The organism is Nocardia sp. IFM 10818 (assembly GCF_054655275.1).
On the sequence record NZ_BAAHJH010000001.1, the window covers coordinates 4,993,191 to 5,049,308 of the forward strand.

57 protein-coding genes and 1 pseudogene (2 of these 58 running past the window's edge) are annotated in these 56,118 nt (G+C 68.2%); 24 read left to right on the forward strand and 34 right to left on the reverse strand.

The window, feature by feature from the left end; translation table 11 throughout:
* A protein-coding gene (locus tag ACYQ5L_RS23100) for an MspA family porin (protein WP_459960092.1) crosses the window boundary here: on the forward strand, window positions 1-393 show its 3' portion. The gene continues 243 nt to the left of window position 1, outside the view; the window shows 393 of its 636 coding nt (coding positions 244-636); the start codon falls outside the window, past its left edge; it ends in the stop codon at window positions 391-393.
* A gap of 50 nt (window positions 394-443) precedes the next feature.
* Here ACYQ5L_RS23100 and ACYQ5L_RS23105 read toward each other — a convergent pair whose 3' ends face one another.
* The 4 genes from ACYQ5L_RS23105 to ACYQ5L_RS23120 form a co-directional block, all read right to left on the reverse strand.
* Window positions 444-1,280, reverse strand: a complete 837-nt coding sequence (locus ACYQ5L_RS23105) for a glycosyltransferase family 2 protein (protein WP_459960093.1) — start codon at window positions 1,278-1,280, stop codon at window positions 444-446.
* 15 nt (window positions 1,281-1,295) lie between these two features.
* The gene (locus tag ACYQ5L_RS23110) at window positions 1,296-2,624 is read right to left on the reverse strand and encodes a polysaccharide pyruvyl transferase family protein (protein WP_459960095.1); all 1,329 of its coding nucleotides are present in this window, start codon (window positions 2,622-2,624) and stop codon (window positions 1,296-1,298) included.
* 76 nt (window positions 2,625-2,700) lie between these two features.
* Window positions 2,701-3,825, reverse strand: a complete 1,125-nt coding sequence (locus ACYQ5L_RS23115; protein WP_459960096.1) for a serine hydrolase domain-containing protein — start codon at window positions 3,823-3,825, stop codon at window positions 2,701-2,703.
* A gap of 91 nt (window positions 3,826-3,916) precedes the next feature.
* Entirely contained in the window at window positions 3,917-5,425 is a 1,509-nt protein-coding gene (locus tag ACYQ5L_RS23120; protein ID WP_459960097.1) for a serine/threonine-protein kinase, read from the reverse strand.
* Window positions 5,426-5,533: 108 nt separating this feature from the next.
* Between ACYQ5L_RS23120 and ACYQ5L_RS23125 the strand changes: the two genes are divergently transcribed.
* The 13 genes from ACYQ5L_RS23125 (at window position 5,534) to ACYQ5L_RS23185 (ending at window position 22,109) form a co-directional block, all read left to right on the forward strand.
* Window positions 5,534-6,739, forward strand: a complete 1,206-nt coding sequence (locus ACYQ5L_RS23125) for a DUF7373 family lipoprotein (protein ID WP_459960099.1) — start codon at window positions 5,534-5,536, stop codon at window positions 6,737-6,739.
* Window positions 6,740-6,906: 167 nt separating this feature from the next.
* Window positions 6,907-7,950 carry a glycosyltransferase family 4 protein gene (locus tag ACYQ5L_RS23130; protein WP_459963511.1) on the forward strand — a complete coding sequence of 348 codons (1,044 nt, stop codon included), beginning with the start codon at window positions 6,907-6,909 and terminating at the stop codon, window positions 7,948-7,950.
* Complete coding sequence (locus tag ACYQ5L_RS23135) at window positions 7,947-9,107, forward strand: glycosyltransferase family 4 protein (RefSeq protein WP_459960100.1); 1,161 nt, start codon at window positions 7,947-7,949, stop codon at window positions 9,105-9,107. Before ACYQ5L_RS23130 ends, ACYQ5L_RS23135 begins: the two co-directional genes overlap by 4 nt.
* Window positions 9,108-9,894: 787 nt before the next feature.
* Window positions 9,895-11,169, forward strand: a complete 1,275-nt coding sequence (locus tag ACYQ5L_RS23140) for a lipopolysaccharide biosynthesis protein (RefSeq protein ID WP_459963512.1) — start codon at window positions 9,895-9,897, stop codon at window positions 11,167-11,169.
* The gene (locus ACYQ5L_RS23145; protein ID WP_459960101.1) at window positions 11,166-12,170 is read left to right on the forward strand and encodes a CgeB family protein; all 1,005 of its coding nucleotides are present in this window, start codon (window positions 11,166-11,168) and stop codon (window positions 12,168-12,170) included. Before ACYQ5L_RS23140 ends, ACYQ5L_RS23145 begins: the two co-directional genes overlap by 4 nt.
* Before the next feature lie 127 nt (window positions 12,171-12,297).
* The gene (locus ACYQ5L_RS23150) at window positions 12,298-13,701 is read left to right on the forward strand and encodes a hypothetical protein (RefSeq protein WP_459960103.1); all 1,404 of its coding nucleotides are present in this window, start codon (window positions 12,298-12,300) and stop codon (window positions 13,699-13,701) included.
* Window positions 13,692-14,990 (forward strand): Wzz/FepE/Etk N-terminal domain-containing protein, encoded by a 1,299-nt coding sequence (locus ACYQ5L_RS23155; protein WP_459960105.1) that lies wholly within the window; start codon window positions 13,692-13,694, stop codon window positions 14,988-14,990. The genes ACYQ5L_RS23150 and ACYQ5L_RS23155 overlap by 10 nt, the downstream gene beginning before the upstream one ends.
* On the forward strand, window positions 14,987-16,366 hold the full coding sequence (locus ACYQ5L_RS23160; protein WP_459960106.1) for a glycosyl hydrolase family 28-related protein: 1,380 nt from the start codon (window positions 14,987-14,989) through the stop codon (window positions 16,364-16,366). Before ACYQ5L_RS23155 ends, ACYQ5L_RS23160 begins: the two co-directional genes overlap by 4 nt.
* Window positions 16,363-17,646, forward strand: a complete 1,284-nt coding sequence (locus ACYQ5L_RS23165) for a GNAT family N-acetyltransferase (RefSeq protein WP_459960108.1) — start codon at window positions 16,363-16,365, stop codon at window positions 17,644-17,646. The genes ACYQ5L_RS23160 and ACYQ5L_RS23165 overlap by 4 nt, the downstream gene beginning before the upstream one ends.
* Window positions 17,636-18,970: a glutamate-1-semialdehyde 2,1-aminomutase gene (locus ACYQ5L_RS23170; protein WP_459960110.1), complete on the forward strand. Its 1,335-nt coding sequence runs from the start codon at window positions 17,636-17,638 to the stop codon at window positions 18,968-18,970. The genes ACYQ5L_RS23165 and ACYQ5L_RS23170 overlap by 11 nt, the downstream gene beginning before the upstream one ends.
* 13 nt (window positions 18,971-18,983) lie before the next feature.
* Complete coding sequence (locus ACYQ5L_RS23175) at window positions 18,984-20,390, forward strand: glycosyltransferase (RefSeq protein ID WP_459960112.1); 1,407 nt, start codon at window positions 18,984-18,986, stop codon at window positions 20,388-20,390.
* Between the two features lie 49 nt (window positions 20,391-20,439).
* Entirely contained in the window at window positions 20,440-21,225 is a 786-nt protein-coding gene (locus ACYQ5L_RS23180) for an SDR family NAD(P)-dependent oxidoreductase (RefSeq protein ID WP_459960114.1), read from the forward strand.
* Window positions 21,226-21,236: 11 nt separating this feature from the next.
* Window positions 21,237-22,109, forward strand: coding sequence for an amidohydrolase family protein (locus ACYQ5L_RS23185; protein ID WP_459960116.1), 873 nt, complete (start codon window positions 21,237-21,239; stop codon window positions 22,107-22,109).
* A gap of 2 nt (window positions 22,110-22,111) precedes the next feature.
* Here the strand turns inward: ACYQ5L_RS23185 and ACYQ5L_RS23190 are convergent, their stop codons facing one another.
* Window positions 22,112-22,528 (reverse strand): PIN domain-containing protein, encoded by a 417-nt coding sequence (locus ACYQ5L_RS23190; protein WP_459960118.1) that lies wholly within the window; start codon window positions 22,526-22,528, stop codon window positions 22,112-22,114.
* Window positions 22,528-23,049, reverse strand: coding sequence for a helix-turn-helix domain-containing protein (locus tag ACYQ5L_RS23195; RefSeq protein ID WP_459960119.1), 522 nt, complete (start codon window positions 23,047-23,049; stop codon window positions 22,528-22,530). The genes ACYQ5L_RS23190 and ACYQ5L_RS23195 overlap by 1 nt, the downstream gene beginning before the upstream one ends.
* Window positions 23,050-23,146: 97 nt before the next feature.
* On the opposite strand from ACYQ5L_RS23195, the gene ACYQ5L_RS23200 reads away from it, so the two are divergent.
* Window positions 23,147-23,488: a hypothetical protein gene (locus ACYQ5L_RS23200; protein WP_459960121.1), complete on the forward strand. Its 342-nt coding sequence runs from the start codon at window positions 23,147-23,149 to the stop codon at window positions 23,486-23,488.
* 59 nt (window positions 23,489-23,547) lie between these two features.
* On the opposite strand, the gene ACYQ5L_RS23205 is transcribed toward ACYQ5L_RS23200, so the two are convergent.
* Entirely contained in the window at window positions 23,548-24,552 is a 1,005-nt protein-coding gene (locus tag ACYQ5L_RS23205; RefSeq protein WP_459960123.1) for a PHP domain-containing protein, read from the reverse strand.
* A 27-nt stretch (window positions 24,553-24,579) separates the two neighbouring features.
* On the reverse strand, window positions 24,580-24,921 hold the full coding sequence (locus ACYQ5L_RS23210) for a putative quinol monooxygenase (RefSeq protein ID WP_459960125.1): 342 nt from the start codon (window positions 24,919-24,921) through the stop codon (window positions 24,580-24,582).
* A 63-nt stretch (window positions 24,922-24,984) separates the two neighbouring features.
* Between ACYQ5L_RS23210 and ACYQ5L_RS23215 the strand changes: the two genes are divergently transcribed.
* The gene (locus ACYQ5L_RS23215; protein ID WP_459960126.1) at window positions 24,985-25,323 is read left to right on the forward strand and encodes an ArsR/SmtB family transcription factor; all 339 of its coding nucleotides are present in this window, start codon (window positions 24,985-24,987) and stop codon (window positions 25,321-25,323) included.
* Between the two features lie 4 nt (window positions 25,324-25,327).
* Here ACYQ5L_RS23215 and ACYQ5L_RS23220 read toward each other — a convergent pair whose 3' ends face one another.
* Complete coding sequence (locus ACYQ5L_RS23220; RefSeq protein ID WP_459960128.1) at window positions 25,328-25,879, reverse strand: Uma2 family endonuclease; 552 nt, start codon at window positions 25,877-25,879, stop codon at window positions 25,328-25,330.
* 429 nt (window positions 25,880-26,308) lie between these two features.
* Between ACYQ5L_RS23220 and ACYQ5L_RS23225 the strand changes: the two genes are divergently transcribed.
* Window positions 26,309-28,363, forward strand: a complete 2,055-nt coding sequence (locus tag ACYQ5L_RS23225; protein WP_459960130.1) for an SDR family oxidoreductase — start codon at window positions 26,309-26,311, stop codon at window positions 28,361-28,363.
* A 148-nt stretch (window positions 28,364-28,511) separates the two neighbouring features.
* On the opposite strand, the gene ACYQ5L_RS23230 is transcribed toward ACYQ5L_RS23225, so the two are convergent.
* Window positions 28,512-29,087: a cutinase family protein gene (locus ACYQ5L_RS23230; protein WP_459960132.1), complete on the reverse strand. Its 576-nt coding sequence runs from the start codon at window positions 29,085-29,087 to the stop codon at window positions 28,512-28,514.
* A 414-nt stretch (window positions 29,088-29,501) separates the two neighbouring features.
* On the opposite strand from ACYQ5L_RS23230, the gene ACYQ5L_RS23235 reads away from it, so the two are divergent.
* A complete protein-coding gene (locus ACYQ5L_RS23235; RefSeq protein WP_459960133.1) occupies window positions 29,502-30,680 on the forward strand; it encodes an RNA-guided endonuclease InsQ/TnpB family protein in 1,179 nt (392 codons plus the stop codon).
* Window positions 30,681-30,699: 19 nt separating this feature from the next.
* Here the strand turns inward: ACYQ5L_RS23235 and ACYQ5L_RS23240 are convergent, their stop codons facing one another.
* Both ACYQ5L_RS23240 and ACYQ5L_RS23245 read right to left on the reverse strand, forming a co-directional pair.
* A complete protein-coding gene (locus ACYQ5L_RS23240; RefSeq protein WP_459960135.1) occupies window positions 30,700-31,656 on the reverse strand; it encodes an alpha/beta fold hydrolase in 957 nt (318 codons plus the stop codon).
* Between the two features lie 98 nt (window positions 31,657-31,754).
* Complete coding sequence (locus ACYQ5L_RS23245) at window positions 31,755-32,654, reverse strand: expansin EXLX1 family cellulose-binding protein (protein WP_459960137.1); 900 nt, start codon at window positions 32,652-32,654, stop codon at window positions 31,755-31,757.
* Window positions 32,655-32,856: 202 nt separating this feature from the next.
* Here ACYQ5L_RS23245 and ACYQ5L_RS23250 point away from each other — a divergent pair, with 202 nt between their 5' ends.
* Window positions 32,857-33,717, forward strand: coding sequence for a cyclopropane mycolic acid synthase family methyltransferase (locus ACYQ5L_RS23250; RefSeq protein WP_459960139.1), 861 nt, complete (start codon window positions 32,857-32,859; stop codon window positions 33,715-33,717).
* Here ACYQ5L_RS23250 and ACYQ5L_RS23255 read toward each other — a convergent pair.
* Window positions 33,710-34,687, reverse strand: a complete 978-nt coding sequence (locus ACYQ5L_RS23255) for an NAD(P)/FAD-dependent oxidoreductase (RefSeq protein ID WP_459960140.1) — start codon at window positions 34,685-34,687, stop codon at window positions 33,710-33,712. The two genes, ACYQ5L_RS23250 and ACYQ5L_RS23255, sit on opposite strands and share 8 nt — an antisense overlap.
* 83 nt (window positions 34,688-34,770) lie before the next feature.
* Between ACYQ5L_RS23255 and ACYQ5L_RS23260 the strand changes: the two genes are divergently transcribed.
* Complete coding sequence (locus ACYQ5L_RS23260; RefSeq protein ID WP_459960141.1) at window positions 34,771-35,355, forward strand: helix-turn-helix domain-containing protein; 585 nt, start codon at window positions 34,771-34,773, stop codon at window positions 35,353-35,355.
* Window positions 35,356-35,361: 6 nt separating this feature from the next.
* Here ACYQ5L_RS23260 and ACYQ5L_RS23265 read toward each other — a convergent pair whose 3' ends face one another.
* Window positions 35,362-36,363 carry a zinc-binding alcohol dehydrogenase family protein gene (locus ACYQ5L_RS23265; RefSeq protein WP_459963513.1) on the reverse strand — a complete coding sequence of 334 codons (1,002 nt, stop codon included), beginning with the start codon at window positions 36,361-36,363 and terminating at the stop codon, window positions 35,362-35,364.
* Window positions 36,364-36,440: 77 nt separating this feature from the next.
* Window positions 36,441-37,445, reverse strand: coding sequence for a saccharopine dehydrogenase family protein (locus ACYQ5L_RS23270; protein ID WP_459960142.1), 1,005 nt, complete (start codon window positions 37,443-37,445; stop codon window positions 36,441-36,443).
* Window positions 37,446-37,532: 87 nt separating this feature from the next.
* Between ACYQ5L_RS23270 and ACYQ5L_RS23275 the strand changes: the two genes are divergently transcribed.
* Window positions 37,533-38,138 carry a TetR/AcrR family transcriptional regulator gene (locus tag ACYQ5L_RS23275; RefSeq protein ID WP_459960144.1) on the forward strand — a complete coding sequence of 202 codons (606 nt, stop codon included), beginning with the start codon at window positions 37,533-37,535 and terminating at the stop codon, window positions 38,136-38,138.
* Complete coding sequence (locus tag ACYQ5L_RS23280) at window positions 38,135-38,914, forward strand: SDR family NAD(P)-dependent oxidoreductase (protein WP_459960146.1); 780 nt, start codon at window positions 38,135-38,137, stop codon at window positions 38,912-38,914. Before ACYQ5L_RS23275 ends, ACYQ5L_RS23280 begins: the two co-directional genes overlap by 4 nt.
* Before the next feature lie 456 nt (window positions 38,915-39,370).
* On the opposite strand, the pseudogene ACYQ5L_RS23285 reads toward ACYQ5L_RS23280, so the two are convergent.
* The 15 genes and pseudogenes from ACYQ5L_RS23285 to ACYQ5L_RS23355 all read right to left on the reverse strand — a co-directional run.
* Window positions 39,371-39,559: pseudogene (locus ACYQ5L_RS23285) on the reverse strand (TetR/AcrR family transcriptional regulator); the annotation flags it as partial.
* On the reverse strand, window positions 39,556-40,257 hold the full coding sequence (locus tag ACYQ5L_RS23290) for a TetR/AcrR family transcriptional regulator (RefSeq protein WP_459963514.1): 702 nt from the start codon (window positions 40,255-40,257) through the stop codon (window positions 39,556-39,558). The pseudogene ACYQ5L_RS23285 and the gene ACYQ5L_RS23290, both read right to left, overlap by 4 nt.
* Complete coding sequence (locus tag ACYQ5L_RS23295; protein WP_459960148.1) at window positions 40,197-40,880, reverse strand: hypothetical protein; 684 nt, start codon at window positions 40,878-40,880, stop codon at window positions 40,197-40,199. The genes ACYQ5L_RS23290 and ACYQ5L_RS23295 overlap by 61 nt, the downstream gene beginning before the upstream one ends.
* An 11-nt stretch (window positions 40,881-40,891) precedes the next feature.
* Complete coding sequence (locus ACYQ5L_RS23300) at window positions 40,892-41,842, reverse strand: MlaD family protein (protein ID WP_459960149.1); 951 nt, start codon at window positions 41,840-41,842, stop codon at window positions 40,892-40,894.
* On the reverse strand, window positions 41,839-42,846 hold the full coding sequence (locus tag ACYQ5L_RS23305; RefSeq protein ID WP_459960150.1) for an MlaD family protein: 1,008 nt from the start codon (window positions 42,844-42,846) through the stop codon (window positions 41,839-41,841). Before ACYQ5L_RS23305 ends, ACYQ5L_RS23300 begins: the two co-directional genes overlap by 4 nt.
* The gene (locus ACYQ5L_RS23310; RefSeq protein WP_459960152.1) at window positions 42,843-43,763 is read right to left on the reverse strand and encodes an MCE family protein; all 921 of its coding nucleotides are present in this window, start codon (window positions 43,761-43,763) and stop codon (window positions 42,843-42,845) included. The genes ACYQ5L_RS23305 and ACYQ5L_RS23310 overlap by 4 nt, the downstream gene beginning before the upstream one ends.
* Entirely contained in the window at window positions 43,764-44,777 is a 1,014-nt protein-coding gene (locus ACYQ5L_RS23315; RefSeq protein WP_459960154.1) for an MlaD family protein, read from the reverse strand.
* Entirely contained in the window at window positions 44,774-45,781 is a 1,008-nt protein-coding gene (locus ACYQ5L_RS23320; protein WP_459960156.1) for an MlaD family protein, read from the reverse strand. Before ACYQ5L_RS23320 ends, ACYQ5L_RS23315 begins: the two co-directional genes overlap by 4 nt.
* On the reverse strand, window positions 45,778-46,824 hold the full coding sequence (locus tag ACYQ5L_RS23325) for an MlaD family protein (protein ID WP_459960158.1): 1,047 nt from the start codon (window positions 46,822-46,824) through the stop codon (window positions 45,778-45,780). Before ACYQ5L_RS23325 ends, ACYQ5L_RS23320 begins: the two co-directional genes overlap by 4 nt.
* A gap of 3 nt (window positions 46,825-46,827) precedes the next feature.
* Entirely contained in the window at window positions 46,828-47,697 is an 870-nt protein-coding gene (locus ACYQ5L_RS23330; RefSeq protein ID WP_459960160.1) for an MlaE family ABC transporter permease, read from the reverse strand.
* Complete coding sequence (locus tag ACYQ5L_RS23335) at window positions 47,697-48,542, reverse strand: MlaE family ABC transporter permease (RefSeq protein ID WP_459960162.1); 846 nt, start codon at window positions 48,540-48,542, stop codon at window positions 47,697-47,699. The genes ACYQ5L_RS23330 and ACYQ5L_RS23335 overlap by 1 nt, the downstream gene beginning before the upstream one ends.
* 589 nt (window positions 48,543-49,131) lie before the next feature.
* Window positions 49,132-50,388 (reverse strand): NAD(P)/FAD-dependent oxidoreductase, encoded by a 1,257-nt coding sequence (locus tag ACYQ5L_RS23340; RefSeq protein ID WP_459960164.1) that lies wholly within the window; start codon window positions 50,386-50,388, stop codon window positions 49,132-49,134.
* On the reverse strand, window positions 50,385-50,570 hold the full coding sequence (locus ACYQ5L_RS23345) for a rubredoxin (RefSeq protein WP_459960166.1): 186 nt from the start codon (window positions 50,568-50,570) through the stop codon (window positions 50,385-50,387). The genes ACYQ5L_RS23340 and ACYQ5L_RS23345 overlap by 4 nt, the downstream gene beginning before the upstream one ends.
* Window positions 50,567-50,752, reverse strand: a complete 186-nt coding sequence (locus ACYQ5L_RS23350) for a rubredoxin (RefSeq protein WP_459960168.1) — start codon at window positions 50,750-50,752, stop codon at window positions 50,567-50,569. The genes ACYQ5L_RS23345 and ACYQ5L_RS23350 overlap by 4 nt, the downstream gene beginning before the upstream one ends.
* Window positions 50,752-51,975: an alkane 1-monooxygenase gene (locus ACYQ5L_RS23355; protein WP_459960170.1), complete on the reverse strand. Its 1,224-nt coding sequence runs from the start codon at window positions 51,973-51,975 to the stop codon at window positions 50,752-50,754. Before ACYQ5L_RS23355 ends, ACYQ5L_RS23350 begins: the two co-directional genes overlap by 1 nt.
* A gap of 106 nt (window positions 51,976-52,081) precedes the next feature.
* On the opposite strand from ACYQ5L_RS23355, the gene ACYQ5L_RS23360 reads away from it, so the two are divergent.
* Window positions 52,082-52,681 carry a TetR/AcrR family transcriptional regulator gene (locus ACYQ5L_RS23360; protein WP_459960172.1) on the forward strand — a complete coding sequence of 200 codons (600 nt, stop codon included), beginning with the start codon at window positions 52,082-52,084 and terminating at the stop codon, window positions 52,679-52,681.
* Window positions 52,682-52,701: 20 nt separating this feature from the next.
* On the opposite strand, the gene ACYQ5L_RS23365 is transcribed toward ACYQ5L_RS23360, so the two are convergent.
* From ACYQ5L_RS23365 to ACYQ5L_RS23380, 4 genes are all read right to left on the reverse strand, one after another.
* A complete protein-coding gene (locus ACYQ5L_RS23365; RefSeq protein ID WP_459960174.1) occupies window positions 52,702-53,337 on the reverse strand; it encodes a hypothetical protein in 636 nt (211 codons plus the stop codon).
* Window positions 53,270-53,710: a hypothetical protein gene (locus ACYQ5L_RS23370; RefSeq protein ID WP_459960176.1), complete on the reverse strand. Its 441-nt coding sequence runs from the start codon at window positions 53,708-53,710 to the stop codon at window positions 53,270-53,272. Before ACYQ5L_RS23370 ends, ACYQ5L_RS23365 begins: the two co-directional genes overlap by 68 nt.
* Window positions 53,711-53,791: 81 nt before the next feature.
* Entirely contained in the window at window positions 53,792-54,145 is a 354-nt protein-coding gene (locus tag ACYQ5L_RS23375) for a hypothetical protein (protein WP_459960178.1), read from the reverse strand.
* A gap of 18 nt (window positions 54,146-54,163) precedes the next feature.
* Entirely contained in the window at window positions 54,164-55,243 is a 1,080-nt protein-coding gene (locus ACYQ5L_RS23380; RefSeq protein ID WP_459960179.1) for a baeRF2 domain-containing protein, read from the reverse strand.
* Between the two features lie 222 nt (window positions 55,244-55,465).
* Between ACYQ5L_RS23380 and ACYQ5L_RS23385 the strand changes: the two genes are divergently transcribed.
* Window positions 55,466-56,118, forward strand: partial view of a lipase family protein gene (locus ACYQ5L_RS23385; RefSeq protein ID WP_459963515.1) — the beginning only. The gene runs 691 nt beyond the window's last position; 653 of the gene's 1,344 nt are visible here — the first part of the coding sequence; it begins with the start codon at window positions 55,466-55,468; its stop codon lies beyond the right edge, outside the window.

Genomic DNA, 56,118 nt, shown 5'->3' on the forward strand with positions numbered 1-56,118 from the left:
TCGTTCCGGGTGTCCGGCCCGGGCTGCGACAACTGGGAGGGCCGCATCACCCTGGGCTATCAGGTCGGCTATCCCGCCACCCTGGACGGCAAGATCCGCTTCCAGTGGTGGACCCCGAGTCTCGGGCTCGAGCTCGACGACTCCCCCGGCGTCAATCTGGGTCAGCTCATTCCGCAGGCCGGCATCGAGCTGTCGGTCGGCTTCGGTCCGGGCATCCAGACCATCGAGGCCGCCAGCGGTGAGATCTCCGGCAGCGACGGCTTCATCCAGATGTCCGGCTTCCACGGCACCGTGAGCGGGGTGCTCGGGCAGGTCACCATCCGCCCGTGGGTGTCCGTGGTGAGCAGCGCCGGCGATACCGTCGTCACCTACGGTCCCCTCTGGACTATCTAATAAGGGGGTTTGGGGGCTTGGCCCCCAAAGGCCGCACCACCGGACAGTGGTCAGTGCAGGAGTTCCGGGCGGCGGAGGACAGTGGCCGTCGCCCGGATACGAACCCGCTCCGCTGCCGCCCGCGCCAGCCGTAGATCACCGCCGAGCACCGTGCTGCGGCCCACGAACTCCGGATACTCGGTGCCCAGCCGGTGGTGGAAGCGCAGCATCTCGGTCAGCTTGCTGACCGTGGAGGTGTTGCTGCACAGGTTGAAACTCGAATTACGCCAGGCGGCAAGCACTTCGGGCATGCCGAAGAAGTGCCCGAAGGCGCACACCCGGGCGAACAGATCCACGTCCATCGGGAACACCAGATCGCCCCGGAAGCCGCCGACCCGATCGAAATCCGCCCGCCGGAACACCGCCGCGGCGGTCGGCCCGAAATCGGCGGGCCCGCGCCGGACGATGGTGCGCATGAGCGTGCGCACATCCTGCTGGCCCAGCAGATTCGGCAGGCCGAGCCCGGTCTCCTCCACCGCGCCGTCCTCGTCGATGACCTCGAATTTCGACGAGCAGATCGCTATTCCATTGTCCCCCATGACCTCGAGCTGCTTGTCCAGTGCGCCGGGCAGCAGGATGTCGTCGCTGCACACCACCTTCACCAGGCGGCCGGCGGACAGGAAGACCGCCTTGTTCCAGTTCTCCCCGATCGGCAGCGTCTCGTCATTGCGGTGCACCCGCACGCGCGGATCGTCGAAGGATTTGGCGATGGTGCCGGTCTCGTCGGTGCTGGCATTGTCGAGCACCAGCACCTCGCATTCGGTGTCCTGCGCCAGAATCGAGCGCAGCGTGGTCTCGAGCGTGCGCGCCGAATTGTAGGCCGGTACGCACACCGACAAGTTGGCCATGACTCCCCCTGCGGTTCAGTCGGCAGTGTCGGGCACGAGCCGGAACACCCGTTCCAGACCCGCGCGGCCGGCGTCGATCTGCTCGACTGCCTTCTGCTGCAGCGTATCCCGCAGTTCGGGCGCCGACTCCCACAATTCCCGAACCGCGCGTGTCAGTTCGGACTCCAGGTTGTCGACGTCGCAGTGCACGATCCGCAGCCCGGCGCCGAACATGTCGGCCAGCCCATAGAACTTGTCGTCGTAGTACTGCGAGGCTGTTACAGCGACCGCCGGAATACCTTGGGAGAGTGCGAATACCGCCAGGTGATAGGCACTGGTGACGAGTATCCGGCAGCGCGAGACCTGGCGGGCGACATCCGCCGCGCTGCCGCCCCGGCCGATGACCGGCCGCACCCGCGGCGCGCCCGCCAGCAGCGGCAGGGTGTAGGTGCGGTCCTCGGAGTCGTATTCGGAGATGATGAGCGGCGACAGCGCGACGTCGAACTCCTCGGCCCGCGCCCGCACCACCGCGCCGAGGGTGTCGCGGGCGGAATCGCTGACCTTCGAGTAGTCGGCGATGCGCAGGCAGACGCCCAGGTCGGCGCCGATCTCCGGACGCCGCATCCGATAGGAGAATTCGACGGCGTCGTCACCGGTGACCAGGACCGATTCGGCGGGCACGCCGAGTTCGGCCAGCAGCTTGGGCCCGCGCACGCCCTCGCGCAGCGCGATCAGATCGACGCCGGGCAGCACCTGCTCCGCGCGACGCACCAGTTCCGGATGCTGCATGGGCCCGAGCCCCTGCCCGAGCATGACATTCGGGATGCCCAGCCGCTGCGCCTGCTCGAGCAGATTGAGGGTGCGATGCGCCTGGTAGAGATCGACATCGGTCATGTAGCCGCCGCCCTGGGCGATGACCAGCGAGGCGGTCCGGATCGCCGCGGGCACCGGCGGCAGCTCCGGTATGCCCGAGGGCTCCGGTTCGCGTTCTCCGCGCAGCATGGCGCGCACCTGCTTGCGCGCCCCGCGCAGATGATGTTTGGGCACCTCGGTGGCGGCCCGCCACTGCAAAGCCGCGGGACCGACCAGTTTTGTACCCAGCAGCGCATCCACCTGCCCGGCCAATCCGCTTCTGCCCCAATGGCCGCCGGCGGCCGCGAACACCGGTTCCGCCTCGGGCAGCACCGCCCGCAGCACCCGCGGCTGGTCGGTGAGCATGCCGATCCGCGCGCCCGGCCAGCGTTCCCGCAGCCGTTGCACGGTCATCACCATCATGGCGATATCCCCGCGATTGCGTAACCAGTACTCGCCGTTGTCGACGAGTATCCGGTACCCGGCACCATCCCCCGCGCCAGATGTCCCCAACTCGAGATTCCTTCCGGAGCCCGGCAATGCCGGTAGTTCTATGCCGAGCACGAATCCGCAGCGAATCTATCGCAGATCATCGAGGTGCGCACAGCGCAGCATCGACCACCTCGTCGAGGTCGATGTTACGGGAGCGGGCGGCGAGGATATCCGGAATCTGGTTCATGGCCACGGTGACCGATCGCTCGGCGGTTGCCCCGCCGTAGACGAAGCTGCCGTGCATGGTGCCGCCGTGTCCCCAGGCGTCGCTTCCACAGGACGTGGTCCAGCGGAAAAGCCCCAGCCCGAAGTCCTCCGAGCGGCGCGCGTCACCGGTCGCCACGGTGCGCTGCATCTCCGCCAGCTGGGCCGGCGCGACCACCCGCCCCGACAGCAGGGCCATGAAGAATCGATTCAGGTCCGCGCCGCTGGACACCATCGCCCCGTCCGGAAGTCCCCAGCCGGGATCGATATCGGTGATGTCGATCCGGGCGCCGTCGAATTCGTGATAGGCCCGCGCATGCGGTCCGCGCAGGACCGATTCCGCCGGATACAGCGGCCAATACGTGTCGTGCAATTCCAGCGGTATGAGAATCCGCCTGGTCACCTCGATTCCCACCGGCATCCCGGTCACCCGCGCGATCAACTGCCCCGCGAGCAGGTAGTTGGTATTCGAATACTGCGCCTGCTCCCCCGGCGCGAACTCGGCCGTCTTCCCCATCCCGATCCCGATCAGCTCCTCCACCGGCCGCCCCGCCCGCAGCGCCGCCACCGACTCCAAGTCCAGCTCGTTGAGGTAATCCGGAATCCCGCTGGTGTGCTGCAACAGATTTCGCACGGTGATGAGATTCCCGTCCCCGCCCGGCGCATGTACCACCCCCGGCAGATACCGCTCCACCGGCGCATCCAGCTCGACCCGCCCCTCCCCCACCAGCTGCAACACCACCGCGGCCACAAAAGTCTTGGTATTGCTGGCAATCCGCATCTGCGCGTAATCCGGGAACCCCGCCCCCGTCCCGAGATCGCCCACCCCGCTGACGATATGCGTATCCACCCCGCCCTCGGTGAGCACCAGTTGCGCCCCCGGCACCGCCACCCCGGACACGATCGACTCCAGCCCGGTCCGCAGCGTCTCCGCCAGCGCGCTCGGCTGCGCCAGGGCACCCTGGCCACCCGTCAGGACCATGACCACCACGGCGACGATCCCCAGAGCAATCCGCATGCGTCCTCCTGCACCGGGACCGGCCTGCGCACCGGCTACCAACTCATACGGGCCACACCCCGAACAGGTTCGAACCCAGGGTAATTCGAAATCAGGCCGGGAACAGCGGACTGGTGAACCTGGAGCAGAGCCAGCGGCCGTCGACGTAGTCCATGGCCATGGTGATGTTCTCGGTTTCGGTGGTGTCGGGTTTGCCCTGGGTTTGGTTGAGGACCGTGACAGCGGCGGTGAGTTCGTAGTGGGTGCCGGAGCCGGAGGTGACGGTGCAGGTGGCGTCGGTGCCGCGGCTCTTCTCGGGATCGGCCTCTACCAGGAGGCGAACGGTGGGGAGGATGGTCTGGGCTTGGGATTTCCAGGAGCCGGTGGCGCCGGCGAGAACCTTTTCCTGCCAGGCGTCGCCGTTGGCGTAGTCGTAGGTGGACATGAGGAGGGCGTGGTCGCAGGCAGCCTGGATGGCGGCCGCGCGGGAGGGGTCGGTGGCGGAGATGGATGGGCCGCCGCCCATGTCGGCGGCGCCCCACTTGATATGCAGTGCGCCGGTGCCGAATCCGAGGCCGATGGCCAAGGCCAGGACGAATACCGCTGCGGCGGCGGCCAGCAGGCGCTTGCGGCCGCGGCGGGGCGGGGGCGCGGGACTCGGCTGCAGCGGGGGGCGAGTGCCCGGCTGGGTCGGCGGGCGGCCGGGCTGGGTGGTCGCGTAGCCGATCTGTGTCGGCGCGCCGGTGCGGTCGGCCGGTGCGCCGGGTGGGGCGTAGGCGGGCGGGGCGGCCAGGGCGCGGGCGGCCGCGGCGGCCAATTCGCCGCAGCTGTTGTAGCGGTGGTCGCGATTCTTGGCGAGGGCGCCTTCGATGACTTCGTCGAAGGCGATGGGTACGTGGGGGTTTCGCTGGCTGGGGCGTGGGATCGGGGCGTTCAGGTGGCCGTTGACCAGTTGTGCGGTGCTGCTGCCCCGGTACGGGAGTTCTCCGGTGAGCATGTGGAAGAACGTGCAGCCCAGGGCGTACACGTCGGCGCGATGGTCGACGTCGGCGCGGAGTTCGAACTGTTCCGGGGAAGCGTATTGGAAGCTGGCGTACATTTCGCCGGTACGGGTCATGCCGGTGGTCTGGTCGAGGGCCTTGGCGATTCCGAAGTCGGCCAGGAACACCCGTTGCTCGGGACCCCATTCCAGGAGGATGTTGGCGGGTTTCACATCGCGGTGCAGGACGCCCGAGCGGTGCGCGTGGTCCAGGGCCCTGGCGGTCTCGCCGAGGATGCGGACCGCGTGGTCCGGGCGGAGGGCGCCCTCGCGCAGGACGGCGGCCACATCGGTGCCCTCGATGTACTGCATGGCCATCCACAGCCGGTCGGCCTCGCGGCCGCGAGCGTAGACGGCGACGATATTCGGGTGGCCCAGCCGCGCGGCGGTATCGGCCTCGCGCAGAAAGCGTTCGCGGACCTCGGGTTCACCGGCCATGGCGGGACTGAGCAGCTTCAAGGCCACCGGGCGCGGCAGATCCCGATCGCGGGCCAGGTACACCTCGCCCATGCCGCCGACGCCGAGCAGCCGGTCGATGCGGTAGCCCGCGAATGCCTGCCCCTGCGCGAGTGTCCTCGCCACGACCCCACTACCTCCGAGTACTACATGCTGCCGATCACCGTAGCGCAGAATCGATAGGGACAGCGGTCCGGTGGACCGAGGCGCATTTGGGGGTTAGTCATGCCGCGCATGTCATTGCGGACGCACCGTGCCGTCGTTCTCGCCCTGCTCATCCCGATATCGATCGCGGTCACCGGCTGTGCCGTCAGCGGTACCCCGGTGGCCGGTGAATCCGATGTGCGGGGGCTGGACGTGGGCTCCTACGAGGTGAACCGGCACACCTACGATCAGGATTCGCGCGGTGCGGGCGCACTGCTGGAGGGCATCCGCATGTCCGAGGCGCTGCCGGCGGGCCCGGCCATCGACAGTTCGCTCATCGTCGGCCTCGGCGGCGATGTGGTGGTGGACGCCGAGGCCGCCGAGGACAATTACCTCGCCTACGGTTCCGCGGCCGTGCTGAGCCGCCACGACATGATCACCGCCTACGGCATGGACGCCGGCGATGCCGACTATCCGCCCGGGGAGGATGTTCCCGCGCCGACCACCACCACCGTCAGTGACCTGGTCATGCGCTTTCCCAGCGAAGCCACCGCCAAACTGGCCGCCCGCGAACTGGAGGACGTCGACTTCGCCTTCGCCGCCGACCAGAACCGCCGGTTGAACCTCGCCGAGTTCCCGGATGCCTACATCCACTGGCGGCCCTCCGTCGCCAGTATCGGAGTCTTCCTGGCACACAAGCAATTCGTCGTCTCCCTCTACATCCAGCGCCCCAACGCCGACTCCGCGGACCTGTTGAACTGGGTGCGCAAATCCTTGACCCCGCAGGTGGCGCTGCTGGACAGTTTCGCCGCGACCCCGCGGGACGAACTCGACACCCTGAAGGTCGATCCGGACAATATGCTCGCCCGTGTGGTCACCGCCGACCGCAGCGGCCGCACCCCCGATCCCTACACCTTCGCCGTCTACGGTCCGGCCAGCTACATCCACAATGCCTACGAGCAGTCCTTCGCCACCCGCCAGCTCACCGGGGCCGGCGTCGACCGCATAGCGGTCCTCGACAATTCCTGGTTACACCGCACCCGCGACACCGCCGCCGCCACCGAACTGCTGAAAGGCTTTGTCGGCGAACTGCCCTCGGAATACAACGGCATCCCGGCCCCCAAGTCGGTGCCGGGCGCGAAGTGCTTCCTCTACAGCGGCGCCGACGCGGTCGAAGCCCCCTACCGCTGCTACGTCAGCTACAAGCGCTATCTCGCGGTCCTCCACAGCGATACCGAAGCCGATGTGCTCCAGAAGGCAGCCGCCCAGTACGCCCTGCTCGCCAATAGTCTCTGAGGCCGTCCGCCCCGGCTGAACGGTCGGTTCGTTGCGGATCGATTGCCCGCCTGGCCGGGCGGATTCGCATACACTTGCGCTGCAAGAGTGTTCGAGTCGCGAGTTCGGCTCGGGTGGGCGATGAACCCTGGGGGTGAGGGTTGGTGACTGTGCCGTTTCGGGTGCATATGACGGGGTCGGAGTGGTTCGCCGCGGCGCCGGGCGGGCTCAATCGGTATTTCACCGATCTGTATCTCGCGCTCACCGGTGTTCCCGAAATCGATGTCACCGCAAGTGCTTTCGGAAACGCACCGGTTGGTGCGCAATCCTGGGGGCCCACCGGCGGCAGCACCGCCCGCCGGGTGCGGGCGGCCCTCGCCGATCCGCCCGGGCTGACGCGGGAGACCGTCGTGGACCGGCATTTCTGCCTGTACGGCCCGGTCGCACTGCGAAATCCGCTGGTCGTACACTTCCACGGCCCGTGGGCGGCAGAGAGCCGGATGGCCGGTGAGAGCGACCGGGCGGTCCGGGCGAAGTACCTCATCGAACGGCTCCGGTATGCGCGGGCCGATCGGTTCGTCGTGCTGTCCGACCACTTCCGCCGGTTGCTGATCGATGACTATCGCATTCCCGAGCGCAAGATCCGGATAATTCCGCCCGGTGTGGATCTCGACCGCTTCGCGACCGCCGAACCGACCGCCTCCACCGGAACGGTGCTGTGTGTGCGCCGCCTCGAACGCCGCATGGGCATCGATGTGCTCATCGGCGCCTGGCCGCGGGTCCGCGCCGCGCATCCGGACGCCCGCCTGGTCATTGTCGGGACCGGAACCGCCGAAACGGAATTGCGCGCGCTGGCGGCGGGCGACGACTCCATCACCTTCACCGGTCCGGTCGGCGACGACCGGCTCACCCGGCTGTACGCCGCAGCGGATCTGACTGTCGTGCCGTCGCTCGCGCTGGAGGGCTTCGGCCTGATCGCCCTCGAATCCCTCGCCGCGGGCCGCCCGCCCATTGTCGCCGACTGCGGCGGCCTGCCCGATTCGGTGCGCAGCCTGGATCCGAGCCTCATCGTGCCGCCCGGCGATGCGGACGCGCTCGCCGCCCGCCTGCGCACCGCCCTGTCCGGCGAGCGCCCCGGTGCCAAGCAGTGCCGGGCCCATGCCGAAACGTTCTCCTGGTCGACCGCCGCCCGGCGGCACCGGGATCTCTACGCGGAACTGGTCGGATCATGACACCGCTCAAGGCCGTATTCCTCGCGCACACCGCCGCGCCGTCGGGCGCCGAGCTCGCCACGCTGCGCATGGTGTCGGCCATGCCCGCCGGGCAGGCCGCCGTCGTCTACACCGAGGACGGGCCCATGCTGCGCCGGATGGCCGAACGCGGCATCGAAACCCGACTGGTTCGCAATGATTTCGATTCCCGCGCGATGACCATCCAGAAGGCCGGAGTGCGCAGCCTGCTCACCGGAGCCGCCGGTCTGCTGAAACTGGGCTGGGCGCTCGGCGATACGGTGCGCGAACTGGAGGCGACGGTGGTGATCGCGAGCAGCTCCAAAGCGCTGCTCATGGGCGCGGTGGCGGCCCGGCGCGCCCGGGTGCCGCTGGTCTGGCATGTGCACGACCGGGTTTCGGCCGACTACTTCGGCCGCCGGCTGGCGCTGGTGATCCGGCTGCTCGGCCGGGTGGCGGCGCGCGGCTACATCGCGAACAGCCGCGGCACGCTGGCCTCGCTGTGGACCTGGCGCAAACCGGTCCTCGTCGCCTACCCCGGCGTCGAATTCCCCGCGCGCGACGACCGTTCCGGGGAGCCCGCCGAACAGCGGCCCGCCGCCGAAACCGTCATCGTGGTGGTCGGCCGGCTGGCGCCGTGGAAGGGCCAGGATCATTTCCTGCGGGCGCTGGCCGATGTCCGGGTGCTGCCGCGCGATGTGTATCTGGTGGGCGGCGCCTTCTTCGACGAGGAGGCCTATCGCGCGGAACTCGAGGTGCATGCCACGGCCCTGGACCTGCCGGTCACCTTCACCGGACACGTCGAGGATCCCGAACCCTATCTGCGGCACGCGGATATCCTCGTGCACTGCTCGGTACTGCCCGAACCGTTCGGGCAGGTGGTGGTGGAGGGCATGCGCGCCGGCTGCGCCGTCATCGCCACCCGGCCGGGCGGTCCGGAGGAGATCGTCGAGCCCGGTCTCAACGGCCTGCTGGTGGACGCGGGCGACCGCGCCGGGCTCACGCGCGCCCTGGACACGCTCATCGCCGATCAGGAACTGCGCACCAAGCTCGCCGATGCCGCGCGGGTGCGCGCCCGCGACTTCGATGTGGCCGAGACCGCGCGGGCCGTCACCGGCTTCCTCACGCGATTGTCCGGAAGCCGGTGGCGCCGTGGATGATCCGACCGAGCCGCTACCCATTGTCGATCCGCCGACCATGCCGTTGCGGACGCTGGGACGGCTGCGGCAACGGCGGCAGATGCGGCAGGGGATTCCACCGGCCGATCCGCGCGGCTTCGAACACGACCGGTCCTCCCGCGACTCCGGTCCCATGATGCGGCCGGGACTCGCCCGCGACACACCCGGTCCGCAACCGACCGGTTGGATGTTCGCCGCCGATGCCGGACCGCCCCCGCCAATGCCCTACGCCGAACGAGCAGCCTCGGACTACGCCCTGCTCGGCGAGGATGGACCCCCGCGCGATCCAACCGGCGCGTACGCGCCCGGCGGCACCGACCGGTCGGGCACCAGCCGCGCGGACACCGGCGGCCCGGGCACGAGCCGCACGGACACCGGCGGCCCGGGCACCGCCAGCGCAGACACCCGCGGCACCGGCACCGGCGGCCGCAGCACCGGCGGTCTGGGCACTGCCAGCACGGACACCAGCGGCCCGGACACCGGCGGTACGAGAACGGGCCGCGCACATACCAACAGCGCGGACACCTGCGGCACTGGCACCGGCGGTCTGGGCACCGCCACCACGGACACCAGCGGCCCGGACACCGGCGGTACGAGAACGGGCCGCGCACATACCAACAGCGCACATACCAACAGCGCGCACACCGGCAGTGCGCACACGGGCGGCACGGGAACGGGCGGCACGGACACCGGCAGCGCACGGGCGGCGCCGGCCCCGAGCCGCGGCAGCGGCCGTCATCGCAAACAGAGCACAGGCGGATTCGGCGGTATCGGCGGCATTCTGCGCGATATCGGGCTGGTCACCTTCGGCAAGTACGGGCAGTACATCATCACGCTGGTCACCGTGCCGCTGCTGGCGCGCACGCTCGGTCCGCACGGGACCGGCCTGCTGGCGATCGGCATGTCGTCGTACTTCATCGGCTCGCTGCTGGTCGATCTCGGTGTCACGCAATTCCTGGCGGCGCGCGTCCACGAGGAGGGCACCACCACCCACGACATCAATCGGCTGCGCGGAACCTATCTCGCCATTCGCGCCGTCACCCTGACCGTCCTCGGCGTCGCGCTGCTGGGCAGCCTCGCCCTCGGCGCGCATCCGATCCTGCACATGGTGCTGCTGGGCCTGTTCGCCGGTGGCTTCTGGTCGATCTCGGAGGACTGGCTGCTGATCGGGCAGGGCCGATTCGGCTCGTCCACCATGTATCAGGGCGTCGGCCGCATCGGATATCTGATCCTGCTGGTCGCCCTGCTGCCGCGCTTCCCCATTGCCGCACTGGCGCTGCTGTGCCTGCTGGTCTCCTCCATCGCCACCGTCGCACTCACCTGGTGGGATTCCATTCGCACCTACGGCCCGCCCGCCCGGCCGCACGGCATCAGGACCGTCATGCGCATGGCCGCACCGATTTTCACCTCCCGCCTGCTGGTGACCGGTTACGGTCAGGGCTCGGCCGCGGTCTACGGCGCATTCCTGGCCACGGCCTCGCTGGGCCTGTACTCCGCCGGCGACCGTCTCGTGCGCGCCATCCAATCCACCCTGGATCCCATCGGTTTCGCGCTGCTGCCGCGAATGGCCAAGCGCAGCAAGGACGATCGATTCTGGCGCAACTCCATCCAGGCGCTCGCCATGTGCGTGGCCCTAGCCTGCGTCGCCACCGCCGCGGTGTGGGCGCTGGCGCCGGTGCTCATCCATCTCATCTTCTCCGACGAGTTCGACGGCGCGATCCCATTGCTGCGCTTCGAAGTGCTGATCCTGCCCGCCACCACCGTCACCTCCTACGTGACCACCGCCATCCTGCCGGTCAAACAGGACACCATGGGCGTGCTCATCGGCGCCGTCATCGGGACCTGCATCGCGGCCGTCGCCCTGGCCTTCGCGGTGCGCACCGAATCGGTCTGGGCATTGGTCTATGGCACCGTTTCCGCGGAAATCGGCGTCGCTGTGTGGTACATCATCCGGGTACGGTGGCTGATCGTCCGGGAACGGACGAGACGCAGTGGGGCGATCGGACCGGCCGCCGTGCTGATGCACAAGGGGGACTTGGCATGAAGGTCTTGTTCGTCGGCGATGACTGGGTGGGCAGTAATGCGCGCTCGCTCGCCGATGGGTTCCGGCAGGCCGGGCACGAGGTGGTCGTCGTCGACACCACCGCGGTCACGCTGCCGGCGCGGCTGTCGCCGCCGTGGGTGTACTCGAAGCTCGCCCAGCGGCGGGCGCCCTGGAATGTGCGGGCGGTGCATCGCGAGATCGAGACCGCGGCGGCGGATTTCGTCCCGGACGTGCTGTTCGCCTTCAAGGCGGTGCATCTGGACCAACAGCGGCTGCTGGACACCCCGGCGGCCCTGCACGTGCACTACAGCCCCGATGATGTGTCCAATCCGTACAACACCAGCCCCGAATACCTCGCGCACGAGTCACTCTGGGATCTCATTGTCACCACCAAATGGCACAATGTGCCCGAGTTGCGGGCGCGTGGCGCACGGTCCGTGAAATTCGTTCGTAGCGCTTACGATCCGGCATGGCATCGGCCGTGCGCGCGCCGCGGGGCGAAACAATTCCTGGCCGGTTTCATCGGCGCGGTGCGACCGGACCGTCAAGACCTCTTGGTATCCCTGGCGCGCGATTTCGGCGGCGATATGCTGCTGCGGGGTCCGGGCTGGCGGCGGGTGCGGCCGCTGTGGGGCACGGGCGCGAATATCGGCGGACCGGTCTACGGTGAGCACTTCTCCGCCGCCGTCGCCGCCGTCACCGCCAATCTGGTGCTGCTCAATTCCGACAATCGCGATACCCACACCTGCCGTACCTTCGAAATCCCCGCCGCCGGTGGGCTTTTCGTGGGCGAACGCACCGACGAGCACGCCGAGCTGCTGCAGGACGAAACCGAGGCCCTGCTGTTCTCCGGCCCCGTCGAACTGCGGGACATTCTCGGCCGCTGCGCCCGGTATCCCGAGCAGGTCGCCAAGATCGCCGAGGCGGGGCATCGCCGCATCCTCGCCGACGGGCACCGCTATGTGGATCGGGCGCGCGAGATCATCGACGCCCTCGGATGAGCGGGTCAGGCCCGGAGGCGGCAGCTTGCGTAACCACGCAGGGCCCCCGCACATCCGAAAACAAACACAGCAGGACTCGTAACGACAGGAGATACCGCACGGACATACGGGTGATGGAGGACAGCTGATGGCCCCCGCACACTCCGAGGTACTACTCGTCGCCGGCGCGCTGGCGACGATCTTCGTCGCGGCCATTTTCCTGCCGGGCGTGGCCCGGATTTTCCTGATCGCCCAGATCGGGTATTGGGCATTGTCGTATGTGGCGCGACCGGTGGTGCTGTTGTGGATCGAACCGGAACCGCATTACGGCGACAATGTGCCCGATCCGCGGCTGGCGCAGTTCGGGTACGACGACGGCATCGCCCTGATTCTGCGGCCGGTGGTGTTCGGCCTGTGGTTCTATGCCGCGCTGGTGGTCGCCTATACGGTGTGGACCCGCGCGCGCAGCCGCCGCGATGCGGAGAAGCCGCAGCGCACACCGCCTTTCGCGGGCGATTTGGTCTTCGTGCAGACCCTGTTCGTCCTCTACGGCCTCGGCACCATGGGCCGCCTGGCCGCGGTGGCGACCGGCACCACCGGCACGGCGGGCGAGCTGGAGAGCCCGAACCCGCTGATCAACCTGGTCACCATTCTGGCCACGCTCGGCGCGGTCGGCCTGATCGTGTTCTTCCGCAGCGACAGCGGGCGCACCACCGTGCTGGTACTCGGCGCCATCGTCTGCGGTGAGCTGCTGTGGACGGCGACCGTGCAGTCCAAGACGCCCATCATGGGCGCGGCGCTGGCCATCGCGGTGCGCTTCGCCATGACCGGGTGGACGCGCGCGAAAGTGGCCGGGGTGCTGTCGCTCTCGGTGCTCGCGGTCGGCGCGTTCGGCTGGCTGCAATCGTTCAAGACCACCGCGGCCGCCAAGGCCGAGGCCGCGCAGGTCGACGCGCAGTATCCGGAGATCGTGCAGCCCTTCCTGTCGCTGCTGCGCCGGTTCGACCTGCTCGAGGCCGCCACCGATTCCTGGTTCGCCGGACCCGGGTCCTGGCTGACGCCGGGCGAGGTGGTGCGGCACGCCCTCGAAAGCCTGGTTCCGACACAACTTCTGGGTGCGGAGAAATTCCGTTCCGGCGCGGCCTGGGCGGTGGAGGTTCGCGGCGCCTCGGTGGACATGTCGACGGTGTCGGTGTCACTGGCCGAGGGCAATATCAACGAAGGGTACGTGCTGGGCGGCTATCTCGGCGTCGCGCTGGGGGTGGGCTTCACCTTCGCGCTGCTGCTGATCTGGGCGCGCGCCCTCTACAGCCATTCCCTGGCCCTGGCCATTCTCGGCCTGGCCATGATCGAGGTGCCGGTGCTGTTCGAGCGCGGCATTCTCGGCACCGTCGAAACACTCGGCAAATATCTGCAGGCCGTGGTGCTGGCCTGGCTGGCATATCTCGTCGTCGGGGAATATCGCAGGCGGGTGGACGAATTGTCGGGGGCGCCGCAGCGTCCCGGGACGGCACGCCCATCCGGGAAAACGAGGACAGCGCAATGGGTTTGATCGATTACTGGCATCTGGTCCGGCGGCGGTGGCCGATCATCGTGGCGGGTGTGGTGCTCTGCGTCGCGGCGGCGGCCGGATACGCGCGCACCCTGCCGACCACCTATACGGCCTCGAGTTCGGTGTATGTGTCCATGGCGACCGGGACCTCGGTGAACGACTCCTATCAGGGCGGGCTGGCCGCACAGCAGCGGGTGCGCTCGTATGTGGATCTGGCGACCAGCGCGACCGTGGCGCAGTTCGTGAAAGATCAACTCGGCCTGAGTATCTCGGTGGACGAGCTACGGAGCAAGATCACCGCCGCGTCGCCGCCGGCCACCACCATCATCGTGGTCACGGCCACCGACGCCACCGCGGACGGGGCGCGCGTGCTGGCCGATGAGGTGGTCTCGCAGTTCCGGGCACTGGTATCGCGGCTGGAGGCGATCCAGGCCGGGGCCGCGCCCGCCGCGCGCGCGGAGGTGATCGACAAGGCCCGGACGCCGCAGCAACCGTCGGGTCCGCAGGAGAAACGCATCTATCTCCTCGGCCTGCTGGCGGGACTCGCGCTGGGGCTCGCGGCGGCCTTCGTGCGCGACAAACTCGACAAGCGATTGCGCACCTCCAATGATCTCGAGGCCATTCTGCCGGTCCCGATCCTCGGGATCATCGATGACGGACGACCCAATGCCGCCGGCGAACTACGCCGCCTGCGCACCCGCATCACCGCGGATCCCGACCGGAAAACGGTGCTGCTGACCTCGCTGTCGCAGCGCTCCGAACCGGATGTGGCCATCGGGCTGGCCCGCACCTTCGCCGATACCGGCGCGCGCGTGGTGCTGGTCGACGCCGACACCACCGGGCACGGCTCCAGCCGCTCGGCCGCGGGCGCGGCGGCCGGGCTCGCCGAACTGCTGCGCACCAGCACCTCCGCCGCGGAGGCCGTCACCACCTGGCCGGAGGTCGGGATCGGCGTGCTCCCCCTCGGCGGGATCGATCTGCGCACACCGGATCTGCTCGACTCCGACCGGCTCGGGGACATCATCTCCAAACTGGGCAGCGAATTCGACGTCGTACTCGTCGAGGCCGCCCCGGTGACCGCGGCGGCCGACGCCATCGCGCTGGCGCGCCGCTGCGATGCCACCATCGGCATCATCGAGCTCGGCGCCACCACCTCCAATCAGGTGCGCGGCGCGCTGGCCACCTTCGGGCACGACAATGAGCGGCTCATCGGCGCGGTGGCCTTCTCCCGGCCGCCCAAGGGATTCCGGAAAGTGCTGCGCAGTCCGCTGGCGCTGGTGAAACGGTGAGCGAGGACGAGGATGGCAAGCCCGAGGCCGTGCGCCGCCGGCGGCTGCTCGCCGCCGGCTTCGGCGCGGCGGCGCTGCTGCCGTTCGCGGCGGCCTGCGGGAGCGGGGATCCCGCGCCCGGCACCGAATTCCGGTCGCCCAACGTGACCGATCAGCCCTCGGCGCGCAATGTGAAGGACTTCGGCGCGGTCGGCGACGGCAACGCCGACGACACCGCGGCCTTCGCGGCGGCCGCGGCCGTCGACGGGGACAAGCCGCTGGTGCTCTACATTCCCGCCGGAAACTATCTGCTGCGCAGCTTCCCGGCGCTCGACGACTTCGCCACCGTGCTCGGCGACGGGGCCGATGTCACCACCGTGTACTACGACGGCGACGACACCCTCATCTGGTTGCAGCGCAAGCAGCGAGTCCGGTTCTCCCGCTTGGGTTTCTACCTGACCGGCGCGCGAGCCACCGCCATGCGGCTGTCGGAGTGCTTCCGCTGCTCGCTCGACGCGGTGGTGCTGCGCGGCAATCACCTCGCCGAGAACGCGCCGCGCTATCACGAGCAGCGCGGGCTGGTGCTCGACCAGAACACCGGCGGCACCGCCGTTCTCAACAGCGATATCAATAATTTCGGCTTCGGCATCGTCACCTCCTGCATCCAGAACTATGTGACCACCTCCAAACTGACCAACAACCGGATCAGCGTGCTGGGGACCGGAGACGATCACAATGCCGGATTGGCATTGACCAATGTCGAATTCGTCTCCGATTCCGATCCGCGCACCACCGACCGGCACATCGACATCGACGGGGCCGCCAATGACTGGTGGCTGACCAATGTGTGGTTCGAGGGGGCGCGGACGGCCATCTCCGTCGGCGTGCCCGGCGGCGGGCCCGCGCAGTTCGGGATGGTCAACTGCAAGGTGGCGGCCCGCGAGGTGTGCCTGGATCTCGTCTACTGCCGGCAGCCGTATCTGGCCAATGTGCAATTCGATCCGGACCTGAACTCACCGCCCATCGAGGTGCGCATCGATGCGGCGGGCACGCCCGAGGGCACGGCCATCAACCTCATCTCCGGATCCCACGAGGACGTGGATCCGCGCGCCTTCCCCGACGGCTGGCATGTCATCGGGCGCGGGCGCATTCACGGCGCACGGTTCGCCGGAACCATGGAAGTACAGGCGGGACGCACCGAGACCGACATCATTCAAGCCCAGGATCGCGACGGCGGCATCGTATCCGCCGTACTGCCCAGCGGGGCCTATCTGTCCGAACGCAGCGAAGGGGGAATAGTGCTACGGGATTCCGCGGGAACCTACTGGCGGCTGTCGGTGGACACCGACGGATCGGTCAAGACCTCGTCGCTGGGCAAGCAGCGACCGCGGTCGTGAACGCCCGGCTCGAGCGGGTGCGGCTGGGGCCGGTGCAGCTGCACGGGTGCACGGTGGTGTTGCGGCCACCGCGATTCGCCGACTACGCGGCGTGGCGGGCGCTGCGTTTGCGGGATCGGGCATTGATCGAACCGTTCTGGCTCTCTTCGCCCTTGGCGTGGGAGGAGCGGCACACCGCCAAGGCGTGGGTGCGGGAATGCCTGGAGGCGGCCACGCACGCGCGCACGGGACGGCGGCTGGCGACCGTCATCGAGATCGACGGGCGGTTCGCCGGGCAGGTGGAGATCGGCGGGATCGACCCGTGGGCACGGCATGCGGAGATGGGCATCTGGATGGATGCCGAGTTGGCGCGGCACGGATTCGGCGGGCTGGCGGCGGCCCTGCTGCTGGACTTCGGGTTCGATGTGCTGGGGCTGGAGCGGATCATCGCGCCGGTGTCGACCAGCAATGTGGCGGCGGCGCGCGGGGCCGAGCAGGTCGGGTATGTGCGAGAGGCGCGCATGGCCCTGCACTTCGATGTGGGCGGGGCGCGGGTCGATCACGATCTGTGGGCGGCCACGCGGGCCGATATTCCGCCCAAGGGGTTCACCGAACGCTGGATCGAGCATGTGCTCACCCGGCGCAGCGGGCCGATCGCGCCGACACCGCTCGGGGCCGCGGAAATGCCCGGCGCCGCGACGATTCTTCGCGTCGGGGCGCGCTATCGAGTGGGGCAGGTCAGGCGGTTCGTGCAGCGGACGCTGCCCGCCCCGCCGCTGACCCTGCGCCTCCCGGACTTCCCGGGCGTCGTGCTGCGGACGCCGCGCCCCGGCGATGCCGCCGCCTGGCATGCCGTGCGCCGTAACGCCGGCGCGCCCGGAAGCGAATCACAAACCAGCGCCCGCTGGCGCGAATTCGCCCGCCACACAGCGGGAGTGCGCGCGCCACACGGCCTGCTGCTCGTCATCGACGTCGACGGCGCCTACGCCGGGGAAGCCCGGCTGTTCGATCACGACATATTCGACCACAATGCCCGGATACACCTCTGGGCCGATCCGGCCCGCGCCGACGAGGCGGTCCGCGCGGCCGCACTGCGAACACTGCTGGACCATGCGTTCGGCCGGCTCGGGCTGCGGCGCGTGACCACCGAAATCGAGTCCGCGGACACCACATCGGCCGCGGTCGCCGCCCGGGCGGGACTGCTGAAAGAAGGAACCATGCGCGATTTCCGGGGCCCCACTGGCCACCGCGCCGACCACGAACTGTGGGCGATCACCAGCGGGAGCGACCATGACGCGTGATTTCGCGCGCAGCAATGCCATACAGGCCCGGCTGCACGATCTGGTGCCCGGCGGGGCGCACACCTACGCCCGGGGATCGGATCAGTATCCCGAGTCCATGTCGCCGATCCTGGTGCGCGGCAAGGGCGCCCGGGTCTGGGACTGCGACGGCAACGAATACGTCGAATACGGCATGGGATTGCGGTCGGTGACCCTGGGGCACGGGTACGAGCCGGTGGTCGAGGCGGTGTGCCGCGCCATTGGCGACGGCGTCAACTTCTCCCGGCCGACGGAGCTGGAACTGCTTGCCGCACAGGACTTCCTGAGCCTGGTGCCGGGCGCGGACATGGTGAAGTTCGCCAAGAACGGGTCCGACGCCACCACCGCCGCGGTGCGCCTGGCGCGCGCCGCCACCGGGCGGGAGACCGTCGCCGTGTGCGATCAGCCGTTCTTCTCCGTCGACGACTGGTTCATCGGGACGATCGCCATGAACGCGGGCATACCGGCCGCGCCGACGGTGAAATTCGGGTTCAACGACCTGGATTCGCTGGCCGCGGTGCTGGAAGCCGATGAGATCGCCTGCGTGATACTGGAACAGGCCACCGCGCTGGCCGAGCCCGCGCCCGGATTCCTGGAAGGCGTGCGCGCGCTGTGCGATCGCCACGGCGCGCTGCTCGTCTTCGACGAGATGATCACCGGATTCCGCTGGGCCCTCGGCGGCGGGCAGCAGCTCTACGGCGTGCGCCCCGACCTGTCGTGCTGGGGCAAGGCCATGGGCAACGGCTTCCCCATCTCCGCGCTCGCCGGCAAACGCGAATACATGGAGCTGGGCGGCCTGCGCACCAGCGCCGACCGCGTCTTCCTGCTCTCCACCACGCACGGTCCGGAGACCGGTGGACTGGCGGCCTTCCGCGCGGTGGTCGAGGCCTACCGCACCACCGATCCCATCCCCCGCATGGAACGCGCCGGGCAACGACTGGCCCAGGGCGTCAACGCCATTGCCGCCGACCTCGGCATCGCCGACCACCTCCAGGTCGCCGGCCGCCCCTCCTGTCTGGTCTTCCTGACCAAGGACGCGGACGGCAACCCCTCCCAGCCCTACCGCACCCTGTTCCTCCAGGAACTCCTCGCCCGCGGTGTCCTGGGCCAATCCTTCGTCGACTCCGCGGCCCACACCGACGCCGACATCGACTTCACCCTCGAAGCCTGCCGGGACGCCGCCGCGGTCTATCGCAAGGCCATCGACAACGGCACCGTCGAGGGCCTCCTCACCGGCCGCCCCGTCGCCCCCGCTCTCCGCCGCACCGCGGCTCCCCGCCACCTGGACGACCGCGGCGACGGATGAACAGGAAGACTCCATGAACCCGCCCCGCATAGCCCTCGTGCACGAGCGCTTCACCGAATACGGCGGCTCCGAAGCCGTCGTCGCCGAATTCCTCAAAACCTGGCCCGGCGCCCAGGTCTTCGCCCCCATCGCCGACAGCGACTGCACCCGAGTCCTTTTCGCCGCCGCGACAAGGGCGGAGGCAGCGCACAACGACCATGCCTGCCGACCGAACGGACTGGGCGTCGCCGATGCCATTGGTCCACGCCCCGGGATCCCCAGCGCCGGTCGACAGCCGGAACTCGATGCCACAGAACGCGAGGCGGGAGTTCACGACCCTGGGCGAGCAGAGGTTGACGACGCCAACCAGCCCGCGACTCACGACATCGGCAACCAGGCTGGGGCGTTCGATATCGGAGGCCGGCCCGGAGGCTCCGACAGCGACCGCCGAGCGGCGGGTCGAGGCACTGCCGAAGCGGAACGGGTGCACGATACCTGGTTGTCGCGCGCGTACGCCGCCACCGGTCGGCGCTCGCACGCGCCGCTGTTGCCCTTCGTGCCCAGGGCATTACGCAGTCTGCCTCTCAACGAGGACTTCGACGCTGTGGTGGTGAGTCATCATGCCTTCGCCACGCAGGCGGCGCTCGCGACCACAGCGCCGGTGATCGCGTATGTTCACAGTCCGGCGCGATGGGCCTGGGACAGCGGATTTCGCGCGCGCGAGGCCGGCGGGCGAGCCGGGCAGTTCGCCCTTACTGCTTTGGGGGCACTCGCGCGGCGGAGTGAGCTGCGCGCGGCATCGCGTCTGACCCATGTGGTGGCGAATTCGCAGGCGGTGGCCGACCGGGTTCGCGACTGGTGGGGACTGCCCGCCTCTGTGGTGAATCCGCCTGTGCGCGTTGACCGTTTCTCGCCCGATCCGGCTGTCGCGCGCGAGGACTTCTTCCTCTTCGCCGGGCGCCTGGTCCCCTATAAGCGACCCGATCTGGCCATCCGCGCCGCGCAGCAAGCCGGGGTCCGCCTGGTCATCCTCGGCGACGGCAGGTATCGCCGCCAGCTCGAACCTCTCGCCGGTCCCGAGACCACCTTCCTGGGTGCGGCTTCCGATGAAGTCCTGCTCGATATGTACCGCCGCTGCCGCGCACTGCTCATGCCGGGCGTGGAGGACTTCGGCATCGTCCCGGTCGAGGCCATGGCCTGCGGCACGCCGGTGCTGGCCGTGGGCGAGGGCGGCGCGCTCGACACCGTCATCCCCGGCCTGTCCGGCGACCACATCCCGCACGGCCCCGACGAGGCGGTAGTCACCGGATTCGCCCGCGTCATGCGCGATTTCGACCCCGCGGCCTACGACTCGGATGCCATCCGCAGACACGCCATCACCTTCGCTCCCGAGGAATTCCGCAGCCGTATTGCGGAACTTGTGTCGCAATTCAGCCGCTGACCGACTATTCATGGATTGCGGAAGCGATCCATGACCGAGTGGGTGATCAGTGGCTGAATCCGGCAGCGCGACCGGCGCGCTCACGACCGGCGATGCGGGCGGCGGCGACGTCGCGACCGGCGCCCTCATAACCGGCGGCGCGGGCGATATCGGCAGCGCGGTGGCACGCCGCCTGATCGCCGCGGGTCGCCCCGTGCTCATCGCCGACATCGACACGGAGTCGGCGGGAACGCTGGCCGCCGACCTCGGCCCGAAAGCCACTGCCCTGCAACTGGATCTCACCGATCCGGCCAGCCTCGAGGCGGCGGCGACCACGGCACGCGGCCGGATCTCCGCCCTCGTCCACTGCGCGGGCGCGGCCATCGTGGAGCCCTTCGAAACCAGCGCGGTCGCCCACTGGGACCTCATGCACCAGGTCAACCTCCGCGGCCCCATGCTCCTGACCCAGCTCCTCCTCCCGGCGCTGCGCGAATCCGCCTCCGCCCGAATAGTCTTCGTCTCCTCCGACGGGGCCCGCGCGGGCGCCGCGGGCGAAGCCGCCTACGCCGCCTCCAAATCCGGCCTGTTCGGTTTCGCCAAATCCCTGGCCCGCGAGGTGGCCCGCGACGCCGTCACCGTCAATGTCGTCTGCCCCGGCCCCATCGAAGGCCGCATGGTCACCCAGACCATGGCATCCCACCAAGGCAAACTGGCCGCCCTCCAACAGGCCATCCCCTTGAAACGCCTGGGCCGCCCCGACGAAGTCGCCTCCCTGATCGCCTGGCTGGCAAGCCCCGAAGCCAGCTACCTCACCGGCCAGCTGATCAGCGTCAGCGGCGGCATCACCATGCACTGAAGGAACCACCCATGCCCACCACCCCCGTCATCGACGCCCACCTCCACCTGTGGGACACCGCCACCCACCCCTGGTACGCCCCGCGTCTGCACGAATTCGTCTCTGCCGCAGGCAAACCGGAGATCGCCCACAACTTCCTCCTCCCCGACTACCTCCGCGCCGCAGGCGACATCACCATCGCGGGCCTGGTCCACGTCTCCGCCGCCACCGCTCCCCACGCCTACCTATCCGAAACCCGCTGGATCGACGCCCTGGCATCCACCACGGACATCCCCATGGCCGTCATCGCCACCGTCGATCCCACCCTCCCCACCCCAACCCTGTTGTCCCACTTGGAAGAACAGTCCCGCTCCCCCATCTTCCGCGGCATCCGGGTCTACCAGGGTCTCTCCCCCAACACCCCCGCCGCCGATGCGATAGCGAGCTGGCTCCAAGACCGCGACCTGGTCTTCGACCTGGTAGCCCACCCCGGCAATATGCTCGACTGGATCGACTTCCTGGCCGGCTACCCCACCCTCCGCGTGGTCCTCGAACACCTCGGCCTCCCCCAGGGCACCGACCCCGACAGCCGCTCCGCCTGGCACAACGCCCTCTCCCTGGCCGCCAAAGAAACCCAATGGCTCTGCAAACTCTCCGGCCTCGGCATGATCGCCCCCGACCTCACCTGGCCCTCCCTCTCCTACTGGCTCGAATCCGCCCTGAACCTCTGGGGCTGGCGCCGCCTCATGTTCGCCTCCAACATGCCCATAGACACCCTCGCCGGCCCCTACCCCGACCTCCTCACCACCATCGACCACCTCGTCACTTCCGACGCCACCGACCAGGAAGCCGACTTCTTCTACCGCACCAACGCCGCCGAAACCTACACCCTCCCCACCCCCTGACATCAAGCGCCGAGCATCAACTCGACCGCCGCATCCATGCCGTATCGGGTGATCAACAGTTCGAGAAGTGCGTCCACCGACATGACAGGATCCCGGCGACGCCGCGAAATCGCCTGCACCGCAGCCAGAGCCCGCACGGGATCCGGCAGCCCGAACGACCCTTCCAACGGCTGCCAGCCCTCGACCAGTGCGTCGTCGAAGGCGCTGGCCATCAACGACACCAGCCGCACCGCGCGCTCCTCGGCCTTCTCGGGGTCCTCGCCGCGTCGCGCCGGCTTCCGCGCCTCGTGCACCTCCAACTCGGTGAGGATGACGTCGCTCCACAAGGGCCGATACAGGTTCTCGACCGCGAGCGAGAGGAGGAAGTCACGCTGCAGGCTCGGCCAGAGCACACAGGTGTCCAAAACGACGCTGAACATCAGCGGCGCCTTTTGTCGGCAACCTCCTTGCGGATCGCGCGTAGTTGTTCGCGAACGGTCTCGGGATCCTCTTCGTCATCGATCTCGACCGCGGTGGCGGCCAGGGCTTCATACTGCCGCTCGCGCCGCTGCTCCCGATACGCGAGAACATCGGTAAGTCGCAGACGACGCCGTGACCCCACCCGCTCCGCGGGGATTTCACCGGACTCGATCAAACGGACAACCGTAGGCCGACTCACCCCGAGCAAGTCGGCAGCTTGCTGAGTGGTCAACGTAAGACTGTGCAGCGCAACAGTGACCGCCTTGCCTTCGCGCAATGCGGCAACCACCTGCACGAGCACCCGATGCACCGACTCCGGAACCTCGACCTGGTCGTGCTCATCCGCCCCCACCAGCAGATAACGCGGCCGCACCCGCCCCCCACGCCGCGACTCGTGCGCAACCAGAAAGCTGAGCACCGGCGCCAGCTCCTCCGACGGTTCCGGCAGATACGTGTGCTGTACAAGCGCCTCCGACGGCATACCAACCTCCTTACGAACAAATCGCAATCGCTTTCGAATCGTTCGTAAATGAAGCCTTACCCGTAACCAGCACCGTCCACGTAAAGTTCCAGATGCTATGGGCATCGATCTCCAGTTGCACAGCGCTCGCCCGCAGTGGCCCGGCCGACGCTCGAAACGCAAGCCGACCCTGGTCCGCGAATCCCACGAGCACGGCGCCGCGCTGGCTCAGGTGATCGAGGAACTTCCTTCCAACACCTCCGGCAAGCTGTGGATGGTCGACCCGTACAACGACACCGTCTTCAATGAGCAAGAGGCCGAGGCTGCACTCCGGGAGATCCCGGATCTGCTGGGCCGCTGCGCCGACGACGCCCGTATCGACGCGGTTCGCGATCTCGCCGCCTTCCTGACCGCCTGCGCCACGACGCCCGGCAGCTACTTGGTGTTCGTCGGCGACTAGTCGGGTCGCCATGGCGAGTGCGGAATCTCCGGCTCGATTCCGATGCGGCGCAGAGCGGTCTAAAAAGATGCCCAGGCCAGCAGTTTGTCTACCGGCCAGGTGTTGATGATGCGGTCGGGGGGTACGGCGTTGTCCAGGGCGCGTTGGGCGCCGTAGGCGAGGAAGTCGAGTTGGCCGGGGGCGTGGGCGTCGGTGTCGATGGCGAAGTCGCAGCCGATTTCGAGGGCTAGTCGCAGGAGGCGGGTGGGTGGGTCGCGGCGTTCCGGGCGGGAGTTGATTTCGACGGCGGTGCCGTGGTCGCGGCAGGCGGTGAAGACTGCTTCGGCGTCGAAGGCGGATTCGGGGCGGAGGCCGCGGGCGCCTTCTACCAGGCGGCCGGTGCAGTGGCCGAGGATGTCGGCTCGGCCACTGGAGACGGCGCGCACCATTCGGCGGGTCATGGCGGCGGATTCCATTTTGAGTTTGGAGTGGACGCTGGCTACGACGATGTCGAGGCGGTCGAGGAGTTCGGGTTCCTGGTCGAGGGAGCCGTCGTCGAGGATGTCGACTTCGATGCCGGTGAGGATGCGCATGGGGGCGAACCGGTCGCGGAGTTCGTCGATGACGTCGAGCTGCTGGCGTAGGCGGTCGGGGGACAAGCCGTTGGCTACTGTCAGGCGCGGTGAGTGATCGGTGAGGGCGCAGTACTCGTGGCCCAGGGCCTGCGCGGTGCCCATCATCTCGGCGATGGATGCCGAACCGTCCGACCAGTTCGAGTGCACGTGCAGGTCACCCCTGAGCGCCGCCCGCAATTCCCCGCCACCGAGATCCTTGGCCGCGGCCCGCAATTCGACCAGGGTGTCGGGCTCGCGACCGGCCCACGCCTGCGCGATCACGGCGGCGGTCTTGGGCCCGATCCCGGGCAGCGACTGCCAGCCGTTCGACTTCCCCAGCTGCTCCCGCTGCGCATCGTCGAGCCGCTCGACAATGTCGGCGGCATTGCGATAGGCCATTACCCGCCGCGCATCCTCGCGGGCCCGGTCCTTGTAGAACGCGATCTGACGCAGAGCGACGACGGGATCCATTCCTCCAGTGTGGCCCCGCGCGCGCAATCAGGCCGCGATCGGACGGGGATAGGGACTCTGCATGGCGAGGAAGTGGATTTCCAGATCCTGTTCGAGATAGTCCATCCGGCGCTCCCAGAAGGCGCGCATGTGCGGCAGTTCCAGGTGCCGGTCGAGGTCCTCCTTGGAGCGCCAGACTTCGTAGAACGCGAAGGTGGTCGGATCGTCCGCGACCTCGTGGAAGTGGTATTCGAGAGCGCCGTCCTCCGCGCGGGTGGGAGCGACGAAGGAGAGCAGCAGCTCCTTGAGTTCGGCGACCCGTTCCGGCTTCGGGCGGGCGAAGCCCATCAGGGCGAAGGGAATCCGGGCAGTAGGTACGATGTTTGTCATACCTCAAACGGTAAACACGACAAGAGGTACGATGCAAATCGTACCTAGGACGGAGGCGATGGCGTGCCGGACGATATTCAGCCCAGCGCCCAGGAGATGGACCTGGGCGCCATAATGGCGGCGCTGGCGGACAAGAACCGCCTGGCGGTCGTGCTCGCCCTGCTCGCCGATGCCGAAGGCGCCGAACGGCATTGCAGCTCCTTCGGCCTGCCGGTGTCCAAAGCCACTCGCACGCACCACTTCCGAGTCCTCCGGCAGGCCGGCCTCATCCGCCAGGTCGACCGGGGCAACAGCAATATGGCCCAACTGCGGCGCGCCGAGCTGACCGAACGATTCCCCGGCCTGATCGAACTGCTCCACGCCGAGAACGCACGCCGCGCCGAGACTCCGGAAGGATCCTGATCGATCAGACGGTCATGAGCTCGGAGACCAGTCGGCTGCCGGTGAGCTTGTAGTCCGTGCCGGTCAGCTCGTACATGCTGACGAAACCGTCGAGGTCTTCGGAGGCGGTGTCGCCGCGGACGATCCAGAGGTGGGGAATGCCGAGGGCGGCGTAGACGCGGAGCTTGTCGATGGCCTCGCGCACCTGGGCGTCCTGCCACACGGCTTCGATGACGGCGTGCAGATGCCCGGGCGCATGGGTGGTGCTGTGCTTGGCGGGCCGGTGGTCGGGGCGGAAGACCACGCCATCGGCGACGAAGTTGTGCTGGCCGGGATCGCCGCGGGCGAAGCCGGTGTCGGCGACATACTGGTCGCCGGCGACCTCGTAGCCGAGACCACGCCAGAATTCCAGGACGTGGAACACGATCCGGGAGTACCAGAACGTGACGGGCATGAGGGTGAGCTCCAATCGGCCGGATCGTAGTTCCCAGGCCCAGCCGCGCGGGACGCGTGGCAGGGCTTCGAATTCGGCGCGGGTGCGCACACCGGTCATCGGAAGGTTCAGCTGTTCGGGCAACGACTCCCTCCTGCGGTACCGGCGCCGACAAGACTGGAACACCATAACCTCAGATTTCACCCGCAGGGCTGTCACCAGCAGCTTCACCGCTCGGCGTGGCGATTCGCGACATACCGGACACCCTCAGCTATCGGTCACTTGTCCAGTAGCTGATGAGTTGCCAACTGCGCCGGGCGGTTACACCAAACCTGTTGTCACACACAAAAACTCGGATAGCTCGATGGTGACCATTCACACATGCCCACAGGCCCACTCGCGGTTGAAGCCGCAATCGGCGACACGTAAAGTTACTCACCAGTTAGGCACGAAGGTGTTCCTACCTCGGCCCGACATTCTGATAGGGGGCCGCACAATCACCGTCCGCATCCACCGACGCATGTCGGACGAACAATGTTGGGCACCAACAGGTTCGCAAAAAAGGAGGGGACGATGGTTTCCTACATCGTCACGGGCGGAACCGGTTTTCTCGGGCGGCGCGTGGTCGCCGGGCTGCTGAACCGCGACAAGACCGCTATCGTGCACGCGCTGGTCCGCGAGGCGTCGGTCGCCAAGCTGCGGGAGATGGCCGAGGGCTGGGGCGCCCCCGATCGCGTCTTCCCCATGGTCGGCGATCTCACCGCGCCCGGGCTGGGGCTGCACGACGAGGCGCCGCGCGCCGATCACGTCATCCACCTCGGCGCGGTCTACGACATGACCGCCGACGAGGACAGCACCTACGCCGCCAATGTGCAGGGCACCCGCGCGGTCGTCGAGCTGGCGCGCGAACTGGGCGCCGTGCTGCACCACGTGTCCTCGGTGGCCGTGGCGGGCGACCACAAGGGCAAGTTCTTCGAGGACGACTTCGATCTGGGCCAGAACCTGGAATCGCCCTATCACCGCACCAAGTTCGAGGCGGAGAAGCTGGTCCGCGAGAGCAAGGACCTGCGCTGGCGGGTGTACCGCCCGGCCATCGTGGTCGGCGATTCCCGCACCGGCGAGATGGACAAGATCGACGGTCCGTACTACTTCTTCCCGGCCATCGCCGCCCTCGCCGCGCTCCCGTCGGAGCTGCCGGTCCCCATGCCGGATCTGGGCGCCACCAATATCGTTCCGGTCGACTACGTCTCGGCCGCCATGGTCGAGCTCATCAACAAGCCGGGCCTGATCGGGCGCACCTTCCACCTCACCAACCCGAAGCCGCAGCCCTTCGCGGAGGTCTACGCCGCCCTCGCCCGCGCCGCCGGCGCGCCCGCCGGTTTCGGCACCGTGCCCGGCAGCCATACCGCCCTCAATATCCTCGGCGGCATCCCGGGCGTCACCAGCGTGCGCGATTTCCTGTTGGAGCGCATGGGCATTCCCGCCGAGGTCGCCCCGCACACCGCCTTCGAATCGGAGTTCGCCTCCGATTTCACCCAGGCCCAGCTGCGCGGCGCCGGCATCGAGGTCCCGGCCTTCGAGACCTATGCCGCGACCCTGTGGAACTACTGGCACGCCAACCTGGACCCGGACCGCGCCCGCCGCATCGAGGGCGAACCTCTCGAGGGCCGCATCGTCCTGGTCACCGGCGCCTCCTCCGGTATCGGCCTGGCCACCGCGCACGCCGTCGCCCGCCGGGGCGCGACCGTGCTCATGGTGGCCCGCACCCTGGAGGATCTGGAGGCCGCCGCCGCCCAGGTCCGCGCGGAAAGCGGCGCCGCCCAGGCGTATACGTGCGATATCACCGATGAGAAGTCGGTCGAGCTGCTCGTCAAGCAAGTGCTGGCCGACCACGATCACGTCGACTACGTGGTCAACAACGCCGGCCGCTCCATCCGCCGCTCGGTGCTCAATTCCACCGATCGCATGCACGATTTCGAGCGCACCATGGCCGTCAACTACTTCGGCGCGGTGCGCATGATCCTGGCCCTGCTGCCCTCCATGCGCGAACGCCGCTTCGGCCACTTCGTGAACATCTCCTCGATCGCGGTGCAGACCAAGGTCCCGCGCTTCGCCGCCTACGTGGCCAGCAAGTCGGCCCTGGACAACTTCAGCGAGATCGCCGCGGTCGAGAACGCGGACGCCGGAATCACTTTCACCTCGGTGCGCATGCCCCTGGTCCGAACCCCCATGATCGCGCCCACCGATCTGTACAAGTCCATCCCGGTGCACACCCCCGAGCAGGCCGCCGAGATCGTCGTGCGCGCACTGGAACACCGCCCCAGCCGCATCGACACCCCGATCGGCACCTTCGCCCAGTTCGTGGACACGGTCATGCCGTCGGTGAAACGCGCCATCCTGCACCAGGGCTTCCGCATGTTCGGCGAGTCCAAGGCGGCCGTCAAGGCGGCGCCCGCCCCGGCCGAGACCGGCGCCGGCGCGGAGTCCGAAACCGCTGCCGCACCGGCCGAAACCGCCTCGGCGTCGCGCAGCCCGCTGCTGGCCCTGGCGCCGATCGTGCAGCCGCTCATGGGCCTGCCCACCCCGGCCGCGCGGATCGCCAACAAGATCCCCGGCCTGCACTGGTAGCACCGCGCGCACCAACGATCCGGTCCCGGCGGGAATCTCCCGCCGGGACCGGATTGTGTTGGGGCCGCGGCCATATGAGCATTCGGGCTTCAGCGGTACGCGCCGCTGACAGTTCCCGCTTCGTTGGGGCCCCGCCCCTCCCCGAGTCTCAGAGCCGATCGGCCGCGAAGTTCGCCGCCGCGACGAAGCTGTCGCCGTAGGCCACGTGCGAGGCCGCGTTCACGCCCGCGCCGCACACCGGATCCCCTCCGGTGCACCAGTTTCCGGTCCGCCCCGCGTATTCGCCCGGCACGCCCGCGCCCGCGGCCCGCATGGGATCGCCGAACAGCAGCACCGAGGAGATCCGCCAGCCGAGATCGCCCGGCATCTGCACGCGTCCGGGATACCAGCTCACGGTCCCGGTCCCCAGCGCCGCGTGAATGACCGCCGCGCCCTGCGAATAGCCGACCAGAACGAACCGCTGATCCGGGCACGCGCCGGCCTGATAGCTCATGTGCCCCACCAGATCCTGCGTCCCGGCGCCGAGGTTGAAGCTGTGGTCCGCCGGATACGCGACGGGGTACGCACTGGTCGAGACGGGCAACCGATCCTGCAGCATGCCGTACAGCGGATTGCCGACCACATCGCCGAGCCATCCGGGTTCACCCGTGCCCCGCACCGCTATCACATCCACGTCGGCACACCAGTCCGCGCGGGCCGTGGGTTGCGGAACGAACACGCTCACCGCCAGTAGCAAGGCGGCGAATACCCAAGCTATACGCCAATTTACAGACAGCAACACCTTCCGGTCGCCCATTGTCCTCACCCTCTCACGCCGTTGTGAGAGGCCCGGTGACTCTTGTCAGTGACAAGCGACAAATCAGCGGGCCATGTGACCCAAGGTAGGGAGACCGTCAGGGACCGGCAACGAATTCCACTGGAGCGATACCTGTTTGATTCCCAACCGTATCCCATTCAAACTTGTTATCTACAAGCTACTTTGAGGCAACGGTCCGGCATACGGGAGGTGTCGGAGGCCGACGTAATTCGAATGCGACCGGAGGCCCACGCAGGACGAAGCAGGTCGAGATCGCGTGTTTCCCTGCGTGTCTTGGGAATTCCGCTGCGATCGCGATGCCGCCCGTGTAAGGGTGATCGGGTGAAGCTGACAGTGCAGGTCAAGCTGCTCCCGGACGTGGCGACCTCAGCCGCGCTGAGGGAGACGTTGACGCTGTGCAACCGCGCCGCGAACCACGTTTCCCGGGTCGCGTTCACCACCGGCACTACCGGAAAGCAATCTCTGCAACGACTCACCTATACGACAGTCAGGGAGCTCGGGCTATCAGCTCAACCTGCCCTGCACTGCATTCGCAAGACCGCCGGGGCCTACGCAACATTGTGCGCGAACCTGGCAGCTGGGAACTACGGTCCGGCCGGATCGAAACGACGCGAACGTGTTGAGGCCAAACCGATCCGGTTTCGCAGGGACGCAGCGCAACCGTTCGACGATCGCTGCCTGTCGTGGCAGCTCGACGCCTGCACCGTATCCATCTGGACTGTCAACGGGCGCGCCAAAGACGTAGCCTTCACCTGCTCTCCGGCACAAGCGAAGATGCTCGCCGAATACCGACACGGCGAATCCGACCTCGTCTACCGGGGCGGGAACTGGTACCTGCTGGCAACCTGCGAGGTCCCTGAGCCCGAGTCGATCGCCCCAACCGGCGGATTCCTCGGTGTGGATCTGGGCATCGCCAACATCGCCACCACCAGCGACGGGGTCGTCCATGCGGCGAAGCATGTCAACCAGGTCCGCCACCGCTCCCGGCGTGTACGAAACCGACTCCAACGGAAAGGAACGAAATCGTCGAAACGGAGGCTGCGTAAAATCTCCGGCCGCGAAGCGCGCTTCGCGGCCGACACGAACCACTGCATCGCCAAGAAGATTGTGACCGAGGCTCAACGCACCTGTCGCGGTATCGCCCTGGAAGATCTGGGCGGTATTCGCGGGAGGGCACGGCTACGTAAGCCCCAGCGGGTCACGTTCCACTCTTGGAGTTTCGCCCAACTCGGTACCTATATCGCCTATAAGGCGAAACGTGTCGGGGTTCCTGTTGTCTTCGCAGACCCTCGATATACCTCCCAACAATGCTCTGGATGCGGCCACACGTCGAAGAGCAACCGGCCGAACCAGGCCACCTTTATGTGCACGTCGTGCGGTTTCGCTGAACACGCCGATGTGAATGCAGCCCGCAATATCGCCACGCGCGGTGTCGTGGGCTGGGCAGTGAGTCACGCTGCCGATGACGCGGCCGAGCCCTCGCCAGCCAGGTGCGGGTAAGAGCTGCAAGCTCGTCCTTTCACGGTCGAGAAGCTGACGGCAGCTCGCGAGCGGAACTGACCACCGACTGACAGGCCTCGAGGAGCACCGGGACAAAGACGTCCGCCTCGAGTGCGCAGGCCGCATGACCGGCCCGCGCCAGGAAGATCTCCGCTCCCGGAATCATTTTCGCCATCTCCAATTGCCGATAGACCGGCAGCGCTCGATCGCGCGTCGTGATCACCACGGCCGCGGGCACTTTCAGCGTCGAGAGCCATTCCGAGGAATCGAACCGCCCGATCACCGCCAGCGCCTGCGTCAGCGCCCAGCCGCTCAGGCTGCGCATCTCCCCCATGGCCCAGCGATCCATCCGCCCGACCGGCCACGAGGATTCCGGCAGCACCGGCAGTTTCGACCAGCGCAGCACCGCCCGCCGATAGGCGGTCTCCGACATCGAGGCCGCGAGCGCGCCCCAGGCCCGATGGAAGGCCCGCTCCCGCCACTTCTCCTGGAAGCGATAGGTGGTGGCGCACAGGACGAGTCCGCCCACCCGGTCCGGATGCCGGTGCGCGGTCAGCTGGGCGATGATGCCGCCCATGGAATAGCCCACCAGAATCGGCTTCTCGACCCCGAGCACATCGGCCAGCGCGATCACATCGTCGGCCAGATCGTCGAGATCGAATCGCTCGGACCGGATTCCGCGACCGTGCCAGCGCTGATCGAACAGCACCACCCGGTACCGCTCAGCGAGTTCCTTCAGGGACGGGAACCAGTTCAGCATGGCGGTGGTGACCATCCCGTGCAGCAGCACCACGGTCGGCGCGTCCGGGGCGGGCCCCGGCAGATCCACCACATAGGTACTGCCGCGCCCCGGCAACTCGACCATCGAACCGGTCGGCACCTCGGTCAATCTGGATATCCGCTGCGACAGCCGCCGCCCGCGCCGGGGCGCGCCGTACGGTGATTCCGTGGACAGCTCCACGCTGCGGTTCGTCATCGAAGGCCTCCCGGCGCACCGCCCCCTGCGGGCGAATTGGAACACGTTTCACTCGATGATGCCATAGCCGGGCCGCCTCGGCGCACAAGGCGGGCGAGTCACGAATCGCAGTGGCGGGCGCCCGGAATCACGGTGGTGACCACCAGGACCGGCGGCGTGGTGGGCGCCGGTTCGGGCGGGGCGGACTCCGGGACGGGGTACAGGCGGATACCGGTGAAACGCACGTCCCCGCCGTTCAGGGTCAGGCCGCCCACGAGGACCTCGTGGCCGTAGATATCGGTCACCAGGGCCGTGAACGGGCCGGGGCCCGCGCCGGAGACCGACCAGTAGTTGTCGTAGCCGCGGCGCAGCGGTATCCACTCGCCGCCCGCCTCGGGGCGCAGCGAGATCTGCCGCAGGGGATTTCCATTGCCGGAAAACAGGACTCCCAGCCAATCCGGGGAGGAGCCCGGCTGCACGCGATAGAACAGCTCCGGAGCGGGATTGGGATCGCGCACCTTGGCGATCCGGATGGGAACCACGCCCTCGGACAGGTGCGCGACCTCCTCGAAGGCCGCACGGCTCAGATCGTATTGACCGGGACCGCATCCGGGGCAGCGGTCCACGACCATGGCGCGCACGCTGCCCAGCGGGCCATCGATATCGACGTAGGTGCCGCAGGCCGCCGAGCCGTCGTATTCCTCGGTCGGGACGCCGATGTAGTAGCCGTCCAGCGGCAGATCCGGCAGCGAGCAGGCCACGCCCGGGGTGAAGGCGTAGAAGCGCGCTTCGCGGTGTTCGACGACGGGTTGCGCCGTCGTTGGAAGCTGCTGCGGAGTAACCGTACTGGTGGTGGGTGCGGGAAGGGTGACCACCGTGGTGGTGTCCGGCTCACTGCGGCAGGCCACCGGCTCGGGCCGCATCACCCAGATCACCGCGCCTGTGACTACCACTCCTGCCAGGGCCGTCCACAACCACGGCCGACCGTTGCGAACCTCTTCGTGACCCGTGCGGTGCATGGGTGTTCCCCAACCTCCGAATAACGTTTGCTGCAACGATGCTGAATTACCTTCAGGAAAGCAGTCGGACCGGTCGCACCGGGCACGAATCGGAAACTCGGAGTGAAAGACTCGGCGTGTCGCCGGTGTGTCATGGATCTAGAACGATTGCGCACCGCACCGCGTATGTCCGGGTACCCCTCGACATCCAGGAGCGTGCCGCATGGCCGACCTCGCGCCCTTCTACCAGCAGGTGCAATCCCACTACGACCTCTCCGACGAGTTCTACGCGCTGTTCCTCGACCCCTCCATGACCTACAGCTGCGCGTATTTCACACACCCGGGGATGACTCTCGAACAGGCGCAACAGGCCAAGATCGATCTCGCGCTCGGCAAGCTCCGGCTGCAACCGGGCATGACGGTGCTCGATATCGGATGCGGTTGGGGCGCAACCATGATTCGCGCCGCCCAGGAGCGCGGCGCGCGCGTGGTCGGGCTGACGCTGAGCCGTAATCAGTACGACCATGCGCGCGAACGCATCCGGCGGCTCGGGCTGGCCGATGTGGCCGAGGTGCGGTTGCAGGGCTGGGAGGAGTACCACGGCGAGGCGGACCGGATCGTCAGCATCGGCGCCTTCGAGCACTTCCGCAAGCAGCGCTACGGCGAGTTCTTCAAGCGCTGCTACGACATGCTGCCCAGCGACGGACGCATGCTGCTGCACACCATCATCGGCCATACGCTGGCCGAGCTGCGTGCCCGCAATATCGCCGTCACCCGCGCGGACGCGCTGTTCCACATCTTCATCAAACGGGAGATCTTCCCCGGCGGGCAGCTGCCCCAGCCGCAGCTGGTGACCACCCACGCCGCCCAGGCCGGGTTCCATCTACAGCGCATCCACTCCCTGCAACCGCATTACGCGCAGACCCTCGACCACTGGGCCCGCGCCCTCGAACGGCAGCACGCGGAAGCCGTTCGCCTCACCTCCGAAGAGGTCTACCAGCGGTACCTGAAGTACCTCACCGGCTGTGCGCACTACTTCCGCGCCGGCCACCTCGACGTCATGCAGTTCACCTTGATCAAATAGCCGGGACCCGTTGTGCGGCAACGGCTATCCGGGTGTCCTCCGCGACCAGATCGGCATTGATCTGCGCTGCCGCGAATGCGCCCGCGGCGGCGGCGTTTCCGACCTGGGCGGCGATATCGGTGACATTGCCCGCCGCCCACACGCCGGGCGCCTCGGTGCGGCCCATGGCATCGACCGGAATGTATTCGCCCATGCCGCTGGCGTGTTCGGACGGATACAGCCCGAGCGCCGCCAGCAGTCCGGCCCGCGCGACCATGCGGGTCTGGGTGGCCACCGCTTCCCGGCGCACCACCGTGCCGTCGGCCAGCCGCACGCCCGTCAACCGGTCGTCCTCGACCTCGATGCCGGTCACCGCACCGGTCACCACGCGGATGCCGCGCGCGGCCAGCTGCTCGGCCTGCTCGCCGGCAGGCGGTTCGGTGGTGTGGGTGAAGAGCACCACATCGTCGCTCAGCTGCCGGAACAGCAGCACCTGGTGCACGGCCATCGGGCTCGCGGCGATCACCCCGATCGCCTGGTCGCGGACCTCCCAGCCGTGGCAGTACGGGCAGTGCAGCACATCGCGACCCCAGCGTTCCCGCAGTCCGGGAATATCGGGCAGTACGTCGACCACGCCGGTCGCCACCAGCAGCCGCCGCGCCCGCACGGGCCGGCCGTCGGCCAGCGCCACCGTGAATTCCGGCGTCCCGTGCTCGTCTTCGTCGCGCGCCGCCGCCACGACCTCGCCCGTCACCACGTGCCCGCCGTACTGCCGCACCTCGGTCCGCCCGCGCTCGAGCAGTTCCGCCGGAGGTATGCCTTCCCGGCCGAGCAGTCCGTGCACGCCCGCGGCCGGGGCATTGCGCGGCGCGCCCGCGTCGATCACCACCACCGAGCGCCTGGATCGGGCGAGCATGAGCGCCCCGTTCAATCCGGCGGCGCCGCCGCCGACGATCACCACGTCATACTTGCTCTGCAGCTCATCGGTCATCAAGACCACCTCCTTCGGCTACGACCATGCGGGAGAACCGGTCATCCTGGCAATGTTCTTTGCCGATCTGGCAAACTGGCGGCATGGAGAACATCGACCGGACCCTCGATGCGGTCGGTCCGCGGCTGCGCGCGCTGCGCAAGCAGCGACAGACCACCCTCGCCGATCTGTCGGACGCCACGGGCATCTCGGTGAGCACGCTGTCGCGCCTGGAATCCGGGGCCCGCCGCCCGACCCTCGAACAACTGCTGCCGCTGGCCCGGGCGCACGGGGTGACCCTCGACGAGCTGGTCGACGCGCCGCTCACCGGCGATCCGCGCGTGCACCTGCGGCCGATCAAGCACGGCCATATGACCATGCTGCCGCTGACCCGGCGGGCGGGCGGCATCCAGGCCTACAAGATCATCATTCCGGCGCAGAACGGACACCGGGAGCCGGATCTGAAGGTGCACGAGGGCTACGAATGGATGTACGTGCTCAACGGCCGGCTGCGGGTCGTGCTCGGCGAGCACGATTTCATCCTCGTCCCGGGGGAGGCCGCGGAATTCGACACCCATGTCCCGCACTGGTTCGGCGCGGCCGACAACGAACCGGCCGAATTCCTCAGTCTTTTCGGCAAACAGGGCGAGCGCGCGCACATGCGAGCACAGCCGAAGCGCAAGAGCTGAACCCGATCACGGCACCAGCACGGCGGCGCCCGCGAACCGCCCGTGCGATAGGTCCGACAGTGCCCGGTCGGCCGTCTCGAGTGGATACGGATGCACCGTCACCTCGATCCGGTGCCTGCCCGCGATCTCCAGGAATTCCCGCGCGTCACCGCGCGTATTGGCGGTGACCGAGCGAATCTCCCTCTCCTGGAACAGATGCCGCTGATAGTTCAGCACCGGGATATCGCTCAGGTGTATGCCGGCGATGGACAGGATCCCGCCCCGGTCGAGGGCCTCCAGCGCGGGCGGCACCAGCTCGCCCACGGGCGCGAACAGGATCGCCGCATCCAAGGCCACCGGCGGCCGCTCGGCCGCCCCCTGCACCGACGCCGCCCCCAGCTCGGCGGCCAGCGCCCGCGCCTGCGGATCACGGGTCATCACATGCACTTCCGCGCCCTCGGCCAGCGCCACCTGTGCCGCGATGTGCGCACTGCCGCCGAATCCGTAGATGCCCAGCCGCCCGCCTTCCGGGAGCCCGGTCCGGCGCAGCGCCCGGTATCCGATGATGCCCGCGCACAGCAGTGGGGCCAGCTCGATGTCCGCGTAGCCGGCGGGTAGCGGGAGCGCGTAATCCGCGGGCACCGTGGCGAATTCGGCATAGCCGCCGTCGGCGTCCCACCCCGTGTACAGCGACCGCGGGCACAGGTTCTCGGCCCCGCGCAGACAGAACCGGCACTCTCCGCAGGTGTGCCGCAGCCAGGCGATCCCCACCCGATCTCCCGGGGCGAACTCGCCGTCCGCGCCCGCGCCCACCGTCACGACCTCCCCGACCACCTCGTGCCCGGGAACGACACCCGCCCGACGGACCGGCAGATCCCCTTCCGCCACATGCAGATCCGTCCGGCACACCCCGCACGCCAGCACTCGGACCAGCAGCTCCCCCGCGCCGGGTTCGGGAACCGCGGTGTGCCCCAATGCCATCGGCGCGGTGTCGATCGGCCCGGGCGTCATGACGTGCCACGCCCGCATCGACCGCTGATGCGCTACTTGCCGCACGGTTCCTCCCTGCTGTCGCCGGTCATCGAGTGCGCGTGTGCTGCGCTCCCCTATCCTGCCTCGGTGAAGCGGGCGCCGGCGGCAACCATGAGGTCGATGGTGTAGGACGGGTCGAGCAGGGCTTCCGGGGTATACACGCCCGGCGCGACCGTTTCACCACGCAGACCGAGCAGTCGTTCCGCCCCGAGGGCGACGCCGAGCGCGGTCAATGGCCGCTGGCCCGCCGGATGAACCATCCGGCGGCGGGTGCGCAGCGGGGCGCCCGCCGCATTCGTTCCTTCGAGATCGATCAGCAGCTCGGTGGACAGCGGTTCGCCGCGACGTCTGCTCGCCGACTCCCCGACCGCCAAATCGAAGCGGACATTCGGCGCGCCCGTCGCGACGGCGAGGCTCGGCACGTCGAGGATGGCGATGCTCTGGCCGGGCACCGTCACGCCATCGGCGCCGGGTACCTCCGCCTGCGCGTCCGGGCCCGCGAGCCAGGTGAACACCCCGTCCCGGCGCACATAGCCCGACGTGATCGCCGCCATCATGCGGTCCAGATCGGCTTCCGCCGCGGGCCCGCCGCTGTCCAATTCGTCCAGCACCGCGCTCAATCGGATGGAGTCGATCCGATCGAACTCCCGGGCCGCGTGCAGCGTCGCGAGCACTCCCAAACCGGCGAAGTAGTGACCGGCGATCAGAATCGGCGCGGTTCCGGCCCGTTGCGCGCCCATGACGACCTCCGGCCCGATATCCACCACGCTGGTGGAAATGCTGAGGTAGGGCAGCCCGCGATCCTGTGCGAAGGCCAAGCCCCGCAACCGCTCGTCCCACACCGCGGCGACCACCGCCGAGTACTCGTCCCCCGCCGGAAGGCCGAGATCCTCGCGCCGCAGATCGATGGTCACGGCCGCCGCATTGCCGAGTCGATCGGCGACCCGCCGGGCCCGCTCGAGATTTCGCCCCGCGATCGTGATCGGCAGCGCCGGGTACCAGCGGCGCAGCAGGTCGGCGGCGTCCCCGCCCGCCTGGCCCGAACCGCCGAGAATCAGAACCGATTTCGTGTGTTCCATCGTGCATCATCCTTCTCAGAACCAATAAGCTACATTTTGTAACTTACACTTTGTAGCTAAACTGGGAGGCGACCGCAAGGGAGGACGATGACCGGATCGACGACCAAACCATCGGCTCGCCTGTCGAAGCAGGACAGGCGGGAGCAACTGCTCGATACCGCACTGGGAATCGTGCGCGCACAGGGCGCGGACGGTCTGACATTGGCCACGCTCGCGGAAAGCGCGGGCGTGAGCAGGCCGATCGTCTACGGGCACTTCGGAACTCGACCCGGTCTGCTCCTCGCCCTCTATCGCCGTCTCGACGAGCGCCACCGCACCGCGACCACCGCGGCGCTGCGCGATGCCGCACCCGCCGCCACCGAGATTGCGCGCGTCATGGGCGCCGCCTACTTCGCCTGTGCCACCGATATTCCGGAGTTCAACGCCGTGTCCGCCGCACTGAAAGGCGATCCGGGGATGGAGGCGATCCAGCACGAGATGCTGGCGGCCTACACCGAGATCATGGCCGACGCCTTCCAGCCCTACACCCGCCTCACTCCCACCGCACTTCGCCTGCGCTGCACAGGAATACTGGGCGCGGCCGAGGCCATCGCCGCGGAGCTGAATCGGGAGCGAACCACCGCGGCCGAGGCGATCACCGCGCTGACCGACCTCATCATGGGCTGCCTCGACAGCATAGAGTTCCGCCGGTGACCGCTCACGACTATCTCTCGACCCTGTTCTCCTTGGCAGGCAAGGTCGCCCTGGTAACCGGCGGCAGCTCCGGAATCGGCAAGGCCATCGCCACCGCCCTCGCCCGCGCGGGCGCGCAGGTCGTCATCGTGGCACGAGACAAGCACCGCCTCACCGGAACCGCCCGCGAACTCCACGCCGAAGGCTGCCAAGTCCGTTGGCTCAGCGCGGATCTCGCCGACCGCAACGAGGTAGCCGATGTCGCCGACGAGACTCCGGACGTCTTCGGCCGGCCACCCGACATCCTGGTCAACTGCGCCGGCGTCAACCTCCGCCCACCCGTCGAAGCGCTGACGGAAGTCTGGGACACGACCATGGCCGTCAACCTGGTCGCTCCCTTCCTCCTCGGCCAGTCGTTCGGGCCCGATATGGCGAAGCGCGGCTACGGCCGCATCATTCACATCACCTCCCAGCAGGCCCACCGAGCCTTCGCCAACAGCGGCGCCTACGGTGTCTCCAAGGGCGCATTGGAATCGCTGGCCCGCTCCCAAGCCGAGGCATGGTCCCCTTACGGCGTCACGTGCAACACGCTGGTACCCGGCTTTGTGCCCACCCCGCTGAATGCTCGAATGTCCTCCGATCCGGAAATGGTCGCCTCACTCGCCGCCCGCACCCTCATCGGCCGCAACGGCCACCCCGACGACTTCGCCGGCGCCGCAATCTTTCTCGCCAGCCCGGCCGCCGCCTACATCACCGGCCAAGCGATCTTCGTCGACGGCGGCTTCTCCGTGCACTAGCGGCTGAGCGGCGGATTCGGCGCCCAGGGCCGAGGTGAGGAAATCGGTCAGTTGGGTGCGGACGCGGTCGCGGGTCAGGCCGTCGGCGCCGTCGCGGAGGGCGGAGAAGAGGGCCGAGACGAGGATGGAGAGCAGGAATTCGCCGGCTGTTTCGACGTCCAGGTTGGGGTCGAGGAAGCCGTAGCGGAGGGATTGGCGGACTTGGTCCACGGCTTGCATGCCGTAGCGGCGGGCATTGCGGAGGCAGCGGTCGATGACGGCGTCGTCGATCGAGGAGGCTTCCAGGAGGAGGAAATTGACCAGGCCGGGTTCGGTGGCGGCGAGGTCGTAGCAGCGGTCTATGACGCGGGCGTAGCGGGCGGCGAAGGCGGCCAGGGTGGCGGGGACATCGTCGGCCTCGGGGCCGAGGAGGCGGTCGCGGATGCGGTCGAAGCAGTGGTCGATGACGGCGTCGAGGATGTCGCGCTTGTTGTCGAAGTAGTTGTAGAAGGTGCCGTGGCTGACGCCGGCGGCGGTGGCTATGTCATCGACGCTGATAGTGCGGAAACCGCGGGTCATGACCAGGCCGTAGGCGGCGGCTACGAGATCGGCGCGGCGTTGTTCCAGGCGGGCGGCGCGGCGGGTGCTGCGGGCGGTATCGGTCACGAGGCGGCGCTCGGCAGGCGCAGGGCCTTCTCCAGCAGGTGCAGGAGGGTGGCGGTGGTGTGGCGGCGTTCGCGCGGATCGCTGACGCCGTGCAGCTGCCGGAGCAGGCCGGGGCCGACCATCATGACGATGGTGTGGGAGAGCACGGCGGTGTCCAGGTCGGGGCGGATCCAGCCCGCTTCCACGCCACGAGTGAGTTCGGCGGCGACCAGGGCGGCGGTAATGGCTTCCAGGCCCAGGAGCCGTTGTGCCAGTTCGGGATCGATCGCACCGGCTTCGACCAGCAGCAGGCGCAGCAGCTGCGGTTCGCGTTCGACGAGGTCGTAGACGCGATCGGCCGCCGAGCGGACCGCGTCGGTGAGTTCGGCGACACTGGTCGCGGTGCCGAGCAATTCGGGCAGCTGCACGGAGGCCATGACCTTCTCTATACCGAAATCGATGACGTGGTCCAGGATTTCGCGTTTGCTGCCGAAGTAGCGATAGACGGTGCCCTGCCCGATCCCGGCGCGCGCGGCCACCGCGGAGATGGCGGTGGCCTCGTAGCCCTGGGCGGTGAACACCTCATAGGCGGCTTCGATGATTTGCCGGCGCCGCCGCAGCGGAAGCTCGTGCTGCGGCGGCCGGCCTGTGCGGGAGGCTATTTCGCGGCCCCGTCCTTGGTGGCGGCGTCCTTGGGGCCGTAATCGACGACCACCCAGTCGCCGCCGCTCTTGGCCACCGTGACCACCAGCAGGTTGGGCACGGTGGCCGGTTCCGGCTGCTGAATGTTCTTCGTGCGCTGGGTGGCGTAGACGGTGACGGCGTACTGGTCGTTGCCCTGGGACTCCACCGAGGTGCCGACGACCTCGCCGGTGGCCACGACCTGGGCCTCGGTCATGATCTTGGCCAGGGTGTCGTGCACCTCGTGGTAGCGGTTGGCCAGGGCGTCGGAGGTGCCGCGCTGTACGCCGTCGAAGAAGGCGGGCAGGTTCTGGTAGTCGTAGGTGAGCGAGCGCAGGGTGTAGTCGCGGGCGACCTCGGCGGCCCGATCACGGTCGGCCTGAGCGGATTTCAGTGCGTCGAGATCGCTGGACGCGCCGTGCCAGAGGATGCCGAGCACGACGGAGACCACGGCCAGGATCGCCGCCGCAGCGGCGGCCAACGGCAGCGAGGGAACTCCGGATCGGTTGCCGGACCGTACATCCCGCTCCGCCGCCGATGCAGCCGGAACCCCCCTCCCCTCTTCGGGTTTCGTTTCCTCGTCCTTCGCGGCAGGCTTGGACAGCGACACCGCCGTCGCGGTGGTCTCGGCGTCGTCAGGGGTCTTGTCGATCTCACTCATGATGTTTTCTCCTACCGAGGAACGTCGATACCGACATGGGCGGCGCCATCGCCGGGGAATACCGTGGACAGCAGGTCGACGATCGATCCGGCGTCCACACGCAGTGGTTTGACCGCGCTGGTCGCGGGCTTCAATACGGTCGCGATATGCCCGAGATCCGGGCCGAGCAAGGAGAGATATCCGTCGATCTTGGCGACCAGCGGCCCCAGCGGATCGTCCCAGATGTGCTCGCCCACAATCGAGTAATTCTGGAATGCGGCAATGATGTGCAGCAACTCCGGCAGCCCGGTGTCGATATCCCCGGCGGCCGCGCTGATGGTCGGCGCGCGGCCGTCGAACCGGTCGCCGAGGGTCTGCACGTTCGCGTAGAGGCGGGCAATGGCATCGCGCTTGTCCCGCAACAGATTCGCGGTGCCGATGAGCGCCTTGGTCAGATTGGCGACATCGGCGTCGCGGCCCTCGAAACCGGCGGCCACGGTGGCGGCCAGATGCTCCAGCCGCGCCGGATCCAGTTGCGCGGTGAGTGCGTCCATCTTGGCCAGCGCGTCGCCGACCGTGGTGGCGGTGCGGACCTGCCGCGGCGGCACGATACTGCCGTCGTGCAGGTACGGTCCCGCGCTGGTCTCGGGCCGGAAGTCGAGGAACTGCTCCCCCGCCGCCGAGAGATTGGCGATCTGCACCGGGGCGTCGACCGGAATCCGGTACTTCGAGTCGTATTCGATCTTCACCGCCAAACCCTTGGCGGTGGCGCTGATATCGCGCACCTTGCCGATCGGCAGTCCGCGCAGCGTCACCTCGGAGGTCTTCATGAGACCGCCGGAGGTGTTCAAAAGCACCGTGACCGTATTGGTTTCGCGCCGCGGGTCGATATTGAGCACGCCGACTGCCATATAGCTGCCGCAGATCAGCGTCAGCACGGCCAGCAGCGCCATGGACACCGGACCGGAGAAGGAGAGTTTCATGGCACCATCCCGATGGAACGCAGCGTGGTGACGAGCTGATCGGCCTGCACGTCCGCGGAGACGCGCTGGACCCGCACATCCGGGTTCCCGAGGAACGGAATCAGCTTCTCCCGCAACAGGGTGTGGAAGGTCTCGAGGTTGGCCCCGAGGGTGATGTCGGAGTAGGCGATGGTCAGCGCGGTGGGCGCCAGAATCGACACGATGGAACGGAAGTCACCGGCGTAGGGCAGCAGCAGCTCGCCCGCATTGCGCGCCAGCCCGCCGCCGGTGATGATCAGCTTGACCACATTGAGCAGCACATCCGACAGACCGGCCGCGCGATCGGGCCCGAAGGTCAGGATGTCGTCCACGGCGGCCCGGCCGGACTCCAGCTTGCCGGTGATCCGCTGCGCCGAGATCAGGATCCGGTCCAATTCCGCCGTATGGCTCGCCATATCGTCGAGCGCGGCACGCCCGGCCGCATTGATCCGGTCCAGCTCCGCCGGATCGGACGGGAATGCGGCGTTCACATCCGCGACCAGCTGTTGCAGATCCGACCACCGGCCGCCGGTGATGATATTGGACAACGCCCGCAGGATGTCCTCGACATTGGTGGCCGGAATGGTCTGCTGCACCGGAATGACATCACCGTTGACGAGGAAGTCGGTGGCGCCGTCCGCTGGAGCCTCCAGGGCGATGTGGATATCGCCCAGGATGGTGCTCTGCCGCAATTCCGCGGTGGTCGTCCGGGGCAGCTTGGCATCGCTTTTCAGCTGCACCGTGGCGACGGCGGTGTTACCGATGAGATCGATGCGCTCGAGCATGCCGATCTCCACGCCCTCGGCGATCACCTTCGCCTTGTCCGGCAGATTCAGCACGGAGCCGAATTCGATCCGGATGGAATAGGTTTCGCCGCTGATATAGGTGCCCGGGATCGGAATGTCGGTGGCCTTGAGACCACAGCCGCTCAGCACCAGCGTGGCCGCGGTCAGCGCCGGAACCAGCTTGACGAGTGCGCGCTTCATCGGGCACCCGCCTGCGGCAGGTTCGCCGCCAGCGGCGGCAGCTGGGACAGCAGATCGGTAATGGATCCCTGATTTCGTTCCAGCAGGTCGTTCAGCTGCGGCAGGTACAGATCCAGCAGCGCGTAGACCTGCTGATCGTATTTGCCGACATTGCGGGCCAGCACCGGCAGGAATTCCACGGCGATATCCACGGCGGAGGCGAATTCGGCGGAGAACTCCCCGATCAGCTGCAAACCCGCGCGCAGATTGTCCAGCACCGCCGCCATATCCGGCCAGTTGGTTATGAACATGGTGGTGAGCTCGTCGAGATTGTCCACCAGCCGGCGGAAGACCACATCCTTCTGCGCCGGATCGCCCACCACCGCCGACAGCCGCTGCAACAGCTGATTCCACTGCGGCCCGGTGCCGTCGATGGCCCGGTCGGCGGCGGTCAGCGTCTGATCGAGCAGGGTGTCGCCCGGTTGCCCGCCGGTCAGGTCCCCGGCCAGCGTGCCCATGGCGTCCAGCGCCTCGCTGATGCCGATCGGCGTCTTGGTGCGCTCCAGCGGAATGCACTGCGCGGTATCGTATTCCGCGCCGCCGGTATACGGCTTGGTCAATTCCACATGCCGGTCGGTCACAATGGAGCTGGACATGGTGACCGCCTGGATATCGGCGGGCAGTCGCACCTCGTCGCCGATCTCCATGGTGACGCGCATGCGATTGCCCAGCGCCTCGATCTTCGACACGGTGCCGATCTCGACACCGAGCATGGTCACGCTATTGCCCTCGTACAGGCCGACGCTGTCGGTGAATTCGGCGCACACGCTCTGTTTCGCCGCGCGCACCGAACTGTTCGCCCACGTCACCCCGGCCACACCGGCGACCACCACGACGGCGGCGGTGCCGGCGGCGAGTGCTGTTCTACCCCAATTCATTCAGCACGCCTTGCCTTCGTAGGGAATGCACACCCGGATGCCCGCGGCGGGCTCCTCGGCCGCCACCTGAACTCCGAGCAGGCCGTTCAATTTGGCGATCACATCGCGCAGGCCCGCGATCACGGTGTCGAGCCGGCTCGGGTCGGCGAAGACCTTCGAGAACAGCTCCTCGAATTCGGTCACGGTCGGTTCGATGGAATCGCCGTAGGCCATGATCGGGCGGTGCAGGATCAGCAGCAATCGCTTCACCAGGTTGAATACGCTGACCACATCGTCCTTGCGATTGCCGAGCGAATCGGCGACCGTGCCGAGCTGGCGGACGAAATTGGCCAGGATCGCCTTGTCGGTGGCGATGGCGGCAATGTATTCGTCCGAGATCTCCAGGGTGGTGTTCAGCTGATCGGTGCGCTGGGCCAGCAGGCCGGTGAGCTCATTGACATTGGTGATCACGCTGCGCAGCGCGTTCGGTTCCTGGGTCAGCGCCGACTCGAGCTCGCCGATGGTGGAGCGCATGGTGGTGGCGTCCACCTGGCTGAAGATCGGCGTGCCCTTGTCGAGGATGTCGCTGAGCTCGAACGGTGTCGTGGTGCGCTCAGGCGGAATGTGCCGGTCGCCCAGCGCCTTGTCCCCCGCCGGGTCCAGCGACAGGTAGTGACCTCCGATGGGGGTCAGCATCTTGACCTCCACCGCCGCCCGATCGCCCACGCGCACATCGCGGTTCACCGTGAAGGCGACCTCGACATGATCGCCCACCAGCTCCACCGAGCGGACCTTGCCGACATTGATACCGGCCACGCGGACCTCGTCTCCGGGCCGCGCGCCGCCGGAGACCCGGAAGTCGGCCACATAGGTCTGCTGGCCGATGGGTACCACGTACAACGCGGCCGCCGTGGTCAGCAGCACCGCGCAGACCGCGACACCCGCGATGCCCCAGCGCAATTGGGTGGGCTGATCACCGCGCCCGGCGATCACGTCCCGGATCAGCTCGCCGATGTACCACACCAGTGACTTCATTTGCACACCACCAGGTCCTGGCTGTCGAGAATGACGCCCGCTACCGCCGGCAGCGCCGCCTCCCCGTTCGAACACGAAATACGCGGCTGCACACCCTCTCCCGGCACGGACTGGTTGAGCCCGGTCACCAGTTGCGGTGCGAGCGCGAGAATTCGGGTGAGCTGATCGGTGGCGGGCACCAGGCGGCGCAGCAGGCCGTCCACCGGACCGTAGGCCACGTCGTAGGCGTCGCGGCCCTCCTCCAGGATCGGAATGAGCGGCTTCAGCGTGCGATTGGCATTGTCGATGGCCTCGAGCATGGTCTGGGTCCGGCTGGAGAACTGGCTCAGGATGCCGCCGAGCTGGTCCACCAGCTGCCCGACCGCCTGCGACTTGCCACCGATCTCCTCCGACACCAGGCCCAGATTCTGGATGAGCAGCACGATCACGGCCTCGCTGTTGCGCGCGGTCTTGGTGAGCGTCTCCAGGTCCGCCAGCACGGGGCCGATGCCCGAGCCGTCGCCCTGGATCACCCGCAGGATGTTCTCGCCGAACTGGTTGAGCTGGGCGGGATCCAGGGTCTCGAACATGGGCTTGAAGCCGTTGAACAACTTCGACACATCGAAGCTGGGGATGGTCCGCTGCACCGGGATCGTCGCTCCCGGAACCAGTTTCGCCGTCCCCTGCCCCTCGGTGAGCAGCTCCACATAGCGCTGGCCGATGAGGTTCTGATACCGCACCGCGGCCTTGGTGTTCTCGTACACCGGCCGGTCGGCGTCCACGGTGAACTTCACCCGCGCCTGGGCGCCGTCGAGGGTCACCGCCTCCACCTTGCCCACCGCCACGCCGGACATGCGCACCGAATCACCGGTGAACAGGCCCGAGACATCGGTGAACACGGCATCGTAGGTCACCTTGTCGCCGGGCACCGGGGTGCGCAGCGCGGTCACGATGAAGACCGAGCAGGCCGAGACGACGAGCAGGAAGACGACGAGTTTGACCGAGGACTTGGCGACATCGTTCATCGCGCGCCTCCCGGGTCGGCCGGCGCGGGCGCCAGCGAATCGGCCAGATACGGCATGGTTTTCACGATCAGTTCGAGTTGCAACTGCACCCGGCCGTCCACCACCGGGAAGGCGCCGTCGATGGCGTGCAGCAGATTCGGGATGCGGTTGTAGGCCGGGGTCACGGTGCCCAGCGACACCGCGATCGGAACGGCCAGGTCCAGAATGCCGCCGATGATCTTGTCCAGATCGGGATTGTGGCGCCCCAGCAGATCCGCGATGCCCTTCAGCACAGCCTGATCCACGCCGTCGGTGGCCTTGTTGGTGCGGGCGCGGTTGACCGGATCACCGAAGTAGGCGCTCTGTTCGAGCACCGCCAGAATGGCCCGCCCCGCCGATGGGGTGATGTCGGCGAAGGCCCCGGTCATATCCGCGCCGATCTCGAGGTAGTGCGACAGCGGCGCCCGCTGGCCGTCGGCCAGCGTGCGGGCGGTCTCGAAGAAGGATTTCAGGACCGGGCCCATGCTCTCGGCATTGTCGAGCATCAGATCGATGAGCCGGCGCATGGTCTCGGAGTCGAGCACCTTGGTGAGCCGCGCCGCCCGCCGGAACACCCCGGCGACGGTGGCATTGGTGGCGTTCTCGCCGATCTGCAGCACGGCATGCTCGCGCAGCGGCCCGCCGCCGTCTCCGTCCACCAATTCGATGGCGCTGGAACCGAATACGTTCGACGAGGTGAACCGGGCGGTCACATCCTCGGTGAGCGCGCCCGCCTGCTCGCGGTCGATCTCCACCTCGATGCGCTGGCGGCCGTAGCCGACGGTCACCACCTCGCGGACGGTGCCGATGGCATACCCGCGGAACTTCACCTCGGCGCCGGGCGCGAGACCCTCACCGAGGGTGGCGGCTTCGACGGTCAACTCGAACCGGTCCGCGAAATTCCCTCGCGCATAACCGGTCAGCACCACGGTCACCGCCGTGATGACGAGGGCGATCACCACGCCGCGGGCGCGCAGCGCCCAGGCTCCGGCGCTGCGGCCGGAATGGTCCTTGAATACGGCCATGATCTACCCCGAAATCCTGATGCCGACATCCAGGCCCCAGATCACGATCGTCAGGATCATGTCCAGGATCACCACCAGCACCAGGCTGGCGCGAATGGCCCGGCCCGAGGCGCGGCCCACGCCCTCCGGCCCGCCGGAGGCGTAGAAGCCCTGGTAGCCGTGGATGAGAATGATGGCGACCACGAAGATCGTCGCCTTGAGCAGTGAGGCGAGCACATCGCCGGGTTGCAGGAAGGCGTCGAAATAGTGGTAGTAGGTGCCCGACGACTGCCCGTGCAGCACATTCACCACGGTCGCGCACGACAGGTACGACAGGATGAGCGTGAGCAGGTGCAACGGGACGATGGTGATGACGCCCGCGATCACGCGGGTGGTCACCACGAACGGCATGGGCCGGATGCCGATCGCCTCCAGGGCGTCGATCTCCTCGGAGATGCGCATGGCTCCGATCTCGGCGGTCATGCGGCAGCCGGCCTGGGCGGCGAAGCCGATGGCGGCCACCATGGGCGCCATCTCCCGGGTATTGGCGTAGGCGGAGACGAACCCGGTGAGCGGGCCCATGCCGACCATATTGAGCGCCGTGAAGCCTTCCACGCCAATGGATCCGCCGACGGCGATGCCGAGGAAGGCGAGCACCGCCACGGTGCCGCCGCCGACGATGATGGCGCCGGAGCCCCAGGTGATGTCGGAGAGGATCAGCATGGTCTGGCGCCGGTAGTACCGCAGCGTGTGCGGGACCGCGGCCAGTACCTCGTAGACGAAAGTCGCTTGGTGGCCGAGGGATTCGAAGACCGACAGCGGCGCCTGCGCGCCGCGCTCGGCCATGCGCCCGGCGACGCCGAGCGGCTGATAGCGGGCGGGTACTTGTGTCATCAGCCCACCTGCGTCGGGAGGAACATCGAAACCAGCTGGGTGATCACCAGATTCACGCCGAAGGCGGCGATCACGCCGATGACCACCGCCGCGTTCACGGCATTGGCCACGCCCTTCGGGCCGTGCGTCGCCTCCAGTCCCCGCTGGCAGGCGACGATCAGCACGATCACCCCGAAGATGATGGATTTCACGATGGCCACCGCCAGATCGCTCATCTTGGCGAAGGCCGCGAAGGCCGACAGGTAGCTGCCGGGCGTGACGCCCTGGAAGCCGACGGCGATCACGTAGCCGGTGAACACGCCCATGAAGATGATCAGCATGCACAGCAGCGGCGTGAGCGTGATCATGGCCGCCAGCCGCGGCGCGACCAGCCGGCGCACCGGGTCGATGCCCATGGTGCGCAAAGCGTCCACTTCATCGCGAATGGTTCTGGCGCCCAGATCCGAGGCGATGGCCGAACCGGCCGCACCGCCCAGCAACAGGGCCGTCACCATGGGCGCGCCCTGCCGGATCACGCCGAGGCCGCCGGCCGCGCCGGAGACCGAGGAGGCGCCCACCTGCTGGGTCAGGCTGCCGACCTGCACCGCGACGATGACGCCGAACGGAACCGCCACCAGCACAGCGGGAATCGCCGTCACCGAGACGATGAACCAGCCTTGCTGCAGCGTGTCCCGCCACGGATGTTTGAGACCGATCAGGTCTGTGAACAGGTAGCGAAAGGCCGCCACCCCCAGTTGCAGGGTTCGCCCGAATGTGCGCAACCCCGAGAGAACGAACTCGATTGCCTGCCGAATCAACGGCTCCGGCCCCCGAATGGCCTTGTCGACCAATGCGTACCACCCCACTGCCCCACTGTTGGCTGAATGCCGACTGGGTCACAGTAATACAGTTTTCCGACTGACGTGTCAGTCTTCACTCGGTCGCGTGAAAGGCTTGACCTACCAGGGGTTTTACGTGAAGAATGCGCGACTTCCGCGAAATGCCCATCTCTTGAACAAGATTAGCAATCCATTGGCAAATGAGTAATGAAGGAGAGCGTTCTCGACTGATTTACCTGCATTTCACTGTTGCGCGAAATTCGCTGGGCTGCCGCCGATCACAGATCGGCCCAGACAGTTCATGGTTTTCGACTGCACAGCAGCCCCGGCCGGTTCTGGCAGTACCGTCACAGCAACCCTCCCCCGTCGCGCGATCTGCGGTGCGGGCCGTCGCGCAGGGCCTTGCTGGCCAGCACAACGACCTTCGGCCACAGCGTAACCGGCGTCCCAGCAGCCCGCCCGCCACCGCCGGGCCCGTCCGCCCGCGATCATGCCGCAGTCAAGGTCCATGTCCGGATCCGGACGCCCTCGGGCGACAATGCGCGGCACATCTGAGACAGCTCCGCGCGTGCAAACGTGTCCGCTCACACCGCGGCGGTTCCACACCATGGCGACATCATGCGCCACCCGGCCCGCGCTGTCCGGCGAAGTCGGCAAGACGGGCAATCGGGATCGATTCGTCGGCGCCGGAAGCCGGATCCAGCGGAATCCGGCGGGCAATGAGTGCTTGCGCCGCACGAATATCGGCGGGACGGCCGAGGGCCACCGCACCGGTCGGCCTGCCCTCGCGCAGCGCGAGGACCGTGAGGCTGCGACTGCCCGGCGAACCGCGCACGACGAGTTCGTCATCCGGCGCGATTCGCCCGGCGAACTGCAGGTTGAGACCATATTGTGTGGACCAGCCCCATGGGACGTCCGCCTCGCCGGACGCGATGCCGAGCATGGATCGCGCCGCGGCCGCGCCCTGGGACCGGGCGCTGTTCCACTGTTCCTCGCGCCGATGCACGCCCGATTCCGGATCGAAGCGCGCCGCCGCATCGCCCGCCGCGAAGACTCCCGGAGCCGATGTGCGATACCGCTCGTCGACGAGGATGCCGTCGGCGATATCGAGTCCGGCCGCCGCGGCGAGTTCGGTATTCGGGACCGCTCCGATGGCGACCAGCACCGCACCGGCGACCCAGCGGCGACCATTCGCGGCCACGGCGGCCACCCCATCGGCGGTGCGCTCCAGGCGACTCAGACAGACTCCGGTGTGCAGTTCGACGCCGTGCTCGCCGTGCAGGTCTCGATAGCATTCGCCGATGACCGCGGGAGCCACGCGGTCCAGCGGCGTGGCTCCGGCGTGCAGGACGGTGACGCGGGCGCCGAGCCCGCGTGCGGTGGCCGCGACCTCACAGCCGATGAGCCCGGCGCCGACGACCAGCAGGGACCCGTCCGCATCGAGCGCCGCGCGGATGGCGGCGATATCGGCGCGCTCACGCAGGGTATGGACGCCCGCGGTCACCCCGGCCGGCCCGGCCATTCCCGGCAGTGCGCGCGGACGCGCACCGGTGGCGAGAAGCAGGCTGTCATAACCGAATTCGGTGCCGTCGGCGAGCCAGACCGCGCGGCGATCCGGATCGATGCGCACGACGCCCGAGCCCGTGCGCACATCGATCTGCTGCGCCCGCCAGAAGTCGGCGGGTTCGAGCAGTGCCCGCTGCTCGGTCACCGTGCCGGCGAGCAGCTCCTTGGAGACCATCGGGCGCCGGTACGGCAGGGAGGCTTCCGCGCCCAGCAACACGATCTCGCCGCAATAGCCTTCGCCGCGCAGGGTTTTCGCCGCGGTCGCGCCGGCGACCCCGGCGCCCGCGATTACGATGCGCCCGGTCACGCGCGGCTGACCTCGACCATCTCGAAGTCCGATTTGGCCGCACCGCAATCCGGGCAGGACCAGTCCTCGGGAATATCGGCCCAGCGGGTGCCGGGCTCGATGCCGTCCTCGGGCCAGCCCTCGGCCTCGTCGTACTCGAAGCCGCACTGCAGGCAGCGGAACAGTTTGTAGTCGGTGTTCATCGCGGGTGATCCGTTCTGGCGGTGGTGGATTCGAAGTCGATCTTTTCCCGGACGCCGCAGTCCGGGCAGCACCAGTCGTCCGGCACCGCCGACCAGGGCGTGCCGGCCGGGAAGCCCTCGCGGGGCGCGCCGGCCGCTTCGTCGTAGACGTACTCGCAGACCGGGCAGCGGTAGGCGGCCATCACCGCGCCCCGTACTGCGCGAGCACGCGAGCGCGCTTGCGCGGCTGGATGTTCACGCGGGTGATATCGCCGCGGTAGTGATCGAGCACCCGGTGGTCCATGACCTTGCGCCACAGCGGCGGAAAGTAGGCCAGCCCGATCATGCTGGCGTAACCGCTGGGCAGGTTCGGCGCGCCGTCCATGCTGCGCAGGATCTGATAGCGCCGGGTCGGGTTGGCGTGGTGATCGCTGTGGCGCTGCAGGTGGTACAGGAAGATATTGGTGACGATGTGATCGGAGTTCCAGCTGTGCGCCGGGGTACAGCGTTCGTAGCGGCCACTCGCGGTGCGCTGCCGCAGCAGCCCGTAGTGCTCGAGATAGTTGACCGTCTCCAGCAGGGTGAACCCGTACACGGCCTGAATGACGAGGTAGGGCAACACCGCCGGGCCGAACACCGCGGTCAGCGCTCCCCAGAGCGCCACCGACATGAGCCAGGCGTTGAGCACGTCATTGTGAATACTCCACGTGCGCTTGCCCACTCGCTGCAGGCGCGCCCGCTCCAGCTCCCACGCCGAGCGCAGGCTCCCGAACACGCTGCGGGGCAGGAAAGTCCAGAACGATTCGGCGAAGCGAGCACTCGCCGGGTCCTCCGGGGTCGCCACGCGCACGTGATGGCCGCGATTGTGCTCGATATAGAAGTGACCGTAGAAGGTCTGCGCCAGCGTGATTTTCGACAGCCAGCGCTCCAGTTCGTCCTTCTTGTGCCCGAGTTCGTGCGCGGTATTGATGCCGACCCCGCCCAGCACGCCGATACTCAGCGCCAATCCGATCCTGGAGACCAGGCCCAGCCCGCCGTCGACGCCCAGCCAGGACAGGTCGTCCGCCGTCCAGAGGTAGCAGGCGAAAACCACGCTCAGCAGCTGGAACGGAATGTAGGCGTACACGCAGTAGCGGTAGTACCGGTCGTTCTCCAGCATCTCCATGATCTCCTCCGGTGGGTTCTGACCGTCGGGGCCGAAGAAGCGATCGAGGATCGGCAGCAGCACATAGACCAGCAGCGGGCCGATCCACCACCACACGGGTGCGGCGCCCTGCCAGCCCAGGCGGTTGAACGCCCACACCAGGGCCGCGGCCAGGAATATCGCGGTCGGGGGCACCAGGCCGAACAGCCAGAGGTAGCGCTTGCGATCGCGCCACTGCGGCAGCGCGGCGGTGGTCGGCTCGTCGCGTCGAGACGTCGTCATGATCGAACTCCTTGTTTACACTTCTCAAAGAAGTGTATTCAGTAGATACACATGAAGCTCAGTTGTCAATGACGGGACGGATGACGTGCTCATGTACCATCGGACCGTGGTCGATGCGCCGAATTTCCAGACCGAGATGCGCCAGCTCCTGCGCGAGCGAGTGATCGACACCGCGCGCCGCATTGTCTGCACCGAGGGCTGGGGTGCGGTGAACATGTCGCGCCTGGCCAAGGAAGTGGGCGTGAGCCGGCCGGTGCTCTACAAGGAGATCGGCACCAAGGAAGTGCTCGCCGAGGTCGTCATCCGGCGCGAACTCGATACTTTTCTGGTCGGCGTGGCCGGTGCCCTCGCCGCGCATCCGGACGACGTGCACGCCGGATTCACCGCCGCGGTCGATTACACGCTGCGCACCGGCGCGGACAACACCCTGCTCAAGGCCGTGCTGGCGGGGCGGACCGCGCCCGACACCACGCTGCTGCCCGCCCTCATGACCGAGCCCGAGCCCGTCCTGGGCCCCGCCGTCGCCGCGGTGACGGCGGCGATCCGGGCGCAGTACGGGCTCGCGGACCTCTCCGAGGCCGAATTGGCCACGCGCACGGAGATTCTGGTGCGCCTGGCCTTGAGCCATCTGTTCCAGCCGACCGGACCCATCGATATGGCCGTGGCTCAGATCGAACTGGTGATCGCGGCCGTCTTCGCGCGCTGACGGCCGTGGTCCCCCGGGATTCAGAGTTCGATCGCGCGCTCGCGCAGTCGCGCCAGCGCCGCCTCCTCCGGCCACTGCCGCGCCTCGAAGCGCGGCGGGTTCAACCCGGGCAGCGGCACCAGACCGAGGATCTCGACCACCGCGTCGAACGGGACGGTGCAGTCCACGTCGACCTCGCCCTCGGAGTCCATCCGCGCGAAATGCACGTAATCGGCCTGGGGCAGCAGATATTCCACGTCCTCGCCCCAGATCGTCACGGTGACCGGACCGGAATCGGCCGGCTGGAACAGCACCGACCCGGCGAAGGCGGGCGCCCGGCCCGGAATCGATTCCAGGCCCGCCTCGGATTCCTCGTTCAGGAAACGGGTTTGGATCGAGTACTCGGTGACGGCCAGCCCGCTGCGCGCCCGCAGCGCCTGCGCCCGCGCCGGATGGTCGCCGAGCTGATCCAGCGGCACCACCCTCCCGAAGTCGTCGATGGTGTACCCCTGCGGTGAAATCTGCCGCGCCGCTTCGCCGTACTGCTCCTCGACCATCTCGAAGACCTGCTCCAGCACATCGGCCTCGTCGGGCGCCAGCAGCAAGGTGTCATTGTCCGGGATGAACGCCACCGGCCGGTGCGCGCCGCCGCCGTAGCTCGCCAGCCACCCCGGCACCAGTAGCCACGATATCCACCACGACGGCCTCGTCCACGAACGGAAACGCCGGTCGCGCACACCGTTCCGCGCCCGGCCCGAAGGTCCCCATCCCGTGCGTCACCGGGCGCAGCACGGCCCGCAGCAGCGGCCGCGCCGACTCCCAATCCTGCGGCGGCTCATCGATACTCGTCACCGCGGCGACGAAATGATCGATCCGCTCCTGCATCTCCTCCACCGACACCCCCGCCAGCTCCCGGAACACATTCCCCAGATACATCACCTCCCCGCCGCTGTGCCGCACCTCGAACTCCGCCGCGTCGTACTCCCCATCGGTCACCCCGCGCGCCCGCAGACTCCCCAGCACGGCCTCCGCGAACTGCTCCCGTTCCATCCCGGATTACTCCCGCCATTCGAAATCACTTGTCGCCGAGGCACTCTGCCCCACCCCACCGACAAGTTCCCACCGAGCGCCCTACCCCACCTGCGGCGGTTCCGGATCGGTCGGCGGCGGATAGGGCGGGACCGGATCCGGAGTCGGGGTGGGCGGGACCGGGGACGGGCGGGGATTCGGGTCCGGCGGGACGGGATCCGGATTCGGCGCGGGCGGGACCGGGTCCGGATGCGGTTCGGGCGGGACCGGTTCCGGCGGCGGGACCGGGCGGGTCAGGTGCGGGTCGGCGAACAGCGCCGGATCGTCGTCGGCGGGCGGTTCCGGATTGCGCCATTCCTCGATGTGGGCGGTGTGGCCGCCGTGCAGCAGGTCGCGCAGGTCGTGCGCCAGGTGATCGTCCCGGGCCGGGCCGTGTTTGGTGTTGCCTCGTTCCATTCCACTTCCTCCTGTCATTCAGCGGAGCCGCAAGAGGGCGCCGACGCCCTCGGGCAGCGTGATCCGGCCGGTGACCGGAACGATGTCGCTGCCGCCCGCCAGCGCGGCCATCGGCACCGCCTCGTCGGCGCGCCGGACCCGGGCGGGGCCGGTGAGTGCTGCCGCGGTGGCGGCGATATCGGTGTGGGAGTCGCCCGCGAACACCTCGCGATCGCCGAGCGCGCGAGCGTCGACCAGCAGGTCGGCGACGGCGGTGGCGCGCAGCGCCGTGGCGGTGGCGGCGAGGCCGCCGGTGGCGGTGCCGCCGGTGCGGGCGCGCTCGGCGTCGTAGCGCTCGAGCACGGCCTTGCGACGAATCTCGGCGGCCTCGGCGACGATCTTGCGCGCCTGTTCCTCGACTTCGTCACGGTAGCCGTCGATTTCGACGCAGCGGCAGCGGCGGCGGCCGGTGTAGCGGTCGTCCAGCACCGCGCGCAGCGCCGAGCGGGTGGCCGGATCACCGGCCAGCAGGATCAGGGTGGCCCCCACCCGGTCGGCGAGCGAGCAGACCGCCTCGGACACGCTCTCGATGGTGTGGCGCACCAGGTTCCGGGCGCGGTCGCGGCGCGGGCGATGGGTTCTGGGGCCGCCGCGCACGCGGTGCACCGGGCTGACGGCTGCGTCGACGGCCCGGGCGAGGCGGTCCCCGTAGCAGGTCGTGGCGAGCAGGCGCGCGCCGGCGTCGTCGACCGTCACCAGCACATGGGGGACGCGCGGCGGCCGCTGCTCGAGCAGCGGCAGCACATAGGGCAGCGGCGACACCCGGACGATCTCCCGGGGCGGCGGCGCGGGCAGCGCATCGTCCACCACCACGGTGGTGGAGTCGGCGATGAGGGCGCGCCCGGAGCGCCCGGGCGCAGCGGGCCCGGCGGCGACCGCAATGCCGACGGCGCCGATGACCTGTTCGGAAGCGCCTGCGTCGGCTAGTTTCTGGCGAATGGATCGGTAGCCCAGTTCGACTTGCCGGACCGCGTCCTCGGTGTCGTGCGAACTGTCGAAGTAGACCGAGGCGAACGGTCCGGTCCGACTGAGCAGTTCCCGGAGACTCGTTCGGACCATACAGATGGGTTACCCCCGCATCCCGGGGGCAATCAGACCCTCGCGCGGCGCCGGAATCCGCCGCCCACCTGGGCTCCGGGTGAGCCGGTCTCGATGTGGTCACTACCGGAAGTGTCTCCGGTGTCGGCGCCCCGAGGCCCCATTAGGCTCGGACGGGTCCGAGATGAGGGGATGCCCGGAACACCGAGCCGTGGGGGTATTGTGCTCTTCTGCTTGCGAGTTGTGCTTGCCGCCTTGATATTCGGCTGCTTCGCCGGGCATGCGCAGGCCGACCCGCCCCAGCCCGGCCCGGGGCAGATCTCCGACCTGTCCGGCCTGCAGCGCTGGATCGAAGCGCACCTGCCCCCGCCCGCGCTGCCCGCCGCGCCGATGACCCCGCTCGTCGATGCCGGTGGACTGTCCCTCGAACTGGCTGCTCTGCGCGCCGCCACCATGCCCAAGACCATCGACGACGATTTCGTCGACGGCTGGCCGGAACTGCTCGCGGACTACGCGAACGGGAACGTCATCGCCTACCGCGATGTGACCGCGGCCGCCGAGCAGGTGCTGCTGGTGCCCGCGCGGCAGGTGCTGCAACTGAAGTTCCGCACCACCGACTCCCATGACGCGGCGTCCTACGCCGTGGCCACCCTGGTGATCCCGCACGGCGAGTGGCCCGGCGCGGGAACGCGTCCGGTGGTGGTGAACAATCTGCCCATCAACGGCCTCGGCCGCGACTGCAATCCGAGCTACAGCCTGGCGCGCGGCTGGGGCGAGGACAGCGATATCACCGACTACATTCCGCCCACCACCCAGCTGGCCATGCTGCGCGGCTACGCGGTGCTGATCACCGATCACGAAGGCCCGCGCATGGCCTACGCGGAACCGTATGTGGC

Coding starts and splice junctions, on each gene's coding strand:
- ACYQ5L_RS23195 (WP_459960119.1), bottom strand. CDS start 23,049: ATGCCGTCGGAGGCGCTTGTACAGCACACGTATCTGCCGGAACCGTCG.
- ACYQ5L_RS23105 (WP_459960093.1), bottom strand. CDS start 1,280: ATGGCCAACTTGTCGGTGTGCGTACCGGCCTACAATTCGGCGCGCACG.
- ACYQ5L_RS23210 (WP_459960125.1), bottom strand. CDS start 24,921: ATGACAAACATCGTACCTACTGCCCGGATTCCCTTCGCCCTGATGGGC.
- ACYQ5L_RS23255 (WP_459960140.1), bottom strand. CDS start 34,687: ATGACCGATGAGCTGCAGAGCAAGTATGACGTGGTGATCGTCGGCGGC.
- ACYQ5L_RS23150 (WP_459960103.1), top strand. CDS start 12,298: ATGGCCCCCGCACACTCCGAGGTACTACTCGTCGCCGGCGCGCTGGCG.
- ACYQ5L_RS23250 (WP_459960139.1), top strand. CDS start 32,857: ATGGCCGACCTCGCGCCCTTCTACCAGCAGGTGCAATCCCACTACGAC.
- ACYQ5L_RS23115 (WP_459960096.1), bottom strand. CDS start 3,825: ATGCGGATTGCTCTGGGGATCGTCGCCGTGGTGGTCATGGTCCTGACG.
- ACYQ5L_RS23155 (WP_459960105.1), top strand. CDS start 13,692: ATGGGTTTGATCGATTACTGGCATCTGGTCCGGCGGCGGTGGCCGATC.
- ACYQ5L_RS23310 (WP_459960152.1), bottom strand. CDS start 43,763: ATGAATTGGGGTAGAACAGCACTCGCCGCCGGCACCGCCGCCGTCGTG.
- ACYQ5L_RS23325 (WP_459960158.1), bottom strand. CDS start 46,824: ATGGCCGTATTCAAGGACCATTCCGGCCGCAGCGCCGGAGCCTGGGCG.
- ACYQ5L_RS23205 (WP_459960123.1), bottom strand. CDS start 24,552: ATGGATCCCGTCGTCGCTCTGCGTCAGATCGCGTTCTACAAGGACCGG.
- ACYQ5L_RS23130 (WP_459963511.1), top strand. CDS start 6,907: ATGACGGGGTCGGAGTGGTTCGCCGCGGCGCCGGGCGGGCTCAATCGG.
- ACYQ5L_RS23315 (WP_459960154.1), bottom strand. CDS start 44,777: ATGAAGTCACTGGTGTGGTACATCGGCGAGCTGATCCGGGACGTGATC.
- ACYQ5L_RS23190 (WP_459960118.1), bottom strand. CDS start 22,528: ATGTTCAGCGTCGTTTTGGACACCTGTGTGCTCTGGCCGAGCCTGCAG.
- ACYQ5L_RS23355 (WP_459960170.1), bottom strand. CDS start 51,975: ATGACGACGTCTCGACGCGACGAGCCGACCACCGCCGCGCTGCCGCAG.
- ACYQ5L_RS23185 (WP_459960116.1), top strand. CDS start 21,237: ATGCCCACCACCCCCGTCATCGACGCCCACCTCCACCTGTGGGACACC.
- ACYQ5L_RS23170 (WP_459960110.1), top strand. CDS start 17,636: ATGACGCGTGATTTCGCGCGCAGCAATGCCATACAGGCCCGGCTGCAC.
- ACYQ5L_RS23320 (WP_459960156.1), bottom strand. CDS start 45,781: ATGAACGATGTCGCCAAGTCCTCGGTCAAACTCGTCGTCTTCCTGCTC.
- ACYQ5L_RS23275 (WP_459960144.1), top strand. CDS start 37,533: ATGACCGGATCGACGACCAAACCATCGGCTCGCCTGTCGAAGCAGGAC.
- ACYQ5L_RS23125 (WP_459960099.1), top strand. CDS start 5,534: ATGTCATTGCGGACGCACCGTGCCGTCGTTCTCGCCCTGCTCATCCCG.
- ACYQ5L_RS23145 (WP_459960101.1), top strand. CDS start 11,166: ATGAAGGTCTTGTTCGTCGGCGATGACTGGGTGGGCAGTAATGCGCGC.
- ACYQ5L_RS23270 (WP_459960142.1), bottom strand. CDS start 37,445: ATGGAACACACGAAATCGGTTCTGATTCTCGGCGGTTCGGGCCAGGCG.
- ACYQ5L_RS23175 (WP_459960112.1), top strand. CDS start 18,984: ATGAACCCGCCCCGCATAGCCCTCGTGCACGAGCGCTTCACCGAATAC.
- ACYQ5L_RS23375 (WP_459960178.1), bottom strand. CDS start 54,145: ATGGAACGAGGCAACACCAAACACGGCCCGGCCCGGGACGATCACCTG.
- ACYQ5L_RS23265 (WP_459963513.1), bottom strand. CDS start 36,363: ATGCGGGCGTGGCACGTCATGACGCCCGGGCCGATCGACACCGCGCCG.
- ACYQ5L_RS23305 (WP_459960150.1), bottom strand. CDS start 42,846: ATGAAGCGCGCACTCGTCAAGCTGGTTCCGGCGCTGACCGCGGCCACG.
- ACYQ5L_RS23370 (WP_459960176.1), bottom strand. CDS start 53,710: ATGGAACGGGAGCAGTTCGCGGAGGCCGTGCTGGGGAGTCTGCGGGCG.
- ACYQ5L_RS23135 (WP_459960100.1), top strand. CDS start 7,947: ATGACACCGCTCAAGGCCGTATTCCTCGCGCACACCGCCGCGCCGTCG.
- ACYQ5L_RS23240 (WP_459960135.1), bottom strand. CDS start 31,656: ATGACGAACCGCAGCGTGGAGCTGTCCACGGAATCACCGTACGGCGCG.
- ACYQ5L_RS23200 (WP_459960121.1), top strand. CDS start 23,147: ATGGGCATCGATCTCCAGTTGCACAGCGCTCGCCCGCAGTGGCCCGGC.
- ACYQ5L_RS23350 (WP_459960168.1), bottom strand. CDS start 50,752: ATGGCCGCCTACCGCTGCCCGGTCTGCGAGTACGTCTACGACGAAGCG.
- ACYQ5L_RS23245 (WP_459960137.1), bottom strand. CDS start 32,654: ATGCACCGCACGGGTCACGAAGAGGTTCGCAACGGTCGGCCGTGGTTG.
- ACYQ5L_RS23380 (WP_459960179.1), bottom strand. CDS start 55,243: ATGGTCCGAACGAGTCTCCGGGAACTGCTCAGTCGGACCGGACCGTTC.
- ACYQ5L_RS23330 (WP_459960160.1), bottom strand. CDS start 47,697: ATGACACAAGTACCCGCCCGCTATCAGCCGCTCGGCGTCGCCGGGCGC.
- ACYQ5L_RS23295 (WP_459960148.1), bottom strand. CDS start 40,880: ATGAGTGAGATCGACAAGACCCCTGACGACGCCGAGACCACCGCGACG.
- ACYQ5L_RS23300 (WP_459960149.1), bottom strand. CDS start 41,842: ATGAAACTCTCCTTCTCCGGTCCGGTGTCCATGGCGCTGCTGGCCGTG.
- ACYQ5L_RS23345 (WP_459960166.1), bottom strand. CDS start 50,570: ATGAACACCGACTACAAACTGTTCCGCTGCCTGCAGTGCGGCTTCGAG.
- ACYQ5L_RS23225 (WP_459960130.1), top strand. CDS start 26,309: ATGGTTTCCTACATCGTCACGGGCGGAACCGGTTTTCTCGGGCGGCGC.
- ACYQ5L_RS23260 (WP_459960141.1), top strand. CDS start 34,771: ATGGAGAACATCGACCGGACCCTCGATGCGGTCGGTCCGCGGCTGCGC.